Origin of the sequence: Paraburkholderia lebeckiae (genome assembly GCF_014201005.1) — a bacterium.
Classification (GTDB): Bacteria; Pseudomonadota; Gammaproteobacteria; order Burkholderiales; family Burkholderiaceae; genus Paraburkholderia; species Paraburkholderia tuberum.
This window is the reverse complement of the sequence record NZ_JACHDK010000036.1, coordinates 1-41,907: the sequence shown is the minus strand read 5'-3', so window position 1 is coordinate 41,907 and position 41,907 is coordinate 1. Positions and strand designations below refer to the sequence as shown.

The 41,907-nt window shown below is 60.1% G+C and carries 43 protein-coding genes and 1 pseudogene; 30 read left to right on the top strand and 14 right to left on the bottom strand.

Features of this window, described 5'->3' with window-relative positions; all coding sequences use genetic code 11:
* Positions 1–203 precede the first annotated feature (203 nt).
* Together HDG39_RS32770 and HDG39_RS32765 are read right to left on the bottom strand one after the other, a co-directional pair.
* A complete protein-coding gene (locus tag HDG39_RS32770) occupies positions 204–1,145 on the bottom strand; it encodes a hypothetical protein (protein WP_184012192.1) in 942 nt (313 codons plus the stop codon).
* Positions 1,146–1,153: 8 nt separating this feature from the next.
* Entirely contained in the window at positions 1,154–1,366 is a 213-nt protein-coding gene (locus HDG39_RS32765) for a hypothetical protein (protein ID WP_184012190.1), read from the bottom strand.
* 430 nt (positions 1,367–1,796) lie between these two features.
* Here HDG39_RS32765 and HDG39_RS32760 point away from each other — a divergent pair, with 430 nt between their 5' ends.
* The 3 genes from HDG39_RS32760 (at position 1,797) to HDG39_RS32750 (ending at position 4,372) form a co-directional block, all read left to right on the top strand.
* Complete coding sequence (locus HDG39_RS32760) at positions 1,797–2,918, top strand: FRG domain-containing protein (RefSeq protein ID WP_184012188.1); 1,122 nt, start codon at positions 1,797–1,799, stop codon at positions 2,916–2,918.
* Positions 2,919–3,168: 250 nt separating this feature from the next.
* Positions 3,169–3,873: a hypothetical protein gene (locus HDG39_RS32755; RefSeq protein WP_184012186.1), complete on the top strand. Its 705-nt coding sequence runs from the start codon at positions 3,169–3,171 to the stop codon at positions 3,871–3,873.
* A 235-nt stretch (positions 3,874–4,108) separates the two neighbouring features.
* Positions 4,109–4,372, top strand: coding sequence for a hypothetical protein (locus HDG39_RS32750; protein ID WP_184012184.1), 264 nt, complete (start codon positions 4,109–4,111; stop codon positions 4,370–4,372).
* A gap of 284 nt (positions 4,373–4,656) precedes the next feature.
* Here the strand turns inward: HDG39_RS32750 and HDG39_RS32745 are convergent, their stop codons facing one another.
* Complete coding sequence (locus tag HDG39_RS32745) at positions 4,657–4,983, bottom strand: hypothetical protein (RefSeq protein WP_184012182.1); 327 nt, start codon at positions 4,981–4,983, stop codon at positions 4,657–4,659.
* 923 nt (positions 4,984–5,906) lie between these two features.
* Here HDG39_RS32745 and cynS point away from each other — a divergent pair.
* Positions 5,907–6,350: a cyanase gene (gene cynS, locus HDG39_RS32740; protein ID WP_184012180.1), complete on the top strand. Its 444-nt coding sequence runs from the start codon at positions 5,907–5,909 to the stop codon at positions 6,348–6,350.
* A 495-nt stretch (positions 6,351–6,845) separates the two neighbouring features.
* Positions 6,846–8,372: an IS21 family transposase gene (istA, locus tag HDG39_RS32735; RefSeq protein WP_184012178.1), complete on the top strand. Its 1,527-nt coding sequence runs from the start codon at positions 6,846–6,848 to the stop codon at positions 8,370–8,372.
* 80 nt (positions 8,373–8,452) lie between these two features.
* Here istA and HDG39_RS32730 read toward each other — a convergent pair.
* Positions 8,453–10,029 (bottom strand): IS3 family transposase gene (locus HDG39_RS32730; protein WP_260328433.1). Its coding sequence is split into 2 segments (ribosomal slippage): positions 8,453–9,570 and positions 9,570–10,029, totalling 1,578 coding nucleotides; the frame shifts between segments, so codons are not numbered across the junction.
* A gap of 68 nt (positions 10,030–10,097) precedes the next feature.
* Between HDG39_RS32730 and HDG39_RS32720 the strand changes: the two are divergent.
* Both HDG39_RS32720 and HDG39_RS32715 read left to right on the top strand, forming a co-directional pair.
* Positions 10,098–10,376 (top strand): annotated as a pseudogene (locus HDG39_RS32720) (ATP-binding protein); the annotation flags it as partial.
* Positions 10,377–10,666: 290 nt separating this feature from the next.
* Positions 10,667–11,176 (top strand): EamA family transporter, encoded by a 510-nt coding sequence (locus tag HDG39_RS32715; protein ID WP_184012172.1) that lies wholly within the window; start codon positions 10,667–10,669, stop codon positions 11,174–11,176.
* 376 nt (positions 11,177–11,552) lie between these two features.
* On the opposite strand, the gene HDG39_RS32710 is transcribed toward HDG39_RS32715, so the two are convergent.
* Positions 11,553–12,167, bottom strand: a complete 615-nt coding sequence (locus HDG39_RS32710; RefSeq protein WP_184012170.1) for a tyrosine-type recombinase/integrase — start codon at positions 12,165–12,167, stop codon at positions 11,553–11,555.
* Positions 12,168–12,400: 233 nt separating this feature from the next.
* On the opposite strand from HDG39_RS32710, the gene HDG39_RS32705 reads away from it, so the two are divergent.
* Both HDG39_RS32705 and HDG39_RS32700 read left to right on the top strand, forming a co-directional pair.
* Positions 12,401–13,528, top strand: coding sequence for an aminotransferase class V-fold PLP-dependent enzyme (locus HDG39_RS32705; protein WP_184012168.1), 1,128 nt, complete (start codon positions 12,401–12,403; stop codon positions 13,526–13,528).
* A gap of 567 nt (positions 13,529–14,095) precedes the next feature.
* The gene (locus tag HDG39_RS32700) at positions 14,096–14,668 is read left to right on the top strand and encodes a winged helix DNA-binding protein (RefSeq protein ID WP_184012166.1); all 573 of its coding nucleotides are present in this window, start codon (positions 14,096–14,098) and stop codon (positions 14,666–14,668) included.
* A 22-nt stretch (positions 14,669–14,690) separates the two neighbouring features.
* Here the strand turns inward: HDG39_RS32700 and HDG39_RS32695 are convergent, their stop codons facing one another.
* The 4 genes from HDG39_RS32695 to HDG39_RS32680 are packed head-to-tail and all read right to left on the bottom strand — an operon-like array spanning position 14,691 to position 19,865.
* Positions 14,691–16,088 carry an amidase gene (locus tag HDG39_RS32695; protein ID WP_184012164.1) on the bottom strand — a complete coding sequence of 466 codons (1,398 nt, stop codon included), beginning with the start codon at positions 16,086–16,088 and terminating at the stop codon, positions 14,691–14,693.
* Between the two features lie 19 nt (positions 16,089–16,107).
* Positions 16,108–17,433 carry a M20 family metallopeptidase gene (locus HDG39_RS32690; protein WP_184012162.1) on the bottom strand — a complete coding sequence of 442 codons (1,326 nt, stop codon included), beginning with the start codon at positions 17,431–17,433 and terminating at the stop codon, positions 16,108–16,110.
* Between the two features lie 34 nt (positions 17,434–17,467).
* A complete protein-coding gene (locus tag HDG39_RS32685; protein WP_184012160.1) occupies positions 17,468–18,490 on the bottom strand; it encodes a ring-hydroxylating dioxygenase ferredoxin reductase family protein in 1,023 nt (340 codons plus the stop codon).
* Between the two features lie 25 nt (positions 18,491–18,515).
* Positions 18,516–19,865, bottom strand: coding sequence for an aromatic ring-hydroxylating dioxygenase subunit alpha (locus tag HDG39_RS32680; RefSeq protein WP_184012158.1), 1,350 nt, complete (start codon positions 19,863–19,865; stop codon positions 18,516–18,518).
* A gap of 475 nt (positions 19,866–20,340) precedes the next feature.
* On the opposite strand from HDG39_RS32680, the gene HDG39_RS32675 reads away from it, so the two are divergent.
* From HDG39_RS32675 to HDG39_RS32635, 9 genes are all read left to right on the top strand, one after another.
* The gene (locus HDG39_RS32675) at positions 20,341–21,414 is read left to right on the top strand and encodes a porin (RefSeq protein WP_184012156.1); all 1,074 of its coding nucleotides are present in this window, start codon (positions 20,341–20,343) and stop codon (positions 21,412–21,414) included.
* Between the two features lie 115 nt (positions 21,415–21,529).
* The gene (locus tag HDG39_RS32670) at positions 21,530–22,645 is read left to right on the top strand and encodes an alcohol dehydrogenase catalytic domain-containing protein (protein ID WP_221305948.1); all 1,116 of its coding nucleotides are present in this window, start codon (positions 21,530–21,532) and stop codon (positions 22,643–22,645) included.
* A gap of 28 nt (positions 22,646–22,673) precedes the next feature.
* Positions 22,674–23,219 carry a cupin domain-containing protein gene (locus HDG39_RS32665; RefSeq protein ID WP_184012153.1) on the top strand — a complete coding sequence of 182 codons (546 nt, stop codon included), beginning with the start codon at positions 22,674–22,676 and terminating at the stop codon, positions 23,217–23,219.
* A gap of 26 nt (positions 23,220–23,245) precedes the next feature.
* Positions 23,246–23,743, top strand: coding sequence for a bacteriohemerythrin (locus HDG39_RS32660; RefSeq protein WP_113061893.1), 498 nt, complete (start codon positions 23,246–23,248; stop codon positions 23,741–23,743).
* Between the two features lie 20 nt (positions 23,744–23,763).
* Positions 23,764–24,507 (top strand): SDR family NAD(P)-dependent oxidoreductase, encoded by a 744-nt coding sequence (locus tag HDG39_RS32655; RefSeq protein WP_184012151.1) that lies wholly within the window; start codon positions 23,764–23,766, stop codon positions 24,505–24,507.
* A 40-nt stretch (positions 24,508–24,547) separates the two neighbouring features.
* Positions 24,548–24,913 (top strand): BON domain-containing protein, encoded by a 366-nt coding sequence (locus HDG39_RS32650; RefSeq protein ID WP_184012149.1) that lies wholly within the window; start codon positions 24,548–24,550, stop codon positions 24,911–24,913.
* An 88-nt stretch (positions 24,914–25,001) separates the two neighbouring features.
* Complete coding sequence (locus tag HDG39_RS32645; protein WP_184012147.1) at positions 25,002–25,511, top strand: Tar ligand binding domain-containing protein; 510 nt, start codon at positions 25,002–25,004, stop codon at positions 25,509–25,511.
* 125 nt (positions 25,512–25,636) lie between these two features.
* Positions 25,637–26,992 carry a purine-cytosine permease family protein gene (locus tag HDG39_RS32640; protein WP_184012145.1) on the top strand — a complete coding sequence of 452 codons (1,356 nt, stop codon included), beginning with the start codon at positions 25,637–25,639 and terminating at the stop codon, positions 26,990–26,992.
* A 119-nt stretch (positions 26,993–27,111) separates the two neighbouring features.
* Positions 27,112–28,425 carry a Rieske 2Fe-2S domain-containing protein gene (locus tag HDG39_RS32635; RefSeq protein ID WP_184012143.1) on the top strand — a complete coding sequence of 438 codons (1,314 nt, stop codon included), beginning with the start codon at positions 27,112–27,114 and terminating at the stop codon, positions 28,423–28,425.
* A 71-nt stretch (positions 28,426–28,496) separates the two neighbouring features.
* Here the strand turns inward: HDG39_RS32635 and HDG39_RS32630 are convergent, their stop codons facing one another.
* The 3 genes from HDG39_RS32630 to HDG39_RS35445 all read right to left on the bottom strand — a co-directional run bounded on the left by HDG39_RS32630 (position 28,497) and on the right by HDG39_RS35445 (position 29,591).
* Positions 28,497–29,084: a winged helix DNA-binding protein gene (locus HDG39_RS32630; RefSeq protein WP_184012141.1), complete on the bottom strand. Its 588-nt coding sequence runs from the start codon at positions 29,082–29,084 to the stop codon at positions 28,497–28,499.
* A gap of 133 nt (positions 29,085–29,217) precedes the next feature.
* Entirely contained in the window at positions 29,218–29,391 is a 174-nt protein-coding gene (locus HDG39_RS32625; RefSeq protein ID WP_184012139.1) for a hypothetical protein, read from the bottom strand.
* A gap of 74 nt (positions 29,392–29,465) precedes the next feature.
* On the bottom strand, positions 29,466–29,591 hold the full coding sequence (locus HDG39_RS35445) for a hypothetical protein (protein WP_260328431.1): 126 nt from the start codon (positions 29,589–29,591) through the stop codon (positions 29,466–29,468).
* Between the two features lie 201 nt (positions 29,592–29,792).
* Between HDG39_RS35445 and HDG39_RS32620 the strand changes: the two genes are divergently transcribed.
* Together HDG39_RS32620 and HDG39_RS32615 are read left to right on the top strand one after the other, a co-directional pair.
* Complete coding sequence (locus tag HDG39_RS32620; protein WP_184012137.1) at positions 29,793–30,197, top strand: GFA family protein; 405 nt, start codon at positions 29,793–29,795, stop codon at positions 30,195–30,197.
* A gap of 168 nt (positions 30,198–30,365) precedes the next feature.
* Entirely contained in the window at positions 30,366–30,827 is a 462-nt protein-coding gene (locus tag HDG39_RS32615) for a GNAT family N-acetyltransferase (protein WP_184012135.1), read from the top strand.
* A 299-nt stretch (positions 30,828–31,126) separates the two neighbouring features.
* On the opposite strand, the gene HDG39_RS32610 is transcribed toward HDG39_RS32615, so the two are convergent.
* A complete protein-coding gene (locus HDG39_RS32610; RefSeq protein WP_184012133.1) occupies positions 31,127–31,732 on the bottom strand; it encodes a hypothetical protein in 606 nt (201 codons plus the stop codon).
* 574 nt (positions 31,733–32,306) lie between these two features.
* Here HDG39_RS32610 and HDG39_RS32605 point away from each other — a divergent pair.
* Complete coding sequence (locus tag HDG39_RS32605; RefSeq protein WP_184012131.1) at positions 32,307–35,681, top strand: beta propeller repeat protein; 3,375 nt, start codon at positions 32,307–32,309, stop codon at positions 35,679–35,681.
* 67 nt (positions 35,682–35,748) lie between these two features.
* On the opposite strand, the gene yidD is transcribed toward HDG39_RS32605, so the two are convergent.
* On the bottom strand, positions 35,749–35,952 hold the full coding sequence (gene yidD, locus HDG39_RS32600; protein ID WP_184012129.1) for a membrane protein insertion efficiency factor YidD: 204 nt from the start codon (positions 35,950–35,952) through the stop codon (positions 35,749–35,751).
* Positions 35,953–36,351: 399 nt separating this feature from the next.
* On the opposite strand from yidD, the gene HDG39_RS32595 reads away from it, so the two are divergent.
* From HDG39_RS32595 to HDG39_RS32555, 9 genes are all read left to right on the top strand, one after another.
* Positions 36,352–36,726: a hypothetical protein gene (locus tag HDG39_RS32595; protein WP_184012127.1), complete on the top strand. Its 375-nt coding sequence runs from the start codon at positions 36,352–36,354 to the stop codon at positions 36,724–36,726.
* Between the two features lie 35 nt (positions 36,727–36,761).
* The gene (locus tag HDG39_RS32590) at positions 36,762–37,343 is read left to right on the top strand and encodes a hypothetical protein (protein ID WP_184012125.1); all 582 of its coding nucleotides are present in this window, start codon (positions 36,762–36,764) and stop codon (positions 37,341–37,343) included.
* A gap of 117 nt (positions 37,344–37,460) precedes the next feature.
* Positions 37,461–37,649 (top strand): hypothetical protein, encoded by a 189-nt coding sequence (locus HDG39_RS32585; RefSeq protein WP_184012123.1) that lies wholly within the window; start codon positions 37,461–37,463, stop codon positions 37,647–37,649.
* 46 nt (positions 37,650–37,695) lie between these two features.
* Positions 37,696–37,998, top strand: coding sequence for a hypothetical protein (locus tag HDG39_RS32580; RefSeq protein ID WP_184012121.1), 303 nt, complete (start codon positions 37,696–37,698; stop codon positions 37,996–37,998).
* A gap of 781 nt (positions 37,999–38,779) precedes the next feature.
* Positions 38,780–39,040 carry a type II toxin-antitoxin system Phd/YefM family antitoxin gene (locus HDG39_RS32575; RefSeq protein ID WP_184012119.1) on the top strand — a complete coding sequence of 87 codons (261 nt, stop codon included), beginning with the start codon at positions 38,780–38,782 and terminating at the stop codon, positions 39,038–39,040.
* Positions 39,037–39,303 carry a Txe/YoeB family addiction module toxin gene (locus HDG39_RS32570; protein ID WP_184012117.1) on the top strand — a complete coding sequence of 89 codons (267 nt, stop codon included), beginning with the start codon at positions 39,037–39,039 and terminating at the stop codon, positions 39,301–39,303. Before HDG39_RS32575 ends, HDG39_RS32570 begins: the two co-directional genes overlap by 4 nt.
* Before the next feature lie 17 nt (positions 39,304–39,320).
* Positions 39,321–39,575: a hypothetical protein gene (locus HDG39_RS32565; RefSeq protein ID WP_184012115.1), complete on the top strand. Its 255-nt coding sequence runs from the start codon at positions 39,321–39,323 to the stop codon at positions 39,573–39,575.
* Positions 39,576–40,449: 874 nt separating this feature from the next.
* Complete coding sequence (locus HDG39_RS32560) at positions 40,450–40,791, top strand: hypothetical protein (protein ID WP_184012113.1); 342 nt, start codon at positions 40,450–40,452, stop codon at positions 40,789–40,791.
* A complete protein-coding gene (locus tag HDG39_RS32555; protein ID WP_184012111.1) occupies positions 40,743–41,318 on the top strand; it encodes a hypothetical protein in 576 nt (191 codons plus the stop codon). Before HDG39_RS32560 ends, HDG39_RS32555 begins: the two co-directional genes overlap by 49 nt.
* The last annotated feature ends 589 nt before the right edge of the window (positions 41,319–41,907 follow it).

Below are 41,907 nucleotides of genomic sequence, written 5' to 3'. Positions count from 1 at the left end.
ATGACCCCCTCCGGTTAAAGCAGTTTTGGCAAACTCACTTTAACCCCGTCGCCCGTCAGGGCGGCGGCAGGAGGTCCGCTAGATGATTTTCAATCGGAACAGTACTTCACTCGGGTACACTCATGTCCCTGCCACATGCTCCGCAATATCATGAACAGTCACCTTTGGGTCGCACGGCTCGTTTCGAATTCAAAGAACCGAGGCTAACTATCGGATTGGCTGGTGCCGGCCGCTGCAGCGCTGGAACGCGTGTGATAGTTTTCCCGGGCAATTCTGAGAAGTTCGTTCAGGCGGGCAGACGTCAGCTTCGATATGTCTGCAACGATACGTCGCTCCAGATAGAAGTTGTTGATCTCGGCGCCAGCCAGAAAAAGCATGTCGCTATGGTGCCGGTCCGATCGATGGACATCGGTATGCTGCTGCAGCGGCCATGGCGGGCCACCCTGTATGCTGCCCGGTGAAAACGGGATCCCTTCAGCCCGTTCGGAAGTGCTCACGGGTGGCCGCGTGGGCAGCGCAACGATGCTGCTGCTGGCCCGCGTCAGCGTCATATAGCTGATCGTGCCATCCGCCTTCACATAGATATTGCTGAGGTTGCCTTCGTATAGGATGACTTGGCCGTCCGCTTGGATCTTCGAGAGCGCAGAGACGTAGATGAAGGTCTTCCCTTTTGAGAGATCCAGTCCTGCCCCACTGATGTTGTATAGCCACGGATGCCGAGCGAGGGTCTTGAACAAGGGGATTTGCTTTTCGATAGCTAAGCCAAACAGCGCGCCCACGCCGTAGCCTACGGCGTCGATTGCCGCAAAATACAGCGTAATGTGAAAGACATGATGTTGGAGTTCGGTCCCCGCGCGCCGGCCAAGCAGCAACGGATCAGCATCGGCATGCAGGATCGGAAAGAAAGCAATGGGATCAACTGCCAGTATCCAGGGGCATGCTGCGACTAGAACGTAGTTGATCAGCAGGTAGAACAGGGCATGCAGAAAAAAAGAAATGCAGACGATGGCCGCAAGCTGTCCCAGTGGACTAATCGCGACTGTCTCCCGGCTGACCGCTTGAGGCGCATAGAGCCCGACAAAGAAGATCGCACCCGGAGTGAGCAGGATTGCGACGACGACTGTGGCCCATGCAAGGGACGACACGCACTGACCTAGGTGCCGGAAACTTTGGTCAGGTTATGGGCGTACACGGCCCGATCGAGTTCAAGACGCATCTGCACGATACGCTGCAGGGCGTCCTCGAACTTTACCGGGTCACCATTGGCGTCGGGCTCGAGCGCTTTCATGACCAACTTGGCATCGCCACCGGCGAGATCAAGCAGTCCTGCCCAAGCCTCTTCGCTAACATCAGTGGATACGCGCATGGGCTCCTCCCGTTGATCTTGATTCGATTATGGCGTGCTGTAGGCAACCGTTCAAGGTCGTTTTCGTTCGGTGAGACTCGTTGGCGACGATATTGGACATTCCCAAATCGAAGTCAGCAATGGAGATTGCCAACAAGGTCTGCATTATCCGTGCCCGTCCTGCGCGCCGCATGCGAGGCATACCAGCCACTCACGGGCCGCACTCCGCGTAGAAAAGCACCACGTCATAACTCGGATGACCCGTCGGCCTGTACTCCGCCCCGACAGTCTGCGACAGTCGCACCAACTATAGACTGGTCACTTTATATCTCATCGTGGACTACCGCGGAGCGCGGCGGGACGCCCGGGTTCGGCCAGCACCAGCGGTTCGACACCAAGACTCAGATAGCTGACAATTGCCGTTCGATTGCTCATAAAAATCGGGGCGAGTATGCTGGGTCAATGGATCGGTGACTTTACGGCAACCGGGTGGCACGGAAGGATTGTCGTTGATGCGGAACGGATCGGAGAGATGGTCGGCGGTGGGGTCTCACTGTTTCCAGGACAAGGCAGCACCGGAACGGTCACTGTGGGACGCATTGTTCCGTTCGAACCGCAAGACAGTCCCGTACAGGCCCTCGTCCTAGTGAACCCCATTCACCCAGTGACTGCACGAATGGTGCCATGGCAAGAATTGGAGCGGGTGTTTCCTAAGATGCGTTTCGGCACCATCATCCAAGCCGTCGTCGCCTGGCAGCAAACGAGGATGACGCTAACGTGGCAATCCAACATCGGCACTCAAGGCCAAGCGACCCTTTACACAAGCGACGCTGGAAGACCCTCAGAGCTAACGCCGGTTGTCATGGACTGGCAGCAGTTCAAGCAACACGTAGCGCAACTTGACGCTCGTCGGTACGTCTTTCGTGGTCAGCGCGAGCCGTGGAGGCTAAGGTCGAAGTTTCATCGAACAGGCCGATGCGATCTGGTTCGATACACCGGCGAGGATATGCAAGTGCTACATCGGCACTTGAGCGCGCACACTAAACACCTGTTCAACCGAAATAACAGTGACGAGAACGGGGCGATGCTGCACTTGGCGCAACACCACGGCTTCCCGACACCACTGATCGACTGGTCGTACTCGCCGTTTGTCGCCGCGTACTTTGCATATCACAAAATCAAGAATGCCGACGCGATCGATGATGCGGCCGAACAACGGGTCCGGATTCACCAGTTCGACCGGCAGCAGTGGTGGAACGACTACAGCCAGATTGCCATGACAGCCCCGGCGCAGCCGCATTTCTCGCTGTTGGAATTCCTGCCAGTTGAGAACCAGAGGCTAATACCCCAACAAGCACTTTCTGGACTGACCAATGTCGTTGATGTAGAGCAATACATTGCCCGAGTGGAGCATCAATCAGGGAATCACTATCTGAATGCGATCGATCTTCCCGTCAGGAGCCGGCAAACGGTGATGAAGGAGCTTGCAATGATGGGGGTGACTGCGGGCTCGCTCTTTCCCGGTCTAGACGGAGTGTGCGAGGAACTGAGTGAACGGTTCTTCCCAACCTGATGTGATGCGCCTTGTGGTTTTGCACATTTACTCAAGGTCCGCTTCCGGGAAAATCGAAGGACCGCTCGGGGTCGTTGAGATGCCCGTGGTTCAAGTCCAGTTCTGACGGCGCTCTGCACCGTCGCAAGCGGAGCGTTGTGCCGGTCTCCGCGCTCGCACGACCGTGCTACGATCGCACGAAAGAACGCCGATGGCTGCCGCAGTGACCGAAGAGCGTTGGACGGCGTTCCGTGACCCACCGGAGAGAAGAATGAGTACGGGGAGCGGTTCTATGGGGTTCTGGGGGTTTTCGATCGAGGTCTGGGATCGCCTGTGCGTGATCGGATTCTGGGTGACCGCGATAACGGGCGGAGTCGCGGTTTTCGGCGGCCTGTTCACAGCCGTCATCGGTCACAAGATATCGGACGTGACGCAGGCCCAGTCTCAGGCACAAATCGCGGCGGCAAACGCCCGTAGCGCGGAAGCGCACGCTCGAAGCAGCGAAGCCGAACTCAAATTAGAGGAGTTGCGCCGGCAGGTGGGTCACCGGCAACTCCAACGTGACGCGTTTCTAGAAGAGCTTCGAGGGCAACCGTCCGAACCCGTTGAAATTATGTACCTCCGGGACGACCCTGAATGCTTCGACGTGGCTCAGCAGATAGCGAGAGCGCTTGAGGCTGCCGGGTGGAGGATAACCGGCCTGGCGCCGATCCCGGTCCCAAGGTCCAACACGGACCCCATCGCGATGTCCGTGGATGGTCAGCCGTCGGGCGTGACGATCGTCACGGCGTCGATGACCGAAGCCGAATTGCAGGCTATGGAGATGCAGGCAATGAGGCAAGCGGGTTGGGCCCACACTCCGTTCACGGTTCTGGCCTCGGCTGTACTTCGTGGTCTGGGTGCAGTTTCCTCGAGCGCAGCCGGTCCGCATGCTCCAAGCGTCGGCACGTTGCGCGTGGTCGTCGCGCCTCGATGAGTCGAACCAACGTCGATCTGATGCGTGGGTTTTAGTATGGGTAACTGAACGGCAGCTTTGCGCAAATTCGAATGGCGGCAACGGGTCGATCCCGGCCTCTCGTTGCCACGCACGCCGCTCGCTCAACATACGCAATCACCGATCCAGGCACGACGCCGATAGCCACGTCGGTCCCGCCGATGTCCGGCCTTTCTGGCCTAAGACATTTCAAAGGAGCATCCGTGCGAGGGGCATCATGAAAGCACTTATCGTTGCTGCGACATTGGCGGCTGGCTGTTCCATCACCTACGCGCAGACTTACCCGCAGGAAGCGCTGGCTGACCAAAGCATGGGGGCCTATAGAGCGCAATTGGAAGCGCGGAAGCAACAGATCGAACTCCAGAACGAACAACTCCAATTACTGAAACAACAGCGCGACCTGGATTTGCTGAGGCAGCAGCGCGAACTGAATTCGCTGAGACAACAGCGCCAATTTGACTTGCTCAGACAGAAGCGCTAGATCGCTGTGAGGCGCGGCACCCGCCTCAAGATCCGGCTTGGCAACGGCCATTCCAGCACCGAACGCTCAGTCTGTGTGGCGCCACTCGAGGGCATCAGGCGTTGAAGTCCTATACGCAGTAAGGCATTCCTGCTCCGCCAGTCGAACGTCGCGACCGACATCGTGTTCGAAGCGGGGAAGATCTGCTTGTAATATCGATCGAGGGCGGCGGAGCGGATCAGCGCGAATGTCCCCGCCGCAGGTCGCTCACGCACGCGGCGACCGCTCACATGATGTGAATGAGATTAATGTAGCTGTTTCTTTAGATCGCTCAGTTCGGCGTGAACCGAACTGACTGCTTTCTTGGTCCCGGCATTGACATTCGCAGCCCGTTCGCACGCTTTTTCTGCGCTGTCGCCGATCCGCTCAAGATCGTCCACCCAATGGCGCGTGCGATCCTGATCGTTCGAAGTCGTCACTTTCTTTGCCGACGCGGATTGTTGATCTAGCTCATCAACGCACTCGACGAGGTCCTTGGGGAGGGTGGCGTCGGTACGACAGGTTTGCGAAGCCTGCTCGATGGATTGCTGTAGGTGCGTGAAACGCTTCTGGATTTCGCTGGCTTGCATCACGATGGACTCCTTCTTGAAAGCGTGCCTGATACGCCAAACCTAGCCTGGCGCGATTGCGGTGTACCGCCTTGGCCCCCATGTTGCACCCCCCGTGCGCTTGAGCCAGCCCGCATCGTGCCGCGTCGGTGCTCTGGAGCCGATCGAAGGGTGGCAAAACATTCAGAATAGGCGTTGCCGCTGCTCGCGCAGGCACGGCGCCGAACTTCCGCTCCAGCCGACGACTCGGTCCGGCGAGCGTAGTGCGGAGACCTTCAGGAATTGTCGCCGGGACATCTGGGTCATTGAATGGCCTCGGCTCGTTAGGGACAGTGAAAAGCTTGAGGATTATAGGGCGCGGCAGAAAGTCCTGCAGTCCAGACTTGACGCCGTCGACAACGCCGCAAATATGAAGTGTCACAGCCCGCTTAGGAAAAGTCGGACATTGTTCGTTAAGTCGCTTCGGGCGCGAGCGTGAGGTGGATAAGCGAGAGGGAAAGGGGGAGCGGGAGGGGAGAAGGAGGTCCTGGTAAGGGGCGGTTGATAGACCGAAGGTACTGCGCTCTGGCAATGACACCGGCGAAAAGCCCGATGCCGGCTGGATGTTCGCGCAAACCGGTTCGGGACGAAATGATATGGGCCGAGAACCGCCGAGCGTTATCTGCAGTTGCGGAATCGGATGCGAGCGCCGGCTTGGCGTTGCTGAATGGCGTGCTGGACACCAGCGTCGAAGAAAGCGATCCCGGCTCCGGGTGGATACCGCGTATGGACTCCGGTGTTTATCCCAGCGCGCCAGTCGTGGGCGCGCAACTCGGCGTGATTCAGCGAATCTAGTGAGCGCGACGCCGGACGGCCACTCCTGTTATCTCAACCAAGATTATTATTACTATCACTATCACTGCACCTCTCTCAACCCTATTGCCGGGCTCTTCAAAAGGAACTCAATCATGGATCGAAATGACGTCACGAAGAAAATCGTCGCCGCGAAGGTTGCCGGCAAGCTGACGTGGGCCGAGATCGCCGCGAAGATCGGCAAGAGCAAGGAGTGGACGACCGCCGCGCTGCTCGGTCAGATGACGCTCGATGCGAAACAGGCCGGCGTCGCCCGCGAGTTGTTCGATCTGACCGACGAAGAAACCGCGTGGCTGCAAATCGTCCCGTACAAAGGTTCGCTGCCGACTGCGGTGCCGACCGACCCGCTGATCTATCGCTGGTACGAGATCGTCAATGTGTACGGCACCACGATCAAGGAGTTGATCCACGAGGAGTTCGGCGACGGCATCATGAGCGCGATCGACTTTTCGATGGATATCCAGCGCGAGCCGAATGCGAATGGCGACCGGGTCCAGGTGGTGCTCAGCGGCAAATTCCTGCCCTACAAGTCGTACTGATAGCGTCATCCGGCCAGGGCAAGCGACACGCCCGGCGCGCCGCTTGCGATCGCGAAGCAGCTCGTCGATCCGCGCCGCCCAACGCTGCGGCGCCGGCAGAACCTGCCGCACTGGCGCGGATACCGTCCCTCCGGTTCGACCGGGCGACTGGCGTATGCGCGTTTCAGGAACTGCTCATTGTTGAGCTTGAATGGCTTCGGTTTCGGGTAACGGTCATCCAAACGCCTTTGGCGGTCGCCCTCTGGCACGTGGCCTTCCGGCTTCGTCCACTGGTCGGCTATCTCTATCGGGCTGAAAATCGCCGCGATGAGCCTCTCCAGGGTTTCCTGAGTTTGCTCTTCGGTGTCGCGATCCGAAAAGACAATGCGTTCACTCGACTCATAGCCGTCCCAGTGTTGATTTGCACGGAATCCTGACCCACCCTACGCAGTAATTTGCATCGAATATTGACCCACGTAGAACACTGACCTGCTCGGCAACGGGCGGGGGAACGGAGTGATCGACGTGGCTATATTGAGCATCATCCGACGCTGGGACTTTCGCGATCATGTCTCGTTGCGCGAGATTGCCAAACGGCTGGGCGTGTCCAGAAACACGGTCAGGCGTTACATACGGGCCGGCACCGTACTGCCCGCCTATCCCGAACGCCACAGCCCCAGCAAGCTCGACGGGTTTGCTGCGAAGCTTGCTGGCTGGCTGAAGACCGAGGCGACCCGGCCCCGCAAACAGCGCAGAACCCTCAAGCAGATTCACGCGGACCTCTGCGTGCTGGGCTTTACTGGCTCCTATGACCGTGTCGCGGCGTTTGCCCGGCACTGGCGACAGGAACAGCACGAGCAGGCAAGGACGACCGGGCGCGGGACGTTTGTTCCGCTGCGGTTTGCCGCTGGCGAAGCGTTCCAGTTCGACTGGAGCGAGGACTGGGCCGTCATCGACGGCGAGCGCACCAAGCTACAGGTTGCGCAACTCAAGCTCAGCCACAGCCGGGCCTTCTTCCTGCGCGCCTACCTGCTGCAGACCCACGAGATGCTGTTCGACGCGCATCATCACGCGTTCGTTGCGTGGGGCGGCATTCCTCGCCGCGGCATCTACGACAACATGAAGACCGCCGTCGACAGGGTGCGTCCTGGCAAGGTGCGCGAGGTCAACGCGCGCTTCAGCGCGATGGTGAGCCACTACCTGTTTGACGCCGAGTTCTGCAACGTCGCCTCCGGCTGGGAGAAGGGGCAGATCGAGAAGAACGTCCAGGACAGCCGCCACCGGCTCTGGCAGAAGGTGCCGACGTTCGGCTCGCTGGCCGCGCTGAACGACTGGCTGGCCGACCAGTGCGTGCTGCTGTGGCAGCAGACGCGGCATCCAGAGCAGGACACGACGATCTGGGATGCGTGGTCGGCCGAGCGGCCACACCTGATGCCGGTCGGCCAGCCGTTCGATGGTTTCGTTGAACACACCAAACGCGTCTCGCCGACCTGCCTTTTGAACTTCGAGCGCAACCGCTACAGCGTGCCGGCGTCGTTCGCCAACCGGCCCATCAGTCTGCGCGTCTACGCAGCCAGACTCGTGTTCGTCGCCGAAGGCCAGGTGATTGCCGAGCACGAGCGCTGCATCAACCGCAGCCATGACCACGGCGAAACCATTTACGACTGGCGTCACTACCTGGCAGTCCTGCAGCGCAAACCTGGAGCGCTTCGCAACGGTGCACCCTTCGCCGAGTTTCCAGCTGGCTTCCGCAAGCTGCAGGGCGTGCTGCTGAAGCGCCCCGGCGGCGACCGGGAGATGGTGGAGATTCTGGCGCTGGTCCTGTTGCACGACGAACAGATGGTGCTCACTGCAGTCGAGCTGGCGTTCGAGGCCGGCGCACCGAACAAGCAGACGGTGCTGAACATCCTGAGCCGGCTGCTCGACAGCCCGCCTGTGCCGCCGCTGCAGACGCCCCAGGCCTTCGCGCTGAAGGTTGAGCCACAGGCCAACGTGGGCCGCTACGACCGCCTGAGGAATCGGGAGGACGATCATGCAGCCTGACGTCATGATGCAGATGCTCAAGTCACTCAAGCTGCACGGTACGGTAAATTTCAAGCTAGATGTCGCCTCAACGATTAAATTCAGGCGGCTTTTTGCTCCTGTCGGTGGTCGCGTTTGATGGGTTCGAATTTATCTGTCTGATCGGGATTCAGATGGACCGTGTGTACGCGCTTCCAGTTTCTCGTGGGGCCTTTCCAACGTAGCGGGTTGCGCTGCTTTGCTGCTTCGTAGAGCGTCGCGCGACGATCCAGAATCTGCTGGTCGAGGTTGGCGTGCCGCTGGGCCGGCGTGACGAAGCGGATCGCGCTGTGACGATGTTCGTGGTTATACCAGCGCACCAACCCGGTGACCCAGGCGCGCGCGGCAAATAGAGTGTCGAACGCCTGCAGAGGATAGGCTGGCCGATACTTCAGTGTTTTGAACAACGACTCCGAGAACGGGTTGTCGTTGCTCACGCCCGGTCGACTCAATGACGGTATGACACCCAGAGCCTGCAGAGTGGCGAGCATCGTGGCGCCCTTCATCGGGCCGCCGTTATCCGAATGCAGGATCACCTGACCCGGTTTGATCGCTTCACGCGCACACAGGTCCTTCAGGAGCTCGCTGGCCTGGGTGCTGCTCTCTTCGGCATAGACCTGCCAGCCGACGACCATCCGACTGAACACGTCCATGAACAGATAGAGATAGAAATACTGCCCACGAACCGTCGTCGGCAAGTAGGTAATGTCCCAGCTGAACAGCTGATTGGGTGCATCGGCACATACCGCGCGTGGCTTGCTGCAGGCGCGGGCCGGTCGTTCACTGCGCCGGTGGGCGAGCTGTTTCTCTTCGCGCAGTACCCGGTAAAACGTCGATTCCGACGCGATGTAGCGTTGCTGGTCGGCCAGGCGTGGCACGATCTGGCTCGGTGGCAGATGAGCGACTTCGGCTGAGTTGGCCACCGCCAGCAGTTCGGCGCGTTCCTCTGCAGACAGCTTGTGGGCGGGTTCATGGCGGCGCAAGGTGCGCCCATCCACCGCGTCAGGACCGCCGCCTTGCCAGCGCTGCACGGTGCGCGGGCTTAACCCCAGCATGGCACATGCGCGTGCCTGACGAGCCCCGGCTGTAGTCGCCTCACCGATCAGCTCCCGCAATGTCGCGCGCTCTTCAAGGGAGGTCATTCGTCCTCGTCCCCGAACAGCGCCTGATACTTTTTTGAAAGTACCAGCAACGCAGCGGCCTCCGCTAAAGCCTTTTCCTTGCGTTTGAGTTCGCGCTGCAGTTGCGCGTTGGCCTGTTTCAGCTCGCGCATCTCTGGAGCGTTTGCACGTGCGATGCTCGCGGTGCTGGCCGAGCAGAACTGGGCGCGCCACTGGTCCAGATGATGGGCAAACACGCCCCGTTCGCGGCACCACACGTTCAGCGCCTCGTCGCTCAGTCCATGGCTCTGCTGCAAGGCCAGCAGGCGCTCTTCCAAAGACCAGTCTTCCGGGCGCCGTGCATCGATTGGCCCCTGGTTGCGGTTTGCGGCGTTAGACACGCGGATCCACTTCCTCAAGGTTAATACGTTCATGTTCAGTTCCGAGGCAACCGTTCCTACGGACCGGTTGCCTCGTTGCAGGACCTTTGCCAGCGCCTGCTCCCTGAATTCGACAGAATACGTCTGTTTGGCATTCAACCTGCACCTCTGAGTTGTTCAAATCAAGAAAATTCAGAGGCGACATCTAGTGTGAGGCAGGGGGCGGTATGGCACAGGCGTTAGGCGAGCTCGCCGCGCAGGACTCGCCGGCCTACAAGTCGGCTTCGCTGGTGCTTGCCGGGTTGCTCAAGGCGGAAATCGCAGAGCGCGAAGTGCGTTCACTCGCGTACCAGATGAAGGCGGCACGCTTCCCGGCGTATCGCGACATCGGCGGCTTCGACTTCAGTTGCAGCGACGCCAACGAAGCGCTGGTGCGCCAGTTGTACGAGTGTGAGTTCATCGACTCGGCGCACAACATCGTTCTGGTGGGTGGACCTGGCACTGGCGTATGCGCGTTTCAGGAACTGCTCATTGTTGAGCTTGAATGGCTTCGGTTTCGGGTAACGGTCATCCAAACGCCTTTGGCGGTCGCCCTCTGGCACGTGGCCTTCCGGCTTCGTCCACTGGTCGGCTATCTCTATCGGGCTGAAAATCGCCGCGATGAGCCTCTCCAGGGTTTCCTGAGTTTGCTCTTCGGTGTCGCGATCCGAAAAGACAATGCGTTCACTCGACTCATAGCCGTCCCAGTCTTCCCGATGAAAAATTGATCGGCCGAAAGCCTGAAGGTTTCGCTTTGATGCGGTTGCAGACCGAGCAGCCTGAGGACATGACGGGGGTGGTCTGGATGCTCGGAGGGTCGTGCAGCATGGGCATGTCATTCATCTACGCGCGCAAATTCCTGACGCCATTGAAAATCCCAGGCGTCGCGCTGACGACGTATCAGGTCGGCTTCGCTGCGACGTATCTCGCGGCATTCACGCCCTTCGATGGGATTGGCGCTTTGACGACACATCCGCAGGCCGCCATCGGGCTAATCGTCGGCCTTGGTCTGCTTGGCACGGGTATCGCCTATCTGGCGTACTACTACGTCGTCGAACATCTCGAACATCTCGGTGCGCTTGCGGCATCCAGCGTGACCTACATTCCTCCGGTCGTTGCGTTTGTAATCAGCGCCGTGATCATTGGGGAACCGACTACGACGATCGACTACCTGTCCGTCGTGCTGATTCTGGCCGGCGTCTGCATCATGCAATTCGGGAAAACGTTGCTGCGAATCATTGGATGCAAGGCGCAGTGCGCAGTCTGAAAGTCAGGCGAAGGTAGTTTGGCGGCTGTCAGCTCGAAAGCGGTCATTTTGATAATCGGGACCCTGATGGCAGCTAGGGGTCGGGAGTGTGAGTTCGCTGATGCAGGAAGCTGCCGTCGGGTTGCTCGATGCCGCCACCGACAGCAATCCGCCACATTGCTGACGCACAGCCCAGACCGCCCCAGCGTCGGCAAAGGCCGAACTGTACCAGACAGTTATCGGGCGGTTCTCCGATGCGCTCCAGTCATTCGAGTGACGGCTTCGAAGGATGGGCGAGCGGCGATAACTTGCCCGCCTCGCCCGAAGAGAGCCGCGACGGAAAGCGGTCGCACGAACCCCGCCGTCAACATCGATTCGTGCGGCCAGCACCGATGCCCTAGAGTTCAGTCTGTTCCGAAATCTCAAGCGCGTCATCTACTTCGATGCCACGGTACCTGATTGTGCTTTCAATCTTGCTATGGCCGAGCAGCAACTGGACGGCTCTGAGGTTCTTCGTGCGTTTGTAAATCAGGGTTGCCTTCGTACGGCGCATCGAATGTGTGCCGTAGACGGTCGGATCAAGTCCAGCTGCGCCCGCCCATCGCCGTATCATCCTGGCATATTGCCGGGTTGAAAGATGTGGGGACGCGGATAGTCGACTTGGGAAAAGGTACTGCTCCAGCCTCAGGGCGGCCTTCTCAAGCCACGCGCGGACTGCAGACCGGGTCGGCTCAGTCAGCTCAAATTGAACGGGACGCTGCGTCTTTCGCTGAACGACCTGCGCCCGCTGCAAGACCTGATTGACGTGGGTGACATCGCGAACCCGCAGACTGACGAGGTCACAGCCGCGCAGTTTGCTGTCGATTGCGAGGTTGAACAAGGCAAGATCGCGGACAGCATGAGCGTTCTGAAGGTGGATCCGGATGGCCCAAACGTCTTTGGGCCTGAGCGGTGGCTTCTGGCCGACCAGCTTGCCCTTGTTCCACGCCTGACGGGATTGTTCGGTCTTCATGACATACTCCCACAAGAAAGATGGGAGTTCCATTTTGAAACCACGCTCCGGCCAAGGTTCGCAATCGTGCCGATTGTTGCGACTAGAGCATTCCAAACCGGCGTGACTCGACGGCTGGTCCGCGCCGAAAGTTGCCGGATGGGTAACGGGGGCATCTCGGCCGATGCCGTTGCAGGTGGCTTTCGTTAGAATCTATTTTCGATTCTTTTATTCGTCTATTACCGGAGGCGAACGTGCCAGGTTTACTTCCCGATGTCGACCGCGAGGGACTCCTCGAATATTCGGTCGTCTACACCGACCGATCGATCAATCACATGTCGCAGCTCTTCCAAGGAGTCATGCGCGATATTTCCGACGCCCTGAAAAAAGTCTACAACGCGAAGTCGGCCGTTATCGTCCCGGGCAGCGGGACTTTCGGCATGGAAGCTGTTGCCCGGCAGTTCGCGACCAACAGGAAGTGTCTGGTCATCCGCAATGGCTGGTTCAGTTTCCGCTGGTCGCAGATTTTCGACATGGGCAAAATTCCGTCTGAATCGATGGTGTTGAAGGCGCGTCCGGTCGGACAAGGAAGGCAGGCCGCATATGCACCTGCTCCGATCGAAGAAGTGGTCGCTGCGATCAGGGAAAACAAGCCGGATCTGGTCTTCGCGCCGCATGTCGAAACCGCGTCCGGGACGATGCTGCCTGATGCCTATTTGCGCGCGGTGTCCGACGCTGTTCATGCGGTCGGCGGCATGTTTGTACTGGATTGCATCGCCTCCGGTACGATCTGGGTCGACATGCAGGCCAGCGGCATCGATGTCCTGATCAGCGCACCGCAAAAAGGATGGAGCGCGCCACCCTGCTGCGCATTGGTTATGCTCAGCCCTCTCGCCCGCGAAAGAATCGACGTAACAACCAGCACTAGTTTCGCCTGTGATCTTCGCAAATGGCTGCAGATCATGGAAGCCTACGAGCACGGTGGATCCGCGTACCACGCCACGATGCCCACGGACAGTCTCGCGACGCTGCGCGACGTCATGAAGGAAACCGAGGCATACGGCTTCGACAAAGTGAGAGCGGAGCAGATTGAACTCGGCAAGCGCATTCGCTTACTGTTGACTGGCGCAGGTTTCAAAAGCGTGGCGGCCGAAGGTTTTCAGGCTCCGGGCGTGGTGGTCAGCTACACGGACGACGACGGCATACGATCAGGGAAGAAATTCGCCGACGCCGGCTTGCAGATCGCGCCAGGCGTTCCTCTTCAATGCGACGAGCCTGAGGATTTCAAGACCTTCCGCATCGGATTGTTCGGCCTGGACAAACTGCATGACGTCGAAGGCGCGGTCGCCAGGCTCGCCAAGGCGTTGGACAGTATTCTTTAGAGCGCTTTTCCGGAGCATGTGCGCCTGGCTCGCCCTTGCAACCGCATCGGCAGGAAGACTCCGAAACCTGCCGAACAAGCTACGCGCACGATTCGGCCTGAGCCGACATTCGAGCATGGGTGCCGGTCAGACGGGTATGGGGCGCTTTCCTGTCATCCACAGGTCGGTGGTCGCGAATGACTCGTCCCGCGGAAAGCGAACGAGTATTTGCGACCCGGAGCTGCCTTTTTGGACATCGCCCATTGCGATGGCCGCCGGATAGAGTGGTCACTTGCACTGGGCGGAGTTCGTCGATGATTCAGCGAAACTGCCCGCTCCAGTGAGTCCCCCCATGCAGGCGCGTAACGACAGACGCTCCGGGGTGCCGAACCGAGGGTTGGTATACTATCGCTTCAAAACCAATTGGTAGTTGATAAAAGATCGACAGCCAATCTTTCGCGTCTGGTGGCGGGCAGTTAGGCCGTGGCCCGCTGTCGGAGCCGCACGCAGCACATTGACGCGTATTGGAGCGTTCCCAGCCTTGCCGGGCGGCACTGGCTGTTGAAACCATGGAAGGTTGAGCGAAGTATGGAACCCAAGTTTTACCGCGGCTGGCACCTGGCCAAATCGGACACGGAGTACAAGGCTACGGAGTTCGAGTGGGCGTTGATCCGCTTTTACGAGTCGTTTTCGCGTTTTGTGCTGACCACGGGCATGATCACGATCGCGGCCGACGTTGATATCAAGTATCAGGAGCATGTGATCCTGCACGTGATCCGCATGCAGGATCGTCCGAAGAACAGCGCGACCATCGCGCGGCTGATGAATCGGGATGACATCCCGAACATTCAATACAGCTTGCGCAAGCTGGAATCGGCCGGCCTGATCGAAAAGCTCAAGGACAAGAACAGCAAGACCTACTCGTATACGGCGAGCGAGCTTGGCGTCAAGCTGACCGACGAATACAACAAGGTCCGGCAGGAGATTTTGGTCAAGCGTTTCGAGGAGATCAGCGACGTCGACGAGAAGTTCGAGCGCGGCGCGCGCTTCATGTCTCTCCTGACCGGCATTTACGAGGAAGCGGCTCGCGATTCGGCGACCATCACGCCCCAAACCGACGAGCCGCCGCCGAAGCCGAAGGCTTCGCGCAAGTCCGCTTAACCGGCGACCGCGGCCGCGCAAGTCACAGCGCCGGATGCAACCTGTGCCAGTCGCTAGCCTTCTGGTACGCCATGCCGGCGCGGCACAGCAGGGCTTCGGCGCCATGAGCCGCAACGAACTGGAAGCCAATTGGCAGGCCGCCCTGCGTGAGCCCGCATGGCAGTGCGATCGCGGGATGGCCGGTGGAGTTGAACGGTGCCGTGAACTGGATCAGGCGCGCATTGAGTTCCGGGTCCTGCGCGAGCGCGCCAAGCTGTTCATGTGTGGGCGCGGCGAACGGCTGCATCGGCACGATCAGCAGATCGATCCCGCTCATGAGCCGGTTGATCTTTCCGCGTAGCGCGGCACGGTTCAACAGGACCTGCTGATACGCCATCCCACTGGTTTCGCGACCAATCTTGATCAGGCGCGTAAGCGCTGGCCCATAGTGCGCCGCGAGCCGCGGATAGGTGTCGGCATGGGCCACCGCCACTTCCACACCACAGTTGACCTGCCACTCGTCGACGACCGTGCGCACATCGGGAACGCGCACTTCTTCCACCTGAGCGCCGAGCGACTTCACCACTTCCACAACCCGCGCAAGCGCGTGCACGATGACGTCGTCGGTGCCATTGCTGTTCCACTCGGCATCGATGCCGATTCGCAGTCCGCCCAGATCGTGCGCGTCGTCCGGCAACACGAATCTGGCCTCGGGCAACGAGGTTGGGTCGAGTGGATCGTGCCCGGCAATCGCACCAAGCAGCAGCGAGGCATCAGCTGCACTGCGCGCCATGGGGCCCGGATGATCGAGACTGGCGCCGAGTGCGAACACACCGTGACGGCTCACCCGTCCCCACGTCGGCTTGATGCCGGTGAGACCGTTGGCTGCAGAGGGAAAACGGATCGAGCCGCCCGTATCGGTACCGAGCGACGCGTAGCATAGCCCCGCCGCCGTCGCGACGCCGGAGCCACTCGACGACGCGCCCGCCCAGTGCCCCGGATGCCACGGATTGACCGGCTCGGCGATCTCGGGGTGATGCGTTGCGAATGCGCCCTCCGTGAGCTGAAGTTTGCCGAGCACGATCGCGCCGGCATCGCGCAGCCGCTTGACGGCGGTCGCGTCTTCGGTCGGCACGAAGTTGCGACGAATGATCGTGCCGGCGGCAGTCGGCGAACCCGCGCACCAGTACAGGTCCTTCACCGCCAGCGGTACGCCGTGCAGCGGCCCGAGCGCCTCACCATTCAGCACTTTTCGTTCGGCTTCGCGCGCGGATGCGAGCGCCTCGTCACGCATTACGAGCGCGTAGCTGTGCAGCGTGGGGTCGAGCCGCTCGATGCGTTCTAGCATCGCGGTCGTGACTTCCACGGGGGAGATCTCGCGCGTGGCGATCAGGCGCGCCAACTCGCGCACCTCCATGTAGTGCAGTCCGGAATGGGACATGGTCAATCTGCCTCCGTACTCAAAGTCCGAGCTCTGCGCGCTGCCGCGTGAGCGTATCGATCACGGCGTACATGATCTTGTGCGCGCAAGGCATCAGGTCGGGAATGTAGGTCGCGCCCATGCCGCCCAGCCCCTCGGCCACCGGCACCGGCGAGCCTTCGGCGGGCCATGGCCAGCCGATGCGTGCGGTCGGAATGCCGAAGCGGCGCAGCGCGGCACCGTCGGTCTGGCCGCCGAGCAGGTCGGGCGTCGGATGCGCACGCTGCTCGATATGCTCCCAGCCGCGCCGCGCGGACTGCACGATCCAGTTCGACGGGGACGTCGTGCCGCCGGGCACGGAGCCATACATTTCCCAGTCGAGATCGAAATCGGGATGACGCTCCCGTAGTGCCGCGACGAATGCGGCGAACTGCGCCTTCACTTCGCCCGGTGAGGTACGGGGATTGATGCGCACGTCGAAGAAAATCTCGGTGACGGCCGAAGGAAACGCCGGCCGCTCAGGCCAGCCCGCCCGCACGCCCGAGATCCAGCCGTGCGGCTTGACCGCGCCGGACGTATTGCGCTCGGCGTACTCGATCAGCCATTGCTCGAGTTCGAGTATCACGTGCGCGGCCGGCACGACCGAGCTGCGAAAGCCCGGCGTGTCGCGCGGCACGCCCGCGTAACCGAGTGTGCCCTTGACCTTCAGCTTGAACCAACCCATGCCGGGTTCTTCGTGATAGACCCAGTTCCAGGGCTTCATCACGATCGCGAAGTCGGGCGCTACGCCTCGGCTCAACAGGTGCGTGACGCCTGCGGACATGCCCGCGTGGTCGCGCGCGGCGAGATCGACGGGCATGCCGCCATCCGCCATCGCGACGATCAGGTCGCCGACCAGCGGCACGTCGGCCTCGATCAGAGCGGTCGCGACTTCAGTCAGCGTGGCGATCATCCCTTTGGGGTTCGACGCGCCAAGGCCGTAGACCCAGTCACCTTCCATACGTGCGCGCGGCTTGAGGTCCGCGAAATCGGGCGGACCGATCCACGGGTCGTCGCTTTCGTCGCCCTCGAGATGGGTGTCGATGGGCGCGTAGAGCATCAGCGCGGCACCGCCGCCGCTGCCGCGTTTCTCGGCGACGACGTTGCCGGTGCGCTCGTTCATGGGTCGATAGCTTGCGCTCAGGCCGACGCTCGCCAGATGCCCGACCATGAACTGGCTCGCGTCGCGCGCGGCGCCGGTCGGGCTGTGAATGTCCGTGAGTTTGAACAGCAGCTGTTGCAGCCGCCGCGCGTCGAGCTTTGCGCAGGCCCGGTCGTACCAGGCCTGTTGCTCGGAAGAAAAGGGCAGTGACGTGGTGCTGACCACGATGGATACCTCCAGATTGCGTTGCGATACGTGGTCAGTTCGACGGCGCGAACTGTTCGGCGTAGATGTTTTCCGGGCGCAGGCCGAGATTCACGAGCTTTGTCGTGGCCGCCTCGATCATGCGCGGCGGACCGCACAGATAGGCGACGGCGCTTTCGTGCGTCACGTCGGCCTCGCCGATCGCATCGACGGGATTGCCGGCGAGTAGTTCGCCGCTCGCGTGGTGGTCTACCGAGATGCGCGTTTTGAGATTCGGCAGCCATTGCCGACGCAGCTCCAGATCGTCGAGGCAGAAAAGCTGCTCGGGCGTTGCACAGCCAAAGCTCAGCAGGATCGGCGGCTTGCGTCCGGGCTGGCGACGCAGGGCGTCGATCATCGACAGGATGGGTGCGAGGCCGGTCCCGCCCGCCACCATGATGTGCGGCGCAGGCACCTTCTCACGCAGGAAGAAACTGCCGAACGGGCCTTCGATTTCGAGAACGTCATCGGGTTTCGCCTCCTGCTCCAGCCACTTCGACATCACGCCATCTTCAAGCACACGAATCAGTAGTTCGAGCTTCGGCAAATCGGCCGCCGTGCTGGCGGGCGAATAGCTGCGCGTGACATTCGTCCCCGGCACGCGTACCTGAATGAACTGCCCCGGCTTGAAGTCGAGCCACGCGCCTTCGGCCAGTTCGAGCCGCAGGCGCACGACGTTCGACGCCACTTTCTCGACGCTGTCGACGAATGCGTGCGCCTTGACCGCCTGCACGTCGGCCGCATCGCTCGCATAGTTCAGCGTGAACGTGCAGTTGGTTTCAGGTTCGGTCAGGCACAGCAGCCGGTCGCCGGCCTCGTATTCGCTGCGCAGAAGCGTCGAGCTGGCACCCGCGCGCATGCCGGCGCGGCCCTCGACAAGCTTCGCCATACAGCTCGAACAGGATCCCGACCGGCACTGGTGGATGACCGGGATACCTGCGGCGAGAGCAGCGTCCAGCACGCTCTCGCCCTGCTGCACGGCAACCGATGTCGCTTTCCCGTCGCGAAAGCTCAATGTGACGTTTTTAACGGAAGACATACGGATACCTTCAGTACTGCTGTGATTAATGATCCTCTTCGATCTTCTCGACGAAGTACGAAGGACGTTTACCGTCTGCGGTTCGCTTCATGCGGATGCTCGACGCCTTGATGGTGCCGTCGATACCATTGCCTGGCTTGGCGATGCCACGATTCCAGCGCGAAGCAATCTTGCGCCAGGTGATCGGCGATACGTCGGTTGCAACGAGTTGTTCGTTGTCCCAGCCGGTGCCATCGGCATAAAAATCCTGCATCGCTTCGCGTGCGTACAGGTCGCAGTTGTTGAAGCCATGCAGGCACAGCGGCTTGAACAGATAGTCGTAGCGATACTTGAAGTCCTTGCGCTCCTTGTCGGTCGGGCACACGCGCGCGAGGATTTCCCAGTACTCGTAGGTGTCGTCAGTGATCGGCACATACCATTCGAACTGGACGACATGCTCTTCCGGCCAGTTCTCGACCATCAGCACGCCAGGCATGAACACGGAGGTGCGGTACGGGCGGGCATTGACGTTCTCGACCTTGAGGTCGACTCTCTCGTTCTCGAGGACGGGGTTCCACTTCTCCGTGAAGAGCCATTGCACGAGGCCCTTGGGACCGTTCTCGTCTTCGACCGGCGCGATGCAGTCGTCCGCGGTCGGCACGATGCCAAGCGGCAGCACCCAGTCCTTCGCGTGAATGATCGCGTTGTCCTTGTGCACGAGGATGTGCGCGTTATCGAAGCCGTTTTCGCAGGCAATGCGCCAGTTCGCGAAACCCGTGCGGTGCATGCCGTACGCGACGACGTCCTTGTCCAGCAGGCTCGGCGCGGACGGCCACAGCGGATGCGGGAAGCGTTCGTCGTTCTCCGGGAAGCGGATGGGCAGGTCGTGCGCGAGCGGTGGCACGTCTTCATCCGGATAGTCGTCTTCGCGCACGAAGACAAAGATCATGCCCGCGACTTCCTCGACCGGATAGGTCGTGATACCTGTCGTGCCGATCAGCTTGTCGTCCGGATTGCCGGCGATGGTCGCGAGCTTGCCGCTTTCCAGGTCGAACGTGAACCCGTGGTACCAGCAGCTGATCGTGTCCTCGGTAAGACACATCGGCTTGGCGGAGAGCCGCACGCCGCGGTGAATGCACTGGTCCTTCAGCGCGTAGAGCTTGCCCTTCACGCGGCGCAACACGATCTGAACCCCGCAGATCTGGATGCCTTCTACGGCATCTTCCGGCAATTCATGGCTGAAGAGCGCCGGATACCAGTGGTTGATAAAGCCCCATGCCGCGTCCTTGTACGGCTGGTACTGGCTCTGGACTTTCGCGTCGTTGACGCGGGCATCGCTGATCTCGTTGAGTCGCTGACCGGTGCTGCGCCGGCGGACGATGGGCGTGTCGCTCATGGAGTGCTCCTGATGTGTGGGCTGGGGCGCGTCTCGTGACTGCTCACGAGCGCTGATTTCTGTACAGCTTGTCGCGGCTCGATGCGCTTCGCCGTGCGCGTCTCATCCGATGCTGTGAGTGAAGACTACGGAAACATAAATTGACAGTCAATTTATTTTCAATCAATCTTCAGTCGTTCGTTGATCGTAAATCGATTGAACATAACGCGATGGAAATCGGCGAACGCCCGTGGGAAGGCGCTGAGCGGGCGATGTGCTGGTTGGAGGCGGGTGCCGCTGTGGGCGATCTTCCGAGGGTTGTCCCTAGCGATGCTCCCGCCCAGAATGCGTCCCGGACGAGAACCCGGTACCCGAGCAGAGCGACGCGCAGGGAAAAAGAAACAACACGAAACGTGTGCTGAAAAGCCGCCGCCTGGCAACTCGCCCGGTCAGCGGGCGCAGCAAAGGCTATTGACGAAAGGAAGAGGAGAACCCGGTGAAAATAAAGAAGTCTGCACTACTGATCGGCATCGCGCTGGCCGCTAACGCCCATGCGCAAAGCAGCGTCGAAATCTACGGGATCATCGATACGGGCGTGATGTATGTGTCGAACGTGGGCGGTCACAGTAACTGGCTGGCCGACCCCGACACGATGGCGCCGAATTTGTTCGGCTTTCGCGGAACCGAAGATCTCGGCAATGGCCTGAAGGCTATATTCAAGCTCGAAGGCATGTTCAGCCTGAACAACGGCGAATCCACCAACGGGCTGTTCGGGCACGAAACCTATGTGGGATTGCGTGACGACCGTTGGGGCACGCTGACCGCCGGCAATCAGATCGACTTCATGTTCTATTCGCTCGTGGTCGATCACTGGGGCCCGGCCTTCCCGTTCGTCAATTCTCTAGGGCTGCGGCAAGGCTCGTTTTCGGGCCTGAATATTCCAGGGCCACCGGGCAACGGTTCGTTCGACTTCGACCGCACGCTCGGCGCTCCGATCGCGAACTCGGTCAAGTACATGAGCCCGACAGTCGGCGGCCTCTCGATGGGCGCGCAGTACAGCTTCGGTGGACAGGCTGGTTCGTTCGGTCAGGATAGCGGGCAGAGCTTCGGCCTGAACTATCACATCGGCGCCGTCGCGCTGAATGGCGCGTACACATACATCAAGTATCCCGAGTTGAATAACGGCAACGACGGTATCCGCAACATGGGTCTGGCCGCTTCGTGGGTCGTGGGGCCGACCGAGCTCGCCGCGATGTACACGAGCACGCAGAACACGCAGAACGGCGCGCGTGTCGGTGTCTACGAGGCCGACGTGACGTGGACGGTCTCCCCGTTCCTGCACACGAATCTCGCTTACCAGTACATGAAAGGCAACGACGTCTTGAAAGGCCAGAAGGCCAGTCAGGAGACGTTGTCGGTCCTGTATTCGCTCTCCAAACGCACGAGCATCTACTCAGCGCTGGCGCTGCAGCAGGCCTCGGGCGGTCCCGCCTGGATTTCGCTTGTGCCGGGACCCTCGTCGGGCGGCCGGCAGACGGCGGTCGACATCGGTCTGCAGCACGTGTTCTGACGATATGACCTGACCACGCGGAACCCGTCGCTCAACACACCGAGGCTGTGGCACCGCGCTTCTCGACTGGCGCAAGCCAGTCAAGACCCACCAAATACATACAGGAGATACCACCATGAGCAACCACTCCACCATGCGCGCGATGCGTGTACACGAACCCGGCGGTCGCTTCGTGCTCGACACGATCCCGCGCCCTGAACTGCTGCGGCCGACCGACGTCCTCGTCGACGTGAAGGCGTCCGGCGTCGTGCCGAATCTGCGCAACGTAATGAGCAATTACGGCGAGCGTGCTTACCTCACCGTGCCGGATCTGCCCGCTATCTACGGGCTGGATGCGGCCGGCGTGGTTGCCGAGGTGGGCAGCGCCGTGACCGGCCTCGTGCCGGGCGATCGTGTCTATATCAATCCGGGCCGCTCGTGCGGATCGTGCGACGCGTGCCGGACAGGTCAGTCGATCAACTGCGTGGCCTTCACGTTTCAGGGCTACTTCGGCTTTGGCCCGCAATCGAAGGCGATGTACCGGCAATACCCATACGGCGGTTTCAGCGAGTTCGCAACGGCGCCCGCCGACGGCCTCGTCAAGCTGCCTGAAGCAGTGAGCTTCGAGCAGGCCGCGCGTTTCGGCTACCTCGGCACCGCGTATTCTGGTCTGCGCAAGGCAGGCGTCGGCGCGGGCCGGACCGTGCTGATCGTGGGCGCAAGCGGCACGCTGGGTCTGGGCGCCGTGCAGATCGCACGCGCGATGGGCGCGACTCGCATCCTGTGCGTCGCGCGCAACGAAGCGCTGCTCGCCCGTGTGCGTGCACTCGATCCGCAGCGTATCCGCACGTTTTCGTACGGCACCGGCTCGCTGGCCGACTGGGCCCGCGAGCAGACAGACGGTGTGGGCGTCGACGCGGTCATCGACGCGATCGCGCCGGGCGCCTCGCATCAGGTCACGCTCGACAGCATGGCGGCACTCAGGCGTGGTGGCCGGCTCGTCGAAATTGGCGCAATGACTGACCCGCTACCGCTGAACCTGCACGAGATGATGTGCGCGCAGGTCAGCGTGATCGGCTCGCTCTGGTTCTCGGTTGCCGAAGGCCAGGACCTGGCGAAGATGGCTGCGGCCGGCACGCTCGATCTCGGTGTGTTCGAACACCACCGCTACACGCTCGATCAGGCCGACGAAGCACTCTCGGAAGCAGAAAAACGCGCTGGCGGCTTCGTCAACGTCGTCATCGTTCAATGAAACAGCCCGAATCGAACAGGAGAACATCATGGTAAGACGCGTCGTGACAGGCGAGAAAGACGGCAAGTCAGTCATCGTCTCCGATGGCCCCGTCGCCAATACGCACGACTACGCAGCCGTGCCCGGCTTCCAGACTACGCTGGCATGGGCGACGCTGCAGGACGTGGCGCCCCTGCCACACGACGGCAAGGACCCGGTGGTCGGCATTCAGTCGGTCGTGCCCGATCCGCATGGCACGCGCCTGCTCGTCGTGCAGTTCCCGCCCGAGAGCTCGCTCGATTCCGGCGACTTCGACCCGGTTGCGGCTGGCGCGGAATACGAAGCCCATCTGCCAGGCCTCGCCCAGGCATTCGAACCCGATGGCTCAGGCATGCACCGCACCACGTCGGTCGACTACGACATCATCGTTTCCGGCGAACTGTGGCTCGAACTCGATGACGGCGAGATTCGCCATTTGCAGGCGGGCGACATCGTGATCCAGAACGGCACGCGCCACGCGTGGCGTAATCGCGGCACGGCGCCGGCGGTGATGGTGGCGGTTTTGATCGGCGCCGAGACGCAGGCAGCGCGGTAACGGCAAACGAAGTGAGAGAGCAAACGATGAGTCAGCAAGCAGAACATCCCCACGACGGGCCGCCCAGGGCACCACGCGCCGAAACGCTGGAATGGAGCGACGCGATGTTGCTCGGTCACGCGCCGATCGACGCCGCGCATGAAGAGTTTGTCGAAGTGGTGACGGCGCTCGCCGGTTGTACGCAGCATACGGCGCTGGCCTGCTTGCAGGCGGTGGAGGCGCATCTGCTGTCCCACTTCGCAGTCGAGCAGGAATGGATGGAAAAGACCGATTTTCCCGCCGCCGAATGCCATCTCGACGAGCACCAACGGGTGATGGAGGCCGTGCAAAAGGTGAACGCACTCGCAGCCATTGGCCAGGTCGGCCTGCAGGACGTCAAGCGTCTCGCACAGGCATTGGCCGACTGGTTTCCAGGCCACGCCGACTATATGGATTCGGCGTTGTCGGCGTGGATCAACAAGAAGATGCATGGCGGCGCACCCGTCGTGTTGCGACGCGATCTGCAGGTGGCCGAAGTGGCCTGAACGAAGTAACGGAGCTAAACATGATCATGAAGGACAAGGTGGGACTCGTAACGGGCGGCGGCTCGGGCATGGGGCGCGCGGCGGCGCTGGCGCTGGCGCGCGAGGGCGCGATCGTCGTGCTCGCTGGGCGTGGTGAAGAAAAGCTTGCGGCAGTGCGCGACGAAATCCAGCGAGCCGGAGGGCGCGCGGAAATCCGCTCGGCCGACGTTTCGCGTCGCGAGGACAACGAGGCGCTCGTCGCATTCGTCGAGTCGCGCTTCGGCAGGCTCGACTTCGCATTCAACAACGCGGGCGGCCACGCAGACTTCAAGCCCATCGACCAGACTCCGGTCGAAGAGTCGGAATGGGTGATCGATCTGAACTTCAAGGGCGTCTATTACGGCGTCAAGTATCAGGTTGAAGCGATGCTGCGCGCGGGCGGCGGGGCGATCGTCAACAACGCGTCCATCTTCGGCTTGCGCGGCATGAATGGCATCGCTCACTACGTTGCAAGCAAGCACGCAGTAGTCGGCCTCACGCGCGCAGTCGCGAAGGAATATGCCGGTAGCGGTATCCGCATTAACGCCGTGTGTCCGGGCGCAACCGAGACGCCGAACTACATGCGCTCGACCAACGGCGATGTGCACCTGCTCGACGACATGATTCCGATGCGCCGCATCGGCCAGCCTCATGAAGTCGCCGACGCGGTGCTCTGGCTGCTCTCCGACAAGGCGGCCTACGTGACGGGCACCAGCCTGTCCGTCGACGGCGGCATGACAACCTGAACGACAGTTTCAGGCTCACGGGACACAAGGAGAAAGAACGATGAAATCGAATCGTGCAGCACGGTATATCGGCGGCGCGCTTCTCGCGCTGGTTGCCTTCGGCGCAAATGCTCAGGGAGCAAGTGCAACGGCTTCGACGCCGGCTGCAAGCGCGGCTTCGGGCGAGAGCAAAAGCGCGACGCGCGCGGCGAACCGGCAACTGCAGAAGAAAGTGCGCCGCGCGCTGGCTCACACCAAGGGCCTCAACGCGTCGGGCATTGCAGTACGCGCGAACGACGGCGCGCTCACTTTGCAGGGGTGGGTGCCGGAGCAGTCCCAACTCCAGCTTGCGTTGCGCACGGCCCAAGGTGTGCCCGGTGTCGTGTCGGTGAACAACCAGTTGACCATACGACCAGTGGGGCAATGAGACGTCGTCCCGGCGCGAGCAATTGGACGTTGAACGATCACGCCCGGGACGACGAATCAATACGGAATCAGCCAAAAGAAGGACGTGCATGTTTGACGGCATCACCATCAAGTCGCGATTGACCATCCCGATGGCTTTCCTGTGTCTGCTCCTGACCGGGACAGGCATGCTCGGGCCGAGCAGTATTGGCCGGGTGAACGCGTCGTTGAAAGCGGTGTACGAGACGCGCCTCGTGCAGGCCCACGACGTCACGCGCATCGCCACGATCGTTCATGGGCCGATGGAGTCGCTCTATGCGCCGGTGCAGGACGGACTCGACGGGTTGATCGCGATGCAGATGGAAGCGGGACAGCACGAATATGAGCGCTTGCAGGCGGCCTACGGCACCGTGCGCCTGCTGTCGGTTGCGGCAGTAGCAGTCGGCGGGCATCGACCAGACCAATCGCGCGGTCATGCAGATGGACGAAGCGGTGCAGCAGAACTCCGCGATGGTGGAAGAGGCCGCGAACGCCGCGAACGCGCTACGCGACGAGGCCGGCCATCTGGCCCGGGTCGTGTCTTCATTCAGCATGGAAGCGCCGGCGGCGGTTTGAGTTGACGCTTGACGGCGTCGGAGAAAGCCCTTCGGTGGAGGGGCCAAAGCGAAGTTGAATCAGCCTCATGTACTTCAGTTTGCTTTACTAACTAATTGTCCGTCAAATGGCGGAACGCTTGGAGAGAGTCATGCCTAGCACGATTGAATTGACGCAGGAAGATGAAGTCGATGTCTCGACCATCAGGGTGCCCGAGAGTTCGCGCATGCCTAAGTTCGCGCTCACCATGGCCTGGTGGGGGCTCTGCAGCGCGATGGTGTATCTGATCATCGGCGCGACGCTGGCGCTTTATTACGGCACGACCAATGCGCTGATCGGGATGGTGATGTCCGTGGTCGTTTATTCGGCCGTGAACTACGTGCTGACGAACTATGCGATCCGCACGGGTCTTTCCGTGTCGCTTTTCTCCCGCGTGCTGTTCGGCAGTGCGGGCGCCGCATTGGCAACGCTGATATTCGCGGCAACTGTCATCTACTATGCCGTCTTCGAGAGTTCCGTTATCGCGGTCGCGCTGAACAGTCTTTTTCCGTCCGTTTCCTATCCACTGGCTTGCCTGATCGTGGTCGCCTATAGCGTGCCGCTCGTTTTCGGCAGCGTGCAGAACTGGCTCGACAAGCTCAACGGCGTGCTTCTGCCGTTCTACGCGGCCGGCCTGATCGCGGCTGTGGTAGTGGCGACGTCCACGCACGGCTATAGCCCGGCCTGGATGCATTTCGGCGAGACGAAGGGGGCAGTCGTGTCGAACGGCTGGTGGGACTGCTTCGTCTACTACATGGGCGTGTGGCTGTTCATGCTCGCCGCTTTCGACTTCGCGCGCTTCGGCAAGAAGCAGGACGTCCGCTATCACAGCGTGATCAACTTCGGCATGCCGTTCTGGTTTGTTACGTTTATCGTCAACGGCGTGATCGGGATTTATCTCGTCAGCACGATCCCCGGACAAGGCGCGCTGTCCGAGGTATCGGTCGTGCTCGCGCTGCTCAAGTTGATGGGACTCTGGGGACTCGGCTTCCTCGTCGTCACGCAGACTCGCATCAACACCGCCAACTACTATCTCGCGACCATCAATACGCAGGCACTGTTCGAAGCAGGCCTCGGTCTGAAGCTGCCGAAATTTGTCTGGACGATCGTCGTCGGCGTGATCGTGTACGCGCTGATGCTGTCCGGCATCTTCTCGAAGCTGCTCCTCGCACTCGCCTATCAAGGAGTGTTCGTCGTCGCGTGGGTGGCGGTGGCGCTCGCCCATATCCTGTCGCACAAGTCGGAGCGGACTTCCGACGACGCACTCGAATCGACGTTGCGCAACGTGCCGACCTTCAACTCCGGCGGACTGATTTCGTGGTTTGTCGGCGTCGCGGCGGGCATTGGCGTGATGAGCGGACCGGAATCGGTCCACACGTTTTCCGCGCCGGCAACGTTTGTGGTTTCGGTCGCCGCGTACCTGATGGTGTCGATGCATGGCAAGCGCTCCATCTCCGTCACGACGTAATTCACCTATTTGGCTTCGATAACGGCCAGGCATTGCAGGCTGGCCCACGCACTGATTTGGTCAACGGGGCCGTGCGAACGGCAAGTCCGCGGCGCCCGATTTCATCATGGAGCGAAGTAATGTCAGACCCGACGATCGTCCGCCGCCGCACGGTGAGTGGCGGCAATAGTGGTACATCGAGTCAATACCAGCCCTATAAGGACGCTGCGTGGGGCTTCGTCAATCACTGGTATCCGGCGCTTTTCAGCCACGAACTGACGGAGGACCAAGTGGAAGGCGTGCAGATATGCGGGATTCCGATTGTATTGAGGCGCGCGAACGGCAAGGTTTATGCACTCAAGGATCAATGTCTGCACCGTGGTGTTCGCCTTTCCGAAAAGCCGATGTGCTTCAACAAGAAGACGATATCGTGCTGGTATCACGGCTTCACGTTCGACCTTGAAACGGGCAAGCTTGCGACCATCATCGCGAACCCCGAGGACAAGCTGATCGGCACGGTCGGCATTACGAGCTATCCGGTGCACGAAGTCGCGGGCATGATCTTCGTCTTCGTGCGCGACGACGATTTCCCGCTTGAGGACGTTCCGTCGCTCGAACAGGATCTGCCGGTGCGCTTTCCGAAGCAAAGCGACCGCTACCCGCATCCGCTGTGGCCGGCCGTGCCCAGTCTGCTCGACGAGAACGCGGTGGCGATGGGCATTCATCGCATCGGCTTCACGAACTGGCGCATTGCGTGCGAGAACGGCATCGACAACGCTCATCTGCTGCTGCACAAGGACAACAGCATCATTCACGCGATGGAATGGGTCCTTCCGCTTGGCCTGCTGCCGAGCGGCGAAGACTGCGTCGAGACCCTCGAAGACCCTGACGGTCCCAAGGGCATGCTGCAGTGGCTCGGCACTGACAAGTGGCAACCGGTGCTGGAAAACAAGGAACTGGGACTGAAAGTGCCTGGACTCGTAGGCCGCCCCTATCGGACTTCGATCGTGTTGCCTGGACTCGTGGCGGTCGAGAACTGGCCGGGCGAACATATGACCCAGCTGGAGTGGTTCGTGCCGATTACCGACGACACGCATGAGTATTGGGAGGTGATCGTGCGCATCTGCAACACGCCGGAGGAACTGGAGGCGCACAAATATCGCTACGAGCGTGTCTATGAGCCGCTGGCACTGCATGGCTTCAACGACTGCGATATCTACGCACGGGAGTCGATGGAAGACTTCTACGGTGACGGCACCGGATGGGAGAGCGAGCAGATGGTCGCAACGGACATCTCGGCCATCACCTGGCGCAAGGTTGCTTCGCGCTGGAATCGCGGCATCGCGAAACCGGGGCGCGGCGTGCCGGGCGCGCGAAAGGACAGCAGCCTGCGCTTCAAGCGCGCTGCGGACGGCAAGCGGATGACCTACAAGACCGAGCAGATCGAAGACTGATCCGCCCCTGCTACCTCTCTCCTCGGACTTTGCGCCGGGGGAGGGGTTATTTTCGTCAAATAAGACCCGATTCAGGCTTCCTTTTGCTTTGTCACGCTTTGCGCCGATTCGGTGGCTGTCACACTTTTTTCAGTCTGCGGTGTGATGGTGGCGGCGTCGCGAGCAGCTTCATCGTAGATCCCGGTAAGCAGAGACATGAAGCGCGCGTAGCGCTCGAATTTCTCCTCTGTGTCGCTGATTTCCCCGAGGCGCTGGACCAGTATCTCTTTTCGGACCTTGTAGTACTCGTCCGTCAATCGGATCCCCAGATCGCTCGCACAATACAGGTAGGTCTTGCTGCTCGTGTCCTGTAGCTTTTCGATCAACCCGGCGGCTTCCAGCTTTCTCAGGCTGTACTGGATGTTGGGAATATCGTCGCGGTTCATCAATCGTCCGATCATTGCGCTGGTCTTGGGACGGTCCTGCATACGAATGACGTGAAGGATCACGTGCTCCTGATGTTTGAGTTCGACGTTCGCTGTGATCGTAACGACGCCTGTTGCCAGAACGAAGCGGGTGAAGGACTCGTAAAAACGAATCAGTGACCACTCGAACTCCGCGATCTTGAACTCGGCGTCGGATTTTGCGAGATGCCACGATCGGTAGAACCTGGGTTCCATTGCTTGACTCGCTTATCAAAGTTTGTCGATAGGGGAGTGCGGCCCGGTTGGTCGGGCCACCGTTCAGCACCGGCATCGCGAGGCAGTTTCAAGTCGGTGGCTACCTGCCGCGGTGGGTGCACGAAGTCGATTGTCAATCGACAATATATTGAAGAACACTGGATAATCTACCAATATTCGAAAATAATCTGCCGAAGTCCGGGTGCCTTGGCGTTGGATGCGTAACCTGAATGTCAGGTTGGATCTGGATCGGGCGATTTTCGTGCTCTTGCCCGGCGGGCGCATCACCGCGCAGCTGAAAGTCCATGGAAAGTTCCGGACACAGATCAGGCGCACGCGAACGCGAACGCTTTGCGTAGTCCAACTCCACGGTATTGCGTATCACTCAGGTACGGTCGCGCCGCGCAACGTCTCGCGAGAAAATTTCTCCCGGACGATGGCGTTCGAAAGACCGCTTCTCGAGGCGGATTCAACCGGTTGATGCAATAGTTCGATGGAACCGTTCATGGCCGACTGCACCTGCTGAGTTGCAGTGCCGCAACGCTGCCGCTGGCCTGCGCGGGATCTTTTGGATGGCAGCTTACAGTCAACCCGGCCGAATGCGTACAGCCGGCCATGAAGAGACGGTCGACCAAGGCACGATGATCGTGGACAATCCATCTACACATCCATCGTCTAAATTGCCCGATTGCTCTGCGAGGAACGTCAATGTCTTTCAAAGGAAGCTGCTTGTGCGGGTCGGTCCGATACGAAATCGAACACCTGGACTCGCCGATCGAGCATTGTCATTGCGTGACTTGCCGCAAAGCCCACGCGGCTGCCTTCGCGACGACAGCGCGCGTGTCGCGTGAGCGGTTTCGGTGGACAGCGGGCAAGCATCTGCTGCGAGCCTTTGAGTCGTCACCGGGTAAATTGCGCCACTTCTGTTCGGTTTGCGGCAGCCATCTCATCGCCGAGCGTCCAATCCATGCGCACATCCTCCTTCGCGTACCGACACTCGATGACAATCCCGGCCAGCAACCTGTCGTGCATATCTGGACGTCGCACGACAGCCCGTGGCTTTTGGATGCTGATGAGGCACCACACTATCCCGAGTGGCCTCCGGGGCTTTGAGTCGATGGTGAATGACCGCGTTGCCGAAGGCGAACGTCCGCGCTTGGTTGCGTGCTGCAGATCGCATGAACTATCGATCGGTCAGTATCAGACGTTGCGAGGCTCGCCCTGGATCAAGCACAATTGGGACGGAAAATTGTGGATGTAGCCGATGTATCAATATTAAAAATGAACATCAAGAAATCGCTTCCTGTGAATTTAGCCTTCCGTGCCACAACCGAATCCGACGGTGACACCTTAGTCGACATTCGTATTGCCGCGATGCGCAGAAGTTTGGAGCACATCGGCTGCTTTGACCCACAACGTGCTCGCGAGCGCTTCGTGGCGTCATTTGATCCCGCTCTGTGCCGATTCATTGACGCCGATGGTATTCAGACAGGCTTTATCTTGATCCGCCCGCAGGAAGATCATTGGCTCATCGATCATCTCTATATCCTGCCCGAGCACCAGCGGAAAGGCATTGGCGCAGCTGTCTTAAGGGATGTCTTTAAGAGTGCCGACGCGCAGCGCATGCCTATCCGCCTAGGTGCCTTGCGCGGAAGTGATTCGAACCGCTTCTATCAGCGGCATGGCTTCGTACAGACTGACGAAGCGGAATGGGATATCTACTACGTGCGCCATCCGAGTTGAGTGACCGCTTTCGGAAAGTGTGATTGCCCGGTGTGGGTCGCGTGCTGCCGATCGCCGCCCATCGAGGTTGAAGCTGCGTATGCAAAGTGCATGAGTCGGCAGCCGGCCAGTTGTCGCCGTTCGCTATCCCCGTCGCGCAGACATTCGAGCGGCCGCTATGCGCGAACAGCCAACCTCCCACCTAGCCGGCGATGGTCCTAAATTCCGTCCTCGCGGACAAGTGTCGCGGAGGACGACGGTCGGGTGAAGAACGCACATAGAGCCGTCAGAGCCATTTCGATGCTCAATGCCTTGTTCCCTCAGTCGTGGAGAGGCTCAAGCATCAATTTCCGATTTGCAACTGGGTCAGGGCAAATATATACGGCCCCGTCTGCCGGATCGACTGTCGTGCCAGCAGCGCGAGCGGCCAAAGATAGCGCAGCCACCTGAGCAAAGCCGTGCACATCCGGGTGAATTCCGCGCCGCTGGCGCTGGCCGGCCACCAGATCGTGAAAAGCAGCAGCAAGACCAGAAAGAGCAAAAGCACGACTAGAGTTACGGGTGTTATCAGCAGTGCCGCGACCCGCTGCAAGCGCACGACATTGTGAGCCGTCGCCCTGCCAGGAGACAGCAATTGAGAGACGTTGTGCGCGGATACTGGCGGGCCCCGCGAAGCCAACTCGCGCGCCAACCCATCCCAAGGCCGGAAGTGTGGCCGCGACTACCAGCACCAGCGCCTGAGGAGGAAAGGCGTCTAACTTGTATGCAGTCGCGGATGCAACCAGGCCGGTGAGCACTGCGGCCGCAAAAGCCCATGCGATGACCAGTGCAGCCTTCACGCCGGAGAGGGCAAGCAGGCTCAGGACGAACACATAGGTCGCACGCGTGGTCTTGAAAGGCGAAATCTTCGCAACGATCGCCCTCATTCATGTTGTTGACTACGTGATTGCGAAGCGTAGGGTAAGTAATCTGTTTTTCAAGTCGTCTGTCGCCGATGTGTGTGATACCGCACATAGTTTTTGCCTAGTCTGTAGCAGATGTTTTTTGGAATTATTAGACAGCGGGTAAGCCGAAAACATAAGCCCCGCGTGCGGGCCGCGAGATGTCGGTTCGAAATGCAACACATGCAACGAAATATGTGCCTCCGTATATATCAGAATATTTCTATACTTTCCGACGCGCCCAGTTTGTTGATATCGCTCCGCTCGTCCGCCACGATACATCCGGGCGCGCTGCTCAAAGACTGGCAGTCGGGGACGGCATATCCCAAGGCATTTATATTTGCGACGTACACCAATTGAAACTACGGCCCGGTGCATCTGACGTCAATTGCCTCTGCTGAGCAACGTATCCACTTAAGAATGTGACGACGGCCGCACCCGCGAAACGCAGGCGATTGCTGAAACCGAGCCGGGAGTGAGCGATAAGGCCGTTCTTCAGCCACTCCCGTGCGCAGCGGCACACAGTCGGCGTGCCACTTTTGGCACACCGGAGGCAGAGATGGCAGATGATCCGTTCGTACGGTGGCGGCAGTCGGTACCGTTCGCGATATATGTGGACGGCAAGTGGGACCAGGCCACAGAGGGCCCTTGGAGCGCGTGGCACGCAGGCCGCGTCAAAGACATCCTCCGCTTTCCTGACGGCAGCGTACTGATCGCTGCTGAGCACGGCGGTCTGTGGCGGACTCAGGCCGATGGGCAATCAGCCATATGCGTCACCGATGGTATTACCGCCCACCAGTTCAACCGATTGGCCTTCGGTCCCGACGGCGACGACCATGTGTTCGCTGGAGGGGAGTCACTGTGGGTCACCGATCCCTCCGCAGCATTGCCCATGCTTACATGGCAACAGATCACCTCATTCAATCACGGCACTGTGTGGGACATCTTGGTGCTCGACCGAACGATCGTCGTGGCAGCGGAAGGAATTTGGTGGGCTGACATCCCAACCGCGCAACCGAAGCCCGGATGCCTAGGTGCTCTGCTCGGTGGTCCGTCGCCAGCCGCAGCGCTTTATACATGGAAACAGGCGCTGATTGACACACCGTCGGGTCGCGTCCCGACAGGTGCCTTCTACAGCGTTGCAGAGGGCCGTCCTGACCGACGTAATGCCAACCGCGGTCGCTACCGTACAGTCATCGCCGGCAGCGCCGGCGTAGCCGACCAGCAAGGTATCTTTCTCGGTCGATGGAACGCCACCGGCGACCTGGCATTCGATAGCGCGGCACGGATATTTGTCAACAGCAATGACGCCACCGCGCTATTCCAAGGAACCGGCGATATTGCGGTTTCAAGCTGCATATGGGACACCGATCGTGCCTACGCTGCAGCTGATCGAAATGACAAGCTAGATCTACTGCTCCGCAGCACAGACGGCGGCCGCTCGTGGACCCCGTGCGGATCGGGCGTACCCCTCGACACCAAGACGCTCGACCTGTTTGCCAAGTGCGATCATCAGGCCGGTCACCAAACACTCCATGTATATCCGGCCAACGCCGACGTGGTTGGGTTTGGCTGGTTCGACAGCTATGTTTCCTTCGACGCCGGAGACTCATGGGAAGCCCCTGGGTGTGATGATAGCTTCCTCTACCACGACAACCACCAACACGTGGACGTCCACCGAGTAGTGCTGCCCCCGCCACCCGACGTCGCCGGAGTGACGCCAGCGCGCTCGCTGCTCGTCGGTAGCGATGGTGCGACGAACAGGATCACGTGGGGCCAAGGCGCCTCGCTCATTGAGGGCCAGTTCAAAACCGACGGCAAACACGGCGACCTCGAGGCCGTTATTCTTGAAGGGAATAATCTGATTCACTATCGGCGACCTTCGAATACCCTTGAATGGGTGCGATTCGATACTGTCACCTCGAAGGCTACTGACCGAGCCTGCATGATCCAAGGCGACTTCGGGGTCAGTAAGGTAAAGAACTTCGAACTCGTGGTGCCCGAGGGCGACGATCTCGTGCACTATTTCCGCAACAATTCGGGTGGAGGCTGGCAACGGGCCCAGGTAGTCGCGTCGGGAATCACCGGCGCAGCGTGCATGATTCAGAGCAACTACCCGAAGGGCGCTGACCACGGCAACTTCGAAGTCGTAGTACTCGAGGGTGCCGATCTTGTGCACTACTGGCACGACAACGGTAATGTCGCCAACCCGTGGCAGCGGGGTCCAACTATAACGTCCCACGCTGCGTCGAGCGCATGCATGATCCAGAGCGACTACCCGAAGGGTGCCGACCATGGGAACTTCGAGGTCGTTGTACTCGAGGACGAGGGCGGTGTATTCGGCCGTGCCCTCGTTCACTACTGGCGCGACAACGGCGGCAACCTTGCCTGGAACGGGCCCGTGCTTATCACCAAAGACGCTACCGCGGCGGCATGGCTGATTCAGGCCGATTACACGCGTGGTGCTGACCATCACAACTTCGAGCTTTTCGTGCAACAGGGGCTCGACTTATGGCACTGGATTCGCAACAATCAGGCGAACGGCAATCCATGGATGCGGATAGCCCAAATCAACGGACCGAACGAGAAGATCGACGGGGCGCCCGTTGCTCTCCAAGGCAACTATGGTAGCGACGATCATCACGGCAATTTTGAGCTGCTTGCATCCTTCGGGGGCCGAGTCTTCCATTACTGGCGTGACGCAGCGGACCCCAACCTAGCGTGGCACCGAAGCGTACAACTGAGCCGCTACGCCTACCACTACTTCACAGGGTGGAACCGCAACACGCCAACGCTTATGTGTAAGCGATTTACCGATACCGACATTGGCCATGGCCAACTTGGCGTGTCCCAAGCGCTCGACGGGATGATCGCTGTGGGAACTCAAGACAACGGCGTGATCGCCGCCATCACCGATCCCTTCAGTACCCCGTGGGTTCAGTTAGGTGGTGGCGACGGCAACGAGGCCGTTTGGCCGGCGTCCACTTCGCCATCATTCAACCAGCTCCACGGCGGTAATTTGCTGGTGTGGACCCATGATGACGAGGGCGGTGCGCCCCACGGTTCGGTTGGCGACCCGAATGTCGGCATGAAGGGCGCAATTCCGGAGATACTACCGCTTGAGGTTCCAGATCCAACCGTGGCTCCGCTACCCGATCCTGCACTAGGACTGGTTGGTGACCCCCGCATCGCCCGCGTGATCTCACCTGCATACGTTGTAGACAATTTGGCCCTATCGCTTGTCGCCGCGCCCGCTGTGGCCAAGGGCGTCACGCGTGCGCCTATCTACGGCCTATTCATCGACGGACCGTTCCTGCCTCCGCGCGCCCGACCTCAGCCAATTAAAGCTGGGTGGCGATTCCTCGCGGCTGCCGACGTCGCCGCGCCGACGGCAACGCGCGACTGGCCCATCCGCGCAATGGCATCACTCGACGGCTCAACTGTAATGCTCGCCGCCAGCGTAAGAGCCAACGCCCGCAGTATGGTCGATCATACTGAACTGCTTCTGCTGGACGTTGGGTCGGGTTCGGTAACTGTGATGGACACGGACCCGACTCTAGGTTACCCAACAATCAACTGGATCGTGCCGGTTGCGCGCCACGAGGCATACAGCGCCACCGGCGACGGCCGCGTACTAGTATGGGATGGCAAACAATGGCGCTTCCCTGGCAGCGTTGTGGCCAGCGGAGCGTCGCTCGAGGGCATGGCCGTCGACGCTGCCACCAGCCCGGCGACTGTATTCGTCATCACCGCCGACACGGTCTACGTGAGCAGGGATGGCACTAGGACATGGAGGACGGCGATGCGTGGTTTACCCCGCTCATTGGAGTGCGCGAATATCCATCTGATGATTGATCATCAGCAGATGTCGCGCCTGCACCTGTCGACCTATGGTCGTTCCACATGGGTCGCCGATCGGGTCGAACCAGGCTGAGGCCGTCTTTCCAGCGCGCTAACGAACACGAAGTTCCACCATTGGAACGATGGTCGCCACCGAATATTCATGGCGGATCGACGCCACCATTGGGTGGATGACATTTGCATAGTCGCCTTACACCGAGCGCGACGCCTTTGAGACATCCGTACTTGTTAACCGCTAACAGCATGTATTCGGAGCATGTCGGAGAAAATCGACACGAGTTTCTCATGCGCTCGGGTGCGATAGAGCGGTAGAACGAAATGAGAAAAAAGATAAGGTTCCTCATGGAATGTCGCGCCCTAACCAATACTGCTACGCGTAGTGTTGCGAGACTCAACATCGATACTCTCCCTGTGCAGAAAAATGCTTAGCTCCTCGACGTAGAACAGATCCTTTTGCCCACGGGAATACCGACCGCACATGGTGCACTCCTGTCAGCCTGCAGCCGACAGACTACCGCTTTTTCTGATCAGCAGCCGACGGCGGGCCGTCTTTTCTTGATGGTTCATCCGACGCGAGCTGTCCTCAAATAGCTGATACGCATACAGTCATGGCGATCCACGCTTCTGAAGGGACATCGGCCGCGCAACGGCGTGAAACATGCCCTGATGGGCGCTCATTCGGGATTGTTGTCTGGTCGCGCTATCCATACCCTGCATCCTTGTGCTTAATGCGAGAAGCGGGGATGAACATGAAAGTCGAGAACGATGTCCTGATCAAGGCAGGCCCAATGAACGATCCGGTGCCCAGCACCGAAGCCTTACGTTTTGCCGAGGACGTCCGGAAGGCCATCGAAGCCAGCTTGCCCGTCGGGCCGCGGAACGTCTCCCTGATGCCGTATCGGTACGGCAGCGGCGAGTTGCTTGGATTCGACTGGTCGGATGGCGATAGTAACTCCTTCGCCGTGACCTTCCATATCGCTGAGGCGCAGTCGCTCCCATCTGCCGAGCAAATCGGCGCGGTCAGTGTGGAGGTGGGCGTGAACGACATGACGGATGCGCTTCATCTCGTGCGGTTGATCGTCCAGGCGGTCAACGGAAACACCAGCGTCGAGCTGTAAGCGCAGATATGCCCGCCGCGCACTCCGGAGGGGACATGCCCCGGCCACTGCAAAATCCAGAACGGAACGAGGACGAAAGCCTGTTCTCGCTGGCGCTGAATGGGCGGTGCGAGTACGCGCTCATGCGGCTGCGCATCGTTGCTGACGAGATCGGCAGCGACGCGTTCGACCAGCGCCACGCTGAGGTGTACCGGCTCGCCGCACGCGCGGGCTACCTGTACGCGGACGAGCCGATCCCGAACTTGCTGCGCGACAGCGACGAGCTCGAGGACGCATGGAACGATGGCGTCAAGAAACGCGAAGGGGAGCGCCGCGCCGCAGGCGAGCAGATCCACGGCCCCGATATCGAGAAGCTGATCGCCGAGAAGGACTGGTACGCGCTTGGTTTGCCATTTCCGGAGCAGATTCTCTGGAGCCTGAAGCGGGGCGATCGCGTTCGTATCCGGTGGCACTTCCTGCTTCCGGACATTGATAGCGTGACCTACGACAACCAGTTCGGGCAATCGGCTTATTTCGGATCTCTTGACGAACTCCCGGTGGCTACTCTCGATGCGCTCCTGGCCGATATCGCGCGAGGACAGCTGTGGCGACGCGTCCAGTACGGGAGTGAGGAATGAGGAAGGCTGCCGTCTTGAAACGCCGTGACGTTCCGGTACGGTGAAGTTTTGGCGTGCCTGGTCGATGGGCAGAGGACAGCGAGAGGTGTCGAGATGAGCGAAGGATTCACGATGCAGTTGGACGGGATCGACGGCTTCGGCGATGAAGGGTTCACGATCAAGACGATCTGCGGGTGCCGGATCGTCTATGCGGCTCTGCTGGCGTTCGCCTCGACGGTTCATCGCGAAACGCTGTCCGGTGCTCGCGCGCAGGCTCCAGCGCATGGCATCGTTGCGGAAACGCTGCCCAGCGAGCGAGACCTGTAACGCCTGTGCGCAACGCACGCCGGAATGACGGGGAGGAGAGTACTGCATGGTGACCATCGTTTTCGATCAGTGGGGCGATTTCGAGGCGTGTCGCGCCGCCGAGAAGTGGTGCGGAGAGCGCGGAATATCCGTTGGGGAAATGCAGGGCCCGGGTCCGCGCGGGCTGCTCCTTGGCAACTACTGCATCGCCAAGTGGCGCAATCTGACCAACGCCGAAAAGCGTGACCTCACCGGCCGCATGACGGGGGATATGCGCAACGGCCCAGTCACGATTACGCTCGTTGGCGACGCGAACGAGTATCCGAATACGGCCGAGCAAACGCGGGCAGTCTGGCGACGCGAAAGGTAACCGCGTCCCCATAGACGGGAACCTGTCGGCCATCGCACGAGCCGCGAAGTCCGCCGCCAGCCTGCTTGCATCGGAAGACGAACCTTGAACCTGCGCATCCTGAAAATGCTGTCGAAGCGCGCTGCGCCGCTGTCGCCGCTGCTCCGGGATGACCGCGAGCAGTTCCGTGGATGACTCGTCCGCGTCAGCGCAGTTTGACGAGGCGCTGACATCGAAGGTGCGCGCCGCACCTGACCAACCGGCAGCAGTGCGTAAGCTCATCTGTGAAGCGATCGATGGAGCGAGGCCCTGCGGGTATCTCAACCTGAACGAGCCGCCAGCCAGTCACTGGCTCGCCCCGTGGTTGGCCGCGGGGCATGCTCAACGCGCGGCGATGAATGAGCTTCGACATCTCGATCGGGAGCCGACCCTATACCGGATGGGTGCCGGCCGACGCGACAAGCCGCAAGCTGCGCGACACCGCGCGGGATGGGCTGGCAGGCATCGACTCTGCGCCTCCAGTCTGCGCTGCGGCCGCCGCACACTCGCGCGAGCTCGATGGACTATCTCCGTTGTCACACAGCGCCCATTGACGGCCGACGAGGTTTCGAGGGCACGCGAGCTCGTGTTAGCCGCAGCGTAATAGCCAGCGTATCCGACCGATCCAAGCGACAATACTTCTTCGGGATTCGACGCCAAACGCGCGACAAAGCGGCCCAATCCGTACGATTACTTGTACATGTGATCGGCGCGTGTTAGACTTGTACCTCTTATCGTACAGGTTTGTGGCAAAGGAAGACTCATGCGCACCATTCCGTTTTCAGACGCCCGCGCGAATCTCAAGCGCGTCATTGACCAGGTAGTCGACGACGTCGACGTTACGCTCATCACCCGTCGAGACGCACCCAATGCGATCGTCATGTCGCAAGAGCATTACGACAGCTTGATGGAAACAGTTCACCTGCTGCGCTCTCCGGCCAACGTAGCTCATCTGGAGCGGTCAATAGCGCAGGCAAGGGCAGGCAAGGTCAAGTCGCGCAAGCTGGTCGAAGACACCGAATGAGCGGCGCTTTGAACATCATGTGGACGGCGGAGGCATGGGAAGACTATGTCTACTGGCAGGGGCAGGATAGGAAGACGTTAAAGCGCATCAATCAACTTATCAAGGACGCTCAGCGTACACCGTTCGAGGGTATCGGGAAGCCTGAGCCGCTGAAGGCAAACCTGACAGGTTTCTGGTCGCGTCGCATCGATGACACTAACCGGCTCGTTTACGAAATCGTTGGTAGCCAGATCAATATTGTCTCGTGCCGCTACCACTACTGAAACATCGGAAAACAACGGTGGCAATTTCACTCGATGCGGCGAAGGCGATTTATCGCCAGGCTATCGACCCTCGCGCGAGCGACGCCGAGGGCGCGGCATGGTGGGATGAAGTCGCGGATGAAATTCGCGATGTGGTTGTCGCGCGCCCGGTGAACGAAGCAGCCAAAGTCATCGACTGGTGGCATCACGACTGGACTGTTGTTTCCGACATGCCGCGCAACGCGGCGACGCGGATTCGAGAAGCGGCGCGAGCTTTGCGCCTCAATGCGTAGGAAAACGGGATGTGTGACCGAGAATCGCAAAGCCGTGCATACGTGTTGAGACAAAATAAAGTTGTATAGTGGCTTCGTTGATTTAAAAGGATTTTTCCTGATCCGCCCGTTGTTTTCATGAAAGGTTGTATAGTGGAATCCTTGATTTAAAAAGGGAAAACCGCCGAAAAAAGAGGGTGAATTTTTTATTTCAACTCTTTGACTGCTTTCGACTTCGACCGCGAGAGCCCGCAATGCCGCTTCAAGACGGCACCTGGACTGTGTGGGCCCGGCCGGCAAGGCGGTCACGCTAGCTAACGCCACGCTGGCGCGTTTCGCCGCCGTCTTCTCCGAAGAATCGGCGACAGCAGGTCGGTCGCTAGGTACCGTTGCAGGCGCGCGCGTCTGTGACCAACACATGAAGGCATCGACGCGAGGCGCCGGTCATACAGCCTGAGGATGGCTTCCAGAATTCGAGCGACGAGGAGTTGAGCCGCATGCCATGGGGCTCAGTGCGGCCAAGTTCAGTCGTTGAAACGCAAAACCGCGCGGACATTCGAATGACGACCGCACCTTCACAGCGGACCGTCGCAGAAACGCTATGGCTGTCGCGTTGTGCCGGCCAGCGATCATCGGCGTATGGTGTGTTGAGTGTGTCCAGCCTTCGAGCAGCGATCCTCAAACTGCCTTCCATAGCAAGTAGAATGCGGCTGCGACGGACCATTTCATCATTATTGACAAAAGAAGAATGACAATAAATCCTTTGAGTTTGCTTCTCACATTGGTTGGGGGTCTAGTTTTGGCTGGCCTCACGGCATGGGTTCGGCGGCAGCGACTAGTTTTATTCGTTCCTCGACTTTTTTCATATTCCGCACTTGTGGCCAAGAATGGCCAGTTGGCTGAACTTTCAGTGATGAACCGGGGATTCAAGACGGAGGAACAGATCGAGGTGAGCATGGCGCCCACGCTTCAATATGAAGTTGTCGGCTCAACGAATAATGATGTTTCTTTGTCGGGAAACAAGCTCATTATTCCGCGCGTGGGCGCAGGCGATGACGTCACAACCATATTGCTCGTCGAAGGGGGGCCGTTCAGCTCATCTGATATCTCTAACTGCCTTTCTAAAGAGTCGAAAGGAATCGTTGTGGGAAAGCTGGAACAGGTCCCAATGACGGGGCCGCAAAAAGGGTGTCCGTCGTTGCAACACTGGTCGTTTTGCCGGCTTTCCTATGTCTAGCGTACTTTGGGATTACAGGTTACTTTGATCAGCAGATTAAGACGGTCGGTGCCGTAGCCACGGAAAAAGCGACCGCAGACGCAACGGCCAGTGCAACTGCAAACGCCATCGCAGCGACAACGGCAAATATAACGATTCACGAGTGGAGCGTTCCGCAGGCGTACATTCGGTTGGGCGGCCCGCTAGTTGAAGCTTTTAAGGGCGGTAAAATCAGACTTAGAGTCGAGACTGCAGCAAGAAAGAAGGACATCGCGACTATGGTGACAACTATCACCAATACGTCAGAAAATGTCTTGAAAGTCACTCTGTCGATGGACAGCCAACACTCCGAGGAGCGTATACCTTCTTTTCAACGCAGACTTGGCGATATTCTGATTGTTCCGGGGGCGACGGTGACCAAGTCTATTAATGTTGTAATTCCTCAAAAATCTTCCGGTGCGGAGGATCAAAAGGTTTATGTGCAGGCGTTTGTGCAGGAGGCTGGAGGCGATACGCTCAATTTGCTGCGCACGATTACAGTGCCATGACGTTTCGGTAGTCGGGAACGCGTGGATGGCCGTTGGACCTTGGATGCCGTCACTGATCCGCTCCGCATCCAACGGCGCAAGTGGGTCGGGCGCTGCCGATCGCGGGCGCGCGGCGTTCGGGTTGCGGATACCGTTCGGATCGGGCAGCACGGGGCCAACTTGAGGCGTTCGATTCCGTCGCGCGAAACGCCGCTCCTGATGACGTCGCCCCTAGAAACCGCAGAGTCATCGGCCCGCGTCAACCGCTCATGCGGACCGGTTGACGCGCCATTCACTATCGGTGCTAGAGCACCACGCCGTCGTCTATCAGCCGCTCTGCAGCGCTGTACCCGGCCGCAAACGCCTCGCCCTCCGTTGCGAACGGCCGCTGGCCATCTGCCATCAAACTTATCGGCTTAAACGCGTCGGCGAAAGCGCCGGCACTTCTGATGCGCACGACGGATACGAAGCCATGAGGCCGTAGCAGCCAGACGCCTTCATTGCCACTTGGCTCCAGCGGCGCGCGTCAAGCAGGTTGTCGCCTCACTCATGCAGCCAGAGGCTGTTTATTTGCGCCGATCGACGCCATCTCAACGACTGAGTCACGTTC

What these genes read in the sequence shown, in the direction of transcription:
- HDG39_RS32765 (WP_184012190.1), bottom strand. Translation starts at nt 1,366, where the DNA reads ATGCGCGTATCCACTGATGTTAGCGAAGAGGCTTGGGCAGGACTGCTT.
- HDG39_RS32760 (WP_184012188.1), top strand. Translation starts at nt 1,797, where the DNA reads ATGCTGGGTCAATGGATCGGTGACTTTACGGCAACCGGGTGGCACGGA.
- HDG39_RS32755 (WP_184012186.1), top strand. Translation starts at nt 3,169, where the DNA reads ATGAGTACGGGGAGCGGTTCTATGGGGTTCTGGGGGTTTTCGATCGAG.
- HDG39_RS32750 (WP_184012184.1), top strand. Translation starts at nt 4,109, where the DNA reads ATGAAAGCACTTATCGTTGCTGCGACATTGGCGGCTGGCTGTTCCATC.
- cynS (WP_184012180.1), top strand. Translation starts at nt 5,907, where the DNA reads ATGGATCGAAATGACGTCACGAAGAAAATCGTCGCCGCGAAGGTTGCC.
- HDG39_RS32715 (WP_184012172.1), top strand. Translation starts at nt 10,667, where the DNA reads ATGCGGTTGCAGACCGAGCAGCCTGAGGACATGACGGGGGTGGTCTGG.
- HDG39_RS32710 (WP_184012170.1), bottom strand. Translation starts at nt 12,167, where the DNA reads ATGAAGACCGAACAATCCCGTCAGGCGTGGAACAAGGGCAAGCTGGTC.
- HDG39_RS32700 (WP_184012166.1), top strand. Translation starts at nt 14,096, where the DNA reads ATGGAACCCAAGTTTTACCGCGGCTGGCACCTGGCCAAATCGGACACG.
- HDG39_RS32695 (WP_184012164.1), bottom strand. Translation starts at nt 16,088, where the DNA reads ATGTCCCATTCCGGACTGCACTACATGGAGGTGCGCGAGTTGGCGCGC.
- HDG39_RS32685 (WP_184012160.1), bottom strand. Translation starts at nt 18,490, where the DNA reads ATGTCTTCCGTTAAAAACGTCACATTGAGCTTTCGCGACGGGAAAGCG.
- HDG39_RS32680 (WP_184012158.1), bottom strand. Translation starts at nt 19,865, where the DNA reads ATGAGCGACACGCCCATCGTCCGCCGGCGCAGCACCGGTCAGCGACTC.
- HDG39_RS32670 (WP_221305948.1), top strand. Translation starts at nt 21,530, where the DNA reads ATGAGCAACCACTCCACCATGCGCGCGATGCGTGTACACGAACCCGGC.
- HDG39_RS32665 (WP_184012153.1), top strand. Translation starts at nt 22,674, where the DNA reads ATGGTAAGACGCGTCGTGACAGGCGAGAAAGACGGCAAGTCAGTCATC.
- HDG39_RS32660 (WP_113061893.1), top strand. Translation starts at nt 23,246, where the DNA reads ATGAGTCAGCAAGCAGAACATCCCCACGACGGGCCGCCCAGGGCACCA.
- HDG39_RS32655 (WP_184012151.1), top strand. Translation starts at nt 23,764, where the DNA reads ATGATCATGAAGGACAAGGTGGGACTCGTAACGGGCGGCGGCTCGGGC.
- HDG39_RS32650 (WP_184012149.1), top strand. Translation starts at nt 24,548, where the DNA reads ATGAAATCGAATCGTGCAGCACGGTATATCGGCGGCGCGCTTCTCGCG.
- HDG39_RS32645 (WP_184012147.1), top strand. Translation starts at nt 25,002, where the DNA reads ATGTTTGACGGCATCACCATCAAGTCGCGATTGACCATCCCGATGGCT.
- HDG39_RS32640 (WP_184012145.1), top strand. Translation starts at nt 25,637, where the DNA reads ATGCCTAGCACGATTGAATTGACGCAGGAAGATGAAGTCGATGTCTCG.
- HDG39_RS32635 (WP_184012143.1), top strand. Translation starts at nt 27,112, where the DNA reads ATGTCAGACCCGACGATCGTCCGCCGCCGCACGGTGAGTGGCGGCAAT.
- HDG39_RS32630 (WP_184012141.1), bottom strand. Translation starts at nt 29,084, where the DNA reads ATGGAACCCAGGTTCTACCGATCGTGGCATCTCGCAAAATCCGACGCC.
- HDG39_RS32625 (WP_184012139.1), bottom strand. Translation starts at nt 29,391, where the DNA reads ATGGACTTTCAGCTGCGCGGTGATGCGCCCGCCGGGCAAGAGCACGAA.
- HDG39_RS35445 (WP_260328431.1), bottom strand. Translation starts at nt 29,591, where the DNA reads ATGAACGGTTCCATCGAACTATTGCATCAACCGGTTGAATCCGCCTCG.
- HDG39_RS32620 (WP_184012137.1), top strand. Translation starts at nt 29,793, where the DNA reads ATGTCTTTCAAAGGAAGCTGCTTGTGCGGGTCGGTCCGATACGAAATC.
- HDG39_RS32615 (WP_184012135.1), top strand. Translation starts at nt 30,366, where the DNA reads ATGAACATCAAGAAATCGCTTCCTGTGAATTTAGCCTTCCGTGCCACA.
- HDG39_RS32610 (WP_184012133.1), bottom strand. Translation starts at nt 31,732, where the DNA reads ATGAGGGCGATCGTTGCGAAGATTTCGCCTTTCAAGACCACGCGTGCG.
- HDG39_RS32605 (WP_184012131.1), top strand. Translation starts at nt 32,307, where the DNA reads ATGGCAGATGATCCGTTCGTACGGTGGCGGCAGTCGGTACCGTTCGCG.
- yidD (WP_184012129.1), bottom strand. Translation starts at nt 35,952, where the DNA reads ATGAGGAACCTTATCTTTTTTCTCATTTCGTTCTACCGCTCTATCGCA.
- HDG39_RS32595 (WP_184012127.1), top strand. Translation starts at nt 36,352, where the DNA reads ATGAACATGAAAGTCGAGAACGATGTCCTGATCAAGGCAGGCCCAATG.
- HDG39_RS32590 (WP_184012125.1), top strand. Translation starts at nt 36,762, where the DNA reads ATGCCCCGGCCACTGCAAAATCCAGAACGGAACGAGGACGAAAGCCTG.
- HDG39_RS32580 (WP_184012121.1), top strand. Translation starts at nt 37,696, where the DNA reads ATGGTGACCATCGTTTTCGATCAGTGGGGCGATTTCGAGGCGTGTCGC.
- HDG39_RS32575 (WP_184012119.1), top strand. Translation starts at nt 38,780, where the DNA reads ATGCGCACCATTCCGTTTTCAGACGCCCGCGCGAATCTCAAGCGCGTC.
- HDG39_RS32570 (WP_184012117.1), top strand. Translation starts at nt 39,037, where the DNA reads ATGAGCGGCGCTTTGAACATCATGTGGACGGCGGAGGCATGGGAAGAC.